At 72.0% G+C, this 56,558-nt stretch carries 49 protein-coding genes (1 of these 49 only partly in view); 14 read left to right on the top strand and 35 right to left on the bottom strand.

Features of this window, described 5'->3' with window-relative positions; all coding sequences use genetic code 11:
* On the bottom strand, nt 1–36 hold the start of the coding sequence (locus tag ACZ7H1_RS12685) for a DUF3117 domain-containing protein (RefSeq protein WP_226735082.1). It extends 132 nt beyond the left edge of the window; the window shows 36 of its 168 coding nt (coding positions 1–36); the start codon lies at nt 34–36; the stop codon falls past the left edge of the window.
* Nucleotides 37–367: 331 nt separating this feature from the next.
* Between ACZ7H1_RS12685 and chcB the strand changes: the two genes are divergently transcribed.
* Nucleotides 368–1,168, top strand: coding sequence for a 2-cyclohexenylcarbonyl CoA isomerase (chcB, locus tag ACZ7H1_RS12680; protein WP_470786085.1), 801 nt, complete (start codon nt 368–370; stop codon nt 1,166–1,168).
* A 41-nt stretch (nt 1,169–1,209) separates the two neighbouring features.
* On the opposite strand, the gene ACZ7H1_RS12675 is transcribed toward chcB, so the two are convergent.
* Both ACZ7H1_RS12675 and ACZ7H1_RS12670 read right to left on the bottom strand, forming a co-directional pair.
* Nucleotides 1,210–1,788, bottom strand: coding sequence for a DNA-3-methyladenine glycosylase I (locus tag ACZ7H1_RS12675; protein WP_470786084.1), 579 nt, complete (start codon nt 1,786–1,788; stop codon nt 1,210–1,212).
* Nucleotides 1,785–2,192 carry a DivIVA domain-containing protein gene (locus ACZ7H1_RS12670; RefSeq protein WP_470786082.1) on the bottom strand — a complete coding sequence of 136 codons (408 nt, stop codon included), beginning with the start codon at nt 2,190–2,192 and terminating at the stop codon, nt 1,785–1,787. The genes ACZ7H1_RS12675 and ACZ7H1_RS12670 overlap by 4 nt, the downstream gene beginning before the upstream one ends.
* Nucleotides 2,193–2,316: 124 nt before the next feature.
* Between ACZ7H1_RS12670 and folP the strand changes: the two genes are divergently transcribed.
* Nucleotides 2,317–3,177, top strand: coding sequence for a dihydropteroate synthase (gene folP / locus ACZ7H1_RS12665; protein WP_470786081.1), 861 nt, complete (start codon nt 2,317–2,319; stop codon nt 3,175–3,177).
* A gap of 22 nt (nt 3,178–3,199) precedes the next feature.
* On the opposite strand, the gene ACZ7H1_RS12660 is transcribed toward folP, so the two are convergent.
* Both ACZ7H1_RS12660 and dapE read right to left on the bottom strand, forming a co-directional pair.
* Nucleotides 3,200–3,955 (bottom strand): LOG family protein, encoded by a 756-nt coding sequence (locus tag ACZ7H1_RS12660; protein ID WP_470786079.1) that lies wholly within the window; start codon nt 3,953–3,955, stop codon nt 3,200–3,202.
* 65 nt (nt 3,956–4,020) lie between these two features.
* Nucleotides 4,021–5,100, bottom strand: coding sequence for a succinyl-diaminopimelate desuccinylase (dapE, locus tag ACZ7H1_RS12655; RefSeq protein ID WP_470786078.1), 1,080 nt, complete (start codon nt 5,098–5,100; stop codon nt 4,021–4,023).
* An 86-nt stretch (nt 5,101–5,186) separates the two neighbouring features.
* Between dapE and ACZ7H1_RS12650 the strand changes: the two genes are divergently transcribed.
* Nucleotides 5,187–6,119: a VldE C-terminal domain-containing protein gene (locus ACZ7H1_RS12650; RefSeq protein WP_470786077.1), complete on the top strand. Its 933-nt coding sequence runs from the start codon at nt 5,187–5,189 to the stop codon at nt 6,117–6,119.
* 308 nt (nt 6,120–6,427) lie between these two features.
* On the top strand, nt 6,428–6,916 hold the full coding sequence (locus ACZ7H1_RS12645; protein ID WP_470786075.1) for an ATP-binding protein: 489 nt from the start codon (nt 6,428–6,430) through the stop codon (nt 6,914–6,916).
* A gap of 134 nt (nt 6,917–7,050) precedes the next feature.
* On the opposite strand, the gene dapC is transcribed toward ACZ7H1_RS12645, so the two are convergent.
* Both dapC and fdxA read right to left on the bottom strand, forming a co-directional pair.
* Nucleotides 7,051–8,145 (bottom strand): succinyldiaminopimelate transaminase, encoded by a 1,095-nt coding sequence (gene dapC, locus ACZ7H1_RS12640; RefSeq protein ID WP_470786073.1) that lies wholly within the window; start codon nt 8,143–8,145, stop codon nt 7,051–7,053.
* 99 nt (nt 8,146–8,244) lie between these two features.
* Entirely contained in the window at nt 8,245–8,574 is a 330-nt protein-coding gene (fdxA, locus tag ACZ7H1_RS12635; protein WP_226735074.1) for a ferredoxin, read from the bottom strand.
* A gap of 117 nt (nt 8,575–8,691) precedes the next feature.
* Here fdxA and ACZ7H1_RS12630 point away from each other — a divergent pair, with 117 nt between their 5' ends.
* Both ACZ7H1_RS12630 and ACZ7H1_RS12625 read left to right on the top strand, forming a co-directional pair.
* Entirely contained in the window at nt 8,692–9,696 is a 1,005-nt protein-coding gene (locus ACZ7H1_RS12630) for a GNAT family N-acetyltransferase (protein WP_470786071.1), read from the top strand.
* Nucleotides 9,693–10,517 (top strand): transglutaminase family protein, encoded by an 825-nt coding sequence (locus ACZ7H1_RS12625; protein WP_470786069.1) that lies wholly within the window; start codon nt 9,693–9,695, stop codon nt 10,515–10,517. The genes ACZ7H1_RS12630 and ACZ7H1_RS12625 overlap by 4 nt, the downstream gene beginning before the upstream one ends.
* A 192-nt stretch (nt 10,518–10,709) precedes the next feature.
* On the opposite strand, the gene ACZ7H1_RS12620 is transcribed toward ACZ7H1_RS12625, so the two are convergent.
* The 23 genes from ACZ7H1_RS12620 to ACZ7H1_RS12510 form a co-directional block, all read right to left on the bottom strand.
* A complete protein-coding gene (locus ACZ7H1_RS12620) occupies nt 10,710–12,863 on the bottom strand; it encodes a peptidoglycan binding domain-containing protein (RefSeq protein ID WP_470786067.1) in 2,154 nt (717 codons plus the stop codon).
* A 196-nt stretch (nt 12,864–13,059) separates the two neighbouring features.
* Nucleotides 13,060–13,446 carry a DUF6113 family protein gene (locus tag ACZ7H1_RS12615; RefSeq protein WP_470786065.1) on the bottom strand — a complete coding sequence of 129 codons (387 nt, stop codon included), beginning with the start codon at nt 13,444–13,446 and terminating at the stop codon, nt 13,060–13,062.
* Nucleotides 13,443–14,357 carry an N-acetyl-1-D-myo-inositol-2-amino-2-deoxy-alpha-D-glucopyranoside deacetylase gene (gene mshB, locus ACZ7H1_RS12610; RefSeq protein WP_470786064.1) on the bottom strand — a complete coding sequence of 305 codons (915 nt, stop codon included), beginning with the start codon at nt 14,355–14,357 and terminating at the stop codon, nt 13,443–13,445. The genes ACZ7H1_RS12615 and mshB overlap by 4 nt, the downstream gene beginning before the upstream one ends.
* Nucleotides 14,358–14,380: 23 nt before the next feature.
* Nucleotides 14,381–14,575: a hypothetical protein gene (locus ACZ7H1_RS12605; protein WP_470786062.1), complete on the bottom strand. Its 195-nt coding sequence runs from the start codon at nt 14,573–14,575 to the stop codon at nt 14,381–14,383.
* Nucleotides 14,576–14,943: 368 nt separating this feature from the next.
* Entirely contained in the window at nt 14,944–15,249 is a 306-nt protein-coding gene (locus tag ACZ7H1_RS12600; RefSeq protein WP_470786060.1) for a hypothetical protein, read from the bottom strand.
* Nucleotides 15,246–17,147: a peroxidase family protein gene (locus ACZ7H1_RS12595; protein ID WP_470786059.1), complete on the bottom strand. Its 1,902-nt coding sequence runs from the start codon at nt 17,145–17,147 to the stop codon at nt 15,246–15,248. The genes ACZ7H1_RS12600 and ACZ7H1_RS12595 overlap by 4 nt, the downstream gene beginning before the upstream one ends.
* Before the next feature lie 15 nt (nt 17,148–17,162).
* Nucleotides 17,163–18,533 (bottom strand): alpha/beta hydrolase family protein, encoded by a 1,371-nt coding sequence (locus ACZ7H1_RS12590; protein WP_470786057.1) that lies wholly within the window; start codon nt 18,531–18,533, stop codon nt 17,163–17,165.
* A 338-nt stretch (nt 18,534–18,871) separates the two neighbouring features.
* A complete protein-coding gene (locus ACZ7H1_RS12585; RefSeq protein ID WP_470786056.1) occupies nt 18,872–20,224 on the bottom strand; it encodes a cytochrome P450 in 1,353 nt (450 codons plus the stop codon).
* Nucleotides 20,221–21,645 (bottom strand): FAD-binding oxidoreductase, encoded by a 1,425-nt coding sequence (locus tag ACZ7H1_RS12580; RefSeq protein WP_470786055.1) that lies wholly within the window; start codon nt 21,643–21,645, stop codon nt 20,221–20,223. Before ACZ7H1_RS12580 ends, ACZ7H1_RS12585 begins: the two co-directional genes overlap by 4 nt.
* Before the next feature lie 66 nt (nt 21,646–21,711).
* Nucleotides 21,712–23,316, bottom strand: coding sequence for a benzoylformate decarboxylase (gene mdlC / locus ACZ7H1_RS12575; protein ID WP_470786053.1), 1,605 nt, complete (start codon nt 23,314–23,316; stop codon nt 21,712–21,714).
* 192 nt (nt 23,317–23,508) lie between these two features.
* A complete protein-coding gene (locus ACZ7H1_RS12570) occupies nt 23,509–24,594 on the bottom strand; it encodes an ABC transporter ATP-binding protein (protein WP_470786052.1) in 1,086 nt (361 codons plus the stop codon).
* A complete protein-coding gene (locus ACZ7H1_RS12565) occupies nt 24,587–25,570 on the bottom strand; it encodes an ABC transporter ATP-binding protein (protein WP_470786050.1) in 984 nt (327 codons plus the stop codon). The genes ACZ7H1_RS12570 and ACZ7H1_RS12565 overlap by 8 nt, the downstream gene beginning before the upstream one ends.
* A gap of 12 nt (nt 25,571–25,582) precedes the next feature.
* Nucleotides 25,583–26,575, bottom strand: a complete 993-nt coding sequence (locus ACZ7H1_RS12560) for an ABC transporter permease (RefSeq protein ID WP_470786048.1) — start codon at nt 26,573–26,575, stop codon at nt 25,583–25,585.
* The gene (locus ACZ7H1_RS12555; protein ID WP_470786046.1) at nt 26,568–27,491 is read right to left on the bottom strand and encodes an ABC transporter permease; all 924 of its coding nucleotides are present in this window, start codon (nt 27,489–27,491) and stop codon (nt 26,568–26,570) included. The genes ACZ7H1_RS12560 and ACZ7H1_RS12555 overlap by 8 nt, the downstream gene beginning before the upstream one ends.
* Before the next feature lie 77 nt (nt 27,492–27,568).
* Nucleotides 27,569–29,194 carry a peptide ABC transporter substrate-binding protein gene (locus ACZ7H1_RS12550; RefSeq protein WP_470786044.1) on the bottom strand — a complete coding sequence of 542 codons (1,626 nt, stop codon included), beginning with the start codon at nt 29,192–29,194 and terminating at the stop codon, nt 27,569–27,571.
* 128 nt (nt 29,195–29,322) lie between these two features.
* Entirely contained in the window at nt 29,323–30,246 is a 924-nt protein-coding gene (locus ACZ7H1_RS12545) for a GNAT family N-acetyltransferase (protein ID WP_470786042.1), read from the bottom strand.
* 141 nt (nt 30,247–30,387) lie between these two features.
* Nucleotides 30,388–31,431 carry an ABC transporter ATP-binding protein gene (locus ACZ7H1_RS12540; protein WP_470786041.1) on the bottom strand — a complete coding sequence of 348 codons (1,044 nt, stop codon included), beginning with the start codon at nt 31,429–31,431 and terminating at the stop codon, nt 30,388–30,390.
* Nucleotides 31,424–32,482: an ABC transporter ATP-binding protein gene (locus ACZ7H1_RS12535; protein ID WP_470786039.1), complete on the bottom strand. Its 1,059-nt coding sequence runs from the start codon at nt 32,480–32,482 to the stop codon at nt 31,424–31,426. The genes ACZ7H1_RS12540 and ACZ7H1_RS12535 overlap by 8 nt, the downstream gene beginning before the upstream one ends.
* A gap of 11 nt (nt 32,483–32,493) precedes the next feature.
* On the bottom strand, nt 32,494–33,441 hold the full coding sequence (locus tag ACZ7H1_RS12530; protein ID WP_470786037.1) for an ABC transporter permease: 948 nt from the start codon (nt 33,439–33,441) through the stop codon (nt 32,494–32,496).
* Nucleotides 33,434–34,366: an ABC transporter permease gene (locus ACZ7H1_RS12525; protein WP_470786035.1), complete on the bottom strand. Its 933-nt coding sequence runs from the start codon at nt 34,364–34,366 to the stop codon at nt 33,434–33,436. The genes ACZ7H1_RS12530 and ACZ7H1_RS12525 overlap by 8 nt, the downstream gene beginning before the upstream one ends.
* A gap of 167 nt (nt 34,367–34,533) precedes the next feature.
* Nucleotides 34,534–36,174, bottom strand: a complete 1,641-nt coding sequence (locus tag ACZ7H1_RS12520; protein ID WP_470786034.1) for a peptide ABC transporter substrate-binding protein — start codon at nt 36,172–36,174, stop codon at nt 34,534–34,536.
* A gap of 410 nt (nt 36,175–36,584) precedes the next feature.
* Complete coding sequence (gene typA, locus ACZ7H1_RS12515) at nt 36,585–38,483, bottom strand: translational GTPase TypA (protein WP_470786032.1); 1,899 nt, start codon at nt 38,481–38,483, stop codon at nt 36,585–36,587.
* Nucleotides 38,484–38,813: 330 nt separating this feature from the next.
* Nucleotides 38,814–41,201: an ABC transporter family substrate-binding protein gene (locus ACZ7H1_RS12510; protein WP_470786030.1), complete on the bottom strand. Its 2,388-nt coding sequence runs from the start codon at nt 41,199–41,201 to the stop codon at nt 38,814–38,816.
* A gap of 338 nt (nt 41,202–41,539) precedes the next feature.
* Here ACZ7H1_RS12510 and ACZ7H1_RS12505 point away from each other — a divergent pair, with 338 nt between their 5' ends.
* From ACZ7H1_RS12505 to ACZ7H1_RS12480, 6 genes are all read left to right on the top strand, one after another.
* On the top strand, nt 41,540–41,767 hold the full coding sequence (locus tag ACZ7H1_RS12505; protein ID WP_470786028.1) for a hypothetical protein: 228 nt from the start codon (nt 41,540–41,542) through the stop codon (nt 41,765–41,767).
* A 64-nt stretch (nt 41,768–41,831) separates the two neighbouring features.
* On the top strand, nt 41,832–42,653 hold the full coding sequence (locus ACZ7H1_RS12500) for a hypothetical protein (protein WP_470786026.1): 822 nt from the start codon (nt 41,832–41,834) through the stop codon (nt 42,651–42,653).
* A gap of 1 nt (nt 42,654) precedes the next feature.
* Nucleotides 42,655–44,571: a fumarate reductase/succinate dehydrogenase flavoprotein subunit gene (locus ACZ7H1_RS12495; RefSeq protein WP_470786025.1), complete on the top strand. Its 1,917-nt coding sequence runs from the start codon at nt 42,655–42,657 to the stop codon at nt 44,569–44,571.
* A complete protein-coding gene (locus ACZ7H1_RS12490) occupies nt 44,568–45,338 on the top strand; it encodes a succinate dehydrogenase/fumarate reductase iron-sulfur subunit (protein ID WP_470786024.1) in 771 nt (256 codons plus the stop codon). Before ACZ7H1_RS12495 ends, ACZ7H1_RS12490 begins: the two co-directional genes overlap by 4 nt.
* 126 nt (nt 45,339–45,464) lie before the next feature.
* On the top strand, nt 45,465–47,597 hold the full coding sequence (locus ACZ7H1_RS12485; RefSeq protein ID WP_470786023.1) for a TPM domain-containing protein: 2,133 nt from the start codon (nt 45,465–45,467) through the stop codon (nt 47,595–47,597).
* A gap of 51 nt (nt 47,598–47,648) precedes the next feature.
* On the top strand, nt 47,649–48,368 hold the full coding sequence (locus ACZ7H1_RS12480) for a PspA/IM30 family protein (protein ID WP_470786022.1): 720 nt from the start codon (nt 47,649–47,651) through the stop codon (nt 48,366–48,368).
* An 84-nt stretch (nt 48,369–48,452) separates the two neighbouring features.
* Here the strand turns inward: ACZ7H1_RS12480 and ACZ7H1_RS12475 are convergent, their stop codons facing one another.
* From ACZ7H1_RS12475 to ACZ7H1_RS12455, 5 genes are all read right to left on the bottom strand, one after another.
* Nucleotides 48,453–51,080, bottom strand: a complete 2,628-nt coding sequence (locus ACZ7H1_RS12475; protein WP_470786020.1) for a SpoIIE family protein phosphatase — start codon at nt 51,078–51,080, stop codon at nt 48,453–48,455.
* A gap of 149 nt (nt 51,081–51,229) precedes the next feature.
* A complete protein-coding gene (locus ACZ7H1_RS12470; RefSeq protein ID WP_470786019.1) occupies nt 51,230–51,667 on the bottom strand; it encodes an ATP-binding protein in 438 nt (145 codons plus the stop codon).
* Nucleotides 51,668–51,900: 233 nt separating this feature from the next.
* Nucleotides 51,901–52,308 carry a (deoxy)nucleoside triphosphate pyrophosphohydrolase gene (locus ACZ7H1_RS12465; protein WP_470786017.1) on the bottom strand — a complete coding sequence of 136 codons (408 nt, stop codon included), beginning with the start codon at nt 52,306–52,308 and terminating at the stop codon, nt 51,901–51,903.
* Between the two features lie 34 nt (nt 52,309–52,342).
* Nucleotides 52,343–52,528: an SPOR domain-containing protein gene (locus tag ACZ7H1_RS12460; protein WP_470786016.1), complete on the bottom strand. Its 186-nt coding sequence runs from the start codon at nt 52,526–52,528 to the stop codon at nt 52,343–52,345.
* Between the two features lie 228 nt (nt 52,529–52,756).
* Nucleotides 52,757–53,509 carry a GntR family transcriptional regulator gene (locus ACZ7H1_RS12455; RefSeq protein WP_470786009.1) on the bottom strand — a complete coding sequence of 251 codons (753 nt, stop codon included), beginning with the start codon at nt 53,507–53,509 and terminating at the stop codon, nt 52,757–52,759.
* 311 nt (nt 53,510–53,820) lie between these two features.
* Between ACZ7H1_RS12455 and ACZ7H1_RS12450 the strand changes: the two genes are divergently transcribed.
* Together ACZ7H1_RS12450 and ACZ7H1_RS12445 are read left to right on the top strand one after the other, a co-directional pair.
* Nucleotides 53,821–55,149, top strand: a complete 1,329-nt coding sequence (locus tag ACZ7H1_RS12450; protein WP_470786007.1) for a glycoside hydrolase family 18 protein — start codon at nt 53,821–53,823, stop codon at nt 55,147–55,149.
* A gap of 96 nt (nt 55,150–55,245) precedes the next feature.
* Entirely contained in the window at nt 55,246–56,412 is a 1,167-nt protein-coding gene (locus ACZ7H1_RS12445; RefSeq protein WP_470786006.1) for a serpin family protein, read from the top strand.
* The last annotated feature ends 146 nt before the right edge of the window (nt 56,413–56,558 follow it).

The raw sequence follows: 56,558 nt of genomic DNA, 5'->3' as shown, positions 1-56,558 counted from the left end.
CGGGCCGTCGCCCGTCCGCGGCTTCATGGCCGCCATGCTCGTTCCCCTTCCTGAAACCAGCTCATCGTCAGCCGACGGCCCCATTCAGGCGCCTAGTACCCGGCATCGAACACATTGCTTCCAGGCCATTATCCCGCATGTCAGGACCCGATGACCAACATCAGCAGGGAACGCTTGCGCAACGCGCTTGGCCAAAACCACTCATTTCGGGGATCCGCCTGCGATACTTCGCCGCCGCACGCGAGGGTGGCCGGACGGATTCTTTGACGCATGTCACATGTCCCCCCACGGCCCGGTCCGCCATGCTGGCCTCTGTACCGGCCAGTACCGATAGCTGGCCGGGTCCGCGACGGAGGGGACCCCTGCCATGGCCGACACCGTGCTCTACGAAGTGACCGACGGGCTCGCGACGATCACGATCAACCGCCCCGATGCGATGAACGCGATGAACACCGAGGCGAAGGTCGCCCTGCGCGACGCCCTGCTCGCGGCCGGCTCCGACCAGGCCGTGCGCGCGGTGCTGCTCACCGCCGCCGGCCGCGCCTTCTGCGTGGGACAGGACCTCAAGGAGCACGTCGGGAACCTCGCCTCGGACCGCGAGCACGGCACGTCCCTCACCATGAACACGGTCCGTGAGCACTACAACCCGATCGTGCGGGCGATCACGGAGATGCCCAAGCCGGTCGTGGCCGGGGTCAACGGCGTCGCGGCGGGCGCGGGCTTCGGCCTCGCGCTGGCGGCGGACTACCGGGTGGTCTCCGAGGGCGCCTCCTTCAACACGTCGTTCGCCGGGGTCGCGCTGACCGCCGACTCGGGCGTCTCCTGGACGCTGCCCCGCCTGATCGGCGCCTCCCGCGCCGCCGACCTGCTGTACTTCCCCCGGAACGTATCCGCCCGGGACGCGTACGAGCTCGGCATCGCGAACCGGCTCGTGCCCGCGGACGACCTGGCCGAAGAGGCCGCGAAGGTGGCGCGCAAGCTGGCTTCCGGACCGACGCTGGCCTACGCCGCGATCAAGGAGTCGCTGGCCTTCGGCGCCTCGCACCCGCTCGCCGCCGCACTGGAGAAGGAGGACGAGCTGCAGACCCGCGCCGGGTCCTCCGAGGACCACGCGATCGCCGTCTCGGCCTTCCTCGCCAAGCAGCAGCCGGAGTTCCTGGGCCGCTGACCCGCCTCCCGAGGTCTGCCGGCGGCGGTGGAGGCGGTGCTTCACCGCCGCCGGGAGGCGCAGGCCGCGAGGTGGTCGTCGACCAGTCCGCACGCCTGCATGAGCGCGTACGCCGTCGTCGGCCCCACGAAGCGGATGCCGGCCTTCTTCAGGGCCTTCGCCAGCGCCGTGGACTCCGGAGTCACGGCCGGTACGTCGCCCAGGGACCGCGGCGCGGGCCGGGCCCCGGCCGGCGCGAAGGACCAGATCAGGGCGTCCAGCTCGCCGGGCTCCCACCCGGCCAGCACCTTGGCGTTGGCGAGCGTCGCCGCGATCTTCGCGCGGTTGCGGATGATGCCGGTGTCGGCGAGCAGCCGCTCCTCGTCCGCCGCGCCGAACTCCGCGACCGCCGCGATCCCGAAGCCGGCGAAGGCCTTCCGGAAGCCCTCGCGCCGCCGCAGGATCGTCAGCCAGGACAGCCCCGACTGGAAGGCCTCCAGGCACAGCCGCTCGTACAGCGCGTCGTCGCCGTGGACCGGCCGCCCCCACTCCTCGTCGTGGTAGGCGGTGTACTCCTCCGTCGCCAGGGCCCACGGGCAGCGCAGCAGTCCGTCCGGCCCGGCGGCCGCTCCCCCGCTCACGCGCGCGGCTCGTCGCGCGGGAAGCCCTGCCCGGGGTCGCCCGGGAGGCCCTGACCGGGGTCGTGGGGGGCGGGGCGCTTGAAGAGGTCCGGGCCGGACACCTCGGCCGCCCGCGCGCCCGCCAGGGCGGCCTGGAGCTCCGCGATCCGCGCGTCCCGCTCGGCGAGCTCGGCGCCGAGCCGCTGGAGCACGTCGTCGACCTCCGCCATCCGGTAGCCGCGGGGCGCCACGGGCAGCCGCAATGCGTCCATGTCGGCGCGCGATACGGGCCGTACCTGCGGCAGCGTGTCCGCGAGCACCTCCGGCTCCGCCTCCGGGAGCACGGCCTCCTCGCCTCCGCCCACCACGGCAAGCGTGACCGCGGCGACGACCACGACCAGCGCGATCAGCAAGAACCAGAACACGATCAACCAACTCCCGGGGGCACCTGAAGACTGTCCGGCACGATCGTGCCATGCCGCCCGGCGACGAGGGGGACCGTCCCGGCCCGTTAAGGTCGCAGACGGACGATCAGAGAGGAAACACGGGATGCTGCGGCTGGGCAGGCGCGAGTTCGGGACCCACGAGCCGGTGATCATGGCCATCGTCAACCGGACCCCGGACTCCTTCTACGACCAGGGCGCGACCTTCCGCGACGAACCCGCCCTGGACCGGGTCGAGCAGGCGGTCGCCGAGGGCGCCGCGATCATCGACATCGGCGGGGTCAAGGCGGGGCCGGGCGAGGAGGTCGACGCGGCCGAGGAGGCCCGTCGTACGGTCGGCTTCGTGGCCGAGGTCCGCCGCCGCCACCCCGACGTCGTGATCAGCGTGGACACCTGGCGCCACGAGGTCGGCGAGGCCGTGTGCGAGGCCGGGGCCGACCTGCTGAACGACGCGTGGGGCGGGGTGGACCCCCGGCTCGCCGAGGTCGCGGCGCGCTACGGCGCCGGGCTCGTGTGCACCCACGCAGGCGGTGTGGAGCCGCGTACCCGGCCGCACCGGACGGCGTACGACGACGTGATGGCGGACATCCTGCGGGTCACGGTCGGCCTGGCCGAGCGGGCCGCGGGCCTCGGCGTCCGGCGGGACGCGATCCTGATCGACCCGGGCCACGACTTCGGGAAGAACACCCGGCACTCGCTGGAGGCCACCCGCCGCCTGCCCGAGATGGCGGAGACGGGCTGGCCGGTGCTGGTGTCCCTGTCCAACAAGGACTTCGTGGGCGAGACCCTCGACAAGCCCGTCAAGGAACGCCTGCTCGGCACCCTGGCCACCACTGCCGTCTCGGCCTGGCTCGGTGCCCGGGTCTACCGCGTCCACGAAGTCGCGGAGACGAAGCAGGTCCTGGACATGGTGGCGTCCATCCAGGGCCACCGGCCCCCGGCGGTCGCCCGCCGGGGGCTCGCCTAGAGACGCCCCCGGCAGCCGCCGTCTACTTCCCGACTTCCTTCGTCACCAGGGCGATCGCCTCGTCCACGTCGTCGGTGACGTGGAAGAGGAACAGGTCGCGCTCGGACGCCTTGCCCTGCGCCACCACGGTGTTCCTGAGCCAGTCGATCAGCCCGCTCCAGTACTCCGTGCCGAACAGCACGATCGGGAAGCGGGTGATCTTCTGGGTCTGGACCAGGGTCAGGGCCTCGAAGAGCTCGTCGAGCGTGCCCAGGCCGCCGGGGAGGACGACGAAGCCCTGGCTGTACTTCACGAACATCGTCTTGCGGACGAAGAAGTAGCGGAAGTTCAGCCCGAGGTCCACGTGCTGGTTCAGGCCCTGCTCGAAGGGCAGCTCGATGCCGAGGCCGACCGAGATGCCGCTCGCCTCCCGGGCGCCCTTGTTCGCCGCCTCCATCGCCCCCGGCCCGCCGCCCGTGATCACCGCGAAGCCCGCGTCGACCAGCGCGCCGCCGATCCGCACGCCCGCCTCGTACTCCGGGGAGTCCGCCGACGTGCGCGCGGAGCCGAACACGCTGATCGCGGGCGGCAGCTCCGCCAGGGTGCCGAAGCCCTCGATGAACTCGGACTGGATGCGCAGGACCCGCCAGGGATCGGTGTGCACCCACTCCGAGGGACCGGCCGAGTCCAGCAGCCGCTGGTCGGTCGTGCTGCCCGCCTGGACCTGGCTCCGCCTGCGCAGCACCGGTCCGAGCTGCTGCTCCTCGGGCTTGCGCCGCACGCTCTCGGGGTTGCCCATGATGTGCTCCCTCCTGCTGATCGTTCGGATCAGGGTAGGCACACAAGGGTGACAAGGAGGGTAATTCAGGAGGTCAGCCAGGCACGGAGTCGTTCCTCGCAGTGCAGGATCGCCTTCGTGTCGACGCGCTCGTCCCGCTTGTGCGCGAGAAGGGCGTCGCCGGGGCCGTAGTTGACGGCCGGCACGCCGAGCGAGCTGAACCGGGAGACGTCCGTCCAGCCGAACTTGGGCATCGCCCTGCCGCCGACCGCCTCCATGAAGGCGACCGCCGCGGGGTGCGAGAGCCCGGGCAGTGCGCCGCCCGAGAGGTCGTCGACGACGTACTCCTCGACTCCGCAGCCGGCGAAGACCTCCTGGACGTGCGCCAGCGCCTCCTCCTCCGTGCGGTCGGGCGCGTAGCGGAAGTTCACCGTGACCGTGCACTCGTCGGGGATGACGTTGTTGGCGACGCCGCCCTCGATCCGGACGGCGTTGAGGCCCTCGTGGTACTCCAGGCCGTCGATGACCGGCTTGCGCGGCTCGTACGCGGCGAGCCGGGCCAGGATCGGTCCGGCCGCGTGGATGGCGTTCGAGCCCATCCAACTGCGCGCGGAGTGGGCGCGCTCGCCGGTGGTCTTCAGCAGCACCCGCAGCGTGCCCTGGCAGCCGCCCTCGACCTGGGCGTTGGAGGGCTCCAGGAGGACCGCGAAGTCGCCGGTGAGCCAGTCCGGGTGGGCGTCGGCGACGTGGCCGAGGCCGTTGAGGTGCGCCGCGACCTCCTCCTGGTCGTAGAAGACGAAGGTCAGGTCGCGGTTGGGGGCGGTGACGGTGGCCGCGATCCGCAGCTGGATGGCCACGCCGGACTTCATGTCGGTGGTGCCGCAGCCCCAGAGCACGCCGTCCTCGTCGAGCCGCGAGGGCACGTTGTCCGCGATGGGAACGGTGTCGAGGTGGCCGGCGAGCACCACGCGCTCGGCGTGGCCGAGAGAGGTGCGGGCCACGACGTTGTTGCCGTACCGGTCGACGGTGAGGTGCGGCAGGGCGCGCAGCGCCTGCTCGACGGCGTCGGCGAGGTACTTCTCGTTGCCGCTCTCGGAGGGGATGTCGACGAGCCGGGCGGTCAGCTCGGCAGCGTCCAGGCTGAGGTCAAGCGCGGATTCGGGCATGACCACGACCCTAACGCGCCGCGCTGTGACGAGGGCGTGACCGTCCGGCCGATGGACGCGTCGGGTGTCTCAAGTACGGTGGCCGCGTGTCCGATCCCAGCCATCGTGCCGCCGGCCGGCCCCAGCGCCGCAGTCGCCGCCCGCTCCGTGTCACCGGGGCGGTGGCCGTGCTGCTCGCGCTCGCGGGCTACTTCGCGGTGCAGCAGGCGTCGAACGGCGGGAGCGGCGCCCCGCGCTGCACGGTCCGGGCGGCGGGCGGCGGCAGCGGGGAGGGCACGTCGTACGGAATGTCGCCGGACCAGGCCGCCAACGCCGCGACGATAGCCGCGGTCGGGACGGCGAAGGGGCTGCCGGAGCGGGCCGTGACGATCGGCCTGGCGACCGCGATGCAGGAGTCGGCGCTGCGCAACCTCGACCACGGGGACCGCGATTCGCTCGGTCTCTTCCAGCAGCGGCCCTCGCAGGGCTGGGGCACCCCGAAGCAGATCATGGACCCGGTGTACTCGGCGGGGATCTTCTACGACCGGCTGGCGGAGGTCCGCGGCTACTCGCGGCTGCCGCTGACGGTGGCCGCGCAGAGGGTGCAGCTGAGCGGTTTCCCACAGGCGTACGCCAAGCACGAGCCGGACGCCGTGCTGCTCGCGGCGGCCTTCACCGGCCGCGCACCGGCCACGCTGACCTGCACGGGCCCGGCCCCGCAGACGGCGGGCGACCCGGCGCGGGTGAAGGCGGAGCTGGCCCGGGTCTTCGGTGCGGGCGTCCGCGGAGGCGGCAGGTCCGCGCCGGCGGGCGGCGCTGCGCAGGTCAAGGACCGCGTGGTGGAGGTACCGGCGGCGACGGGCCGCAAGGGCTGGGAGCTCGCGCACTGGGCGGTCGCGAACGCCGCCCGGCTGGACCTGGCCGAGGTGGCCTACGGCGACCGGATCTGGCGGGCGGGCGAGCACAAGGGCGCCTGGCGTACGGCGGAGTCGTCGGGCCCGCGCGACCGGGTGCTCCTCACGGTGTCCGCAGGGCAGTGAGTGAGCCGTACCGGGCCCCGCACGGTCCGTCGTAAGGCCGTCGCAGCAAGGCCGCCGCGCCGCCGTCGATCACGGTCGGCCGGGTGTACGGGAGATCGCCCGGACGGGGTGGACGGGCCGGTGCGCGCCGGCGTGCCCCACCGCTCTCCAGGGGCGCAGAAGCCCTGCTCGGCGCGCATTTCATGGGCTGGTCGGCGAAACCGATAATGCGACGCGTTACCGATTCTTTACCTTTGCGGACCGCAACCTGCACCGCCCTGCGAGCGGTTGTCACGGCGTACTCAGCCAGCAACACGCTTAGGAGCATCATGTCTCTCCCCCTGACCCGCCGGATCGCCCGCGCCGCGCTGCTGCTCGCGGCGGGTGCAGCTCCCGTGGTCGGTGCGGCCGGCTCGGCGAGCGCAGCGGACCTCCAGTCCGCCCCTCAACTGGGTTCGCTGTCCGCTGTGGACAGCGCGCACCTCGGCCAGGCGGTCGACTCCGCTGCCCAGCAGACCACCACCACGGCCGGCGCGATGGGCGGCGAAGCCGTCAAGACGGGCGTCCCGGCCGTGGGCAAGGCCGGCGGCAACGCCGTGAAGAAGGGCGCCCCCACCGCCACGGAGGCCGCGGGGGACCTCACCGACAGCGCGAGCACCCTGGTCGGGGACACTGCGGCGACCACCTCCGGGGCCGGGCTGCCGACCGATGCCGTCGCCGGCGGCCTGCCTGCGGCGGGCGGTCTGCCGGACGCCACCCAGCTGCCGGCCCAGCTCCCGGCCGACCAGCTGCCGGTGAAGACCCTGCCGCTGACCTGAGCCGGGGCCTGATCCCGTACCGGGCAGCCGGCCCGGGTGCGGAGCCGTGGAACGCCGTGGGGCCCGGGAGTGCGAACTCCCGGGCCCCACGGGCACGTCCGGGCGGGACCGGCCCGCCGGCAGCTGGCCGGAGGTCAGCCGAGGCGCTTGGCCGCGGCCTCGATGCGCTCGTCCGTCGCCGTGAAGGCCACACGGACGAACTGCGCGCCGGCTTCGCCGTAGAAGTCGCCCGGCGCCACCAGGATCCCCAGCCCGGCCAGGTACTCCACCGTCTGCCAGCACGGCTCGTCCCGCGTCGCCCACAGGTACAGGCTGGCCTCGCTGTGCTCGATCCGGAAGCCGTGCGCCTCCAGGGCAGCGCGCAGCACGTCCCGGCGGGCGGCGTAGCGTGCCCGCTGCTCGTGGACGTGCGCGTCGTCGCCGAGCGCGACGGCCGTGGCGGCCTGGACGGGGGCGGGGGTCATCATCCCGCCGTGCTTGCGGATCTGGAGCAGCTCGCCGAGGACGGCGGCGTCGCCGAGCACGAACGCGGCCCGGTATCCGGCCAGGTTGGAGCGCTTGGAGAGCGAGTAGACGGCCACGAGGCCGTCGTACGAGCCGCCGCAGACGTCCGGGTGCAGCACCGAGACCGGGTCGGCCTCCCAGCCGAGTTCCAGGTAGCACTCGTCGCTGAAGACGAGGATGCCGTGCTCGCGCGCCCAGGCGACGATGCGGGCCAGTTCCGGCGCGGGCAGCACGCGGCCGGTCGGGTTCGAGGGCGAGTTCAGCCACAGCAGCTTCAGGCCCGCCGGGTCCAGCTCGGTCGGGTCGTCGTAGACCACCGGCTCCGCGCCGCACAGGCGGGCGCCGACCTCGTACGTGGGGTAGGCGAGCCGCGGGTAGGCGACCTTGTCGCCGGGGCCCAGGCCGAGCTGGGTCGGCAGCCAGGCCACGAGCTCCTTGGAGCCGACGACGGGCAGGACGTTCGCGTGCCGTACGGACTCCGCGCCGAGCCGGCGTCCGGCCCAGCCGGCGATCGCGTCGCGCAGGGCGGCCGTGCCCCACACCGTGGGGTAGCCCGGGGAGTCCGCGGCGGCGACGAGCGCCTGCTGGATCAGCTCGGGCACCGGGTCGACGGGAGTGCCGACGGACAGGTCGACGATGCCCTCCGGGTGGGCGGCAGCGGTGGCCTTGTAGGGCTCCAGCTTGTCCCAGGGGAAGACGGGGAGGCGGGACGATACGGCTGCCACGGAGCGCTGCTCACTTTCTCGGGGTGTCGGACTCGAAAGTGCCGGTAAAACACCGCGGTCCTGTACGACAGGACAGCCGTACAGGACCGGGGCGGGAAATCAGTGCTCCGGGTTGATGTCCGCCGGGAGCGCTGCGATGAAGGGGTGGTCCCGCTCGATCAGGCCGAGCTTGGAGGCTCCACCGGGCGAACCGAGCTCGTCGAAGAACTCGACGTTCGCCTTGTAGTAGTCCTTCCACTCTTCCGGAGTGTCGTCCTCGTAGAAAATGGCCTCGACCGGGCAGACCGGCTCACAGGCACCACAGTCGACGCACTCGTCCGGGTGGATGTACAAGGACCGCTGGCCCTCGTAGATACAGTCGACGGGGCATTCCTCGATGCACGCCTTGTCCTTGACGTCGACACAAGGCTGCGCGATGACGTAGGTCACGCTCTCGTTCCTCCTCGGTAGGGCTTTCCATATCGCGCGGGAGCGCGGCGTCGTCGATGCCCGCACCTAGTATCTCCGTTCCCGGGCACGATCCGAACAGGAGGGGCGTAGAGAGCTGTGGAAATCACCGCCGGTGGCCGTCTGGAAGTCCGAATCACCCGGGATGACGTGGGTAAACGCGTGTCTGTACGACGCTTGAACCCGGCTCGGGACGGGTCCGGCGTCTTCACCGACGCCGTAGGCGTTCTCACATCCTGGGACAAGGGTGTGCTGCTGATCACACGGAAGAGCGGCGAATCCGTCCGCATCCCGGAATCCGAGCTGGTCGCGGGCAAGGTCGTGCCCGCCGCGCCGGCCCGGCGGCGGGGTCCCGCGGCCGGTTTCGAGGAGCTGACGCGGATCTGTGCGCGGGCATGGCCGCCGCTGGAGAGCGAGCCGCTCGGTGCGTGGACGCTGCGCGCGGCGGACGGATTCACCCGGCGGGCCAATTCGGCGCTGCCGCTGGGCGACTCGGGCCTGCCGCTCGACGAAACACTCGCGCGAGTGAAGGCCTGGTATGCGGAACGAGACCTTCCGGCGTACGTACAGGCCGGGACCGGGGCCGAGGGCGCGCAGGAGCTGCTGTGCGCGGAGCTGGAGGCGCGCGGCTGGGTCCGCGAGGTCTCGGCGCAGGTCCGGATCGCGGCACTGGCGCCGATCGCGGACGTGCCGGACTCCGTCTCACAGGGTGGATGGCAGGTCGAGCTCTCCCGCACCTGCGACGCGGCCTGGCTGGCCCGCTACCAGCGGACCGGGACCCCGCGGCCGGCGGTGGTGCAGGTGCTGTCGTCGGGACCCTCCGTGTGGTTCGCCCGGGTCGCGGCGGGCGAGGGGACGGCGGCGATCGGACGCCTGGTCGTGGACGGCCGGTGGGCCGGTTTCGCGGCCGTCGAGGTGGCTCCGGAGTACCGCCGCCAGGGCCTGGGGACGGCCGTCATGGCGGCCCTGGCCCGGCAGGCGCTGGACGAGGGCGCCTCGGCGGCCTGGCTGCAGGTGGAGGCCGACAACGCCGCGGCGCGGGGGCTGTACGACGGGCTGGGCTTCGCCACGCACCACGCGTACCACCACTACCGCGCGGTGTGAGCGTCGTGGGTTTCCGGGACAGGTTCGCGGAGGAGGCCCGGTCGGAGCGGCCGGACCTGGCACTGCTGTGTCTGCTGCTGGCGGCGGAGGGCGATCCGGGGCTGGACGAGCGGCGCATCGACGAGGCTCAGATCGAGCTGGACCGCCTCGCGGGAATGCTCCCCTACGCCCCGGGGAGTGCGCGCGCCTGGGCCTCGGCCGTCGCCGGCCTGCTGGGCGAGCGCTGCGGGTTCCACGGCCGTCCGGCCGATTACGAACGGCTGGAGTCCTCGCTGCTGCACGAGGTGCTCAGACGGCGGCGGGGTCTGCCGATCCTGCTGTCCGTGGTGTGGATCGAGGTGGCGCGGCGGGCCGGGGCCCCCGTGTACGGGGTGGCGCTGCCCGGCCACTTCGTGGTGGGTTTCGGCGACCCGGAGGAGCGGGTGCTCGCGGATCCGTTCGCGGGCGGCCGGCCGCTGACCGGTACGGACGCGGAGCTGCTGGTGGTGGGCGCGACGGGCGCCCCGCTGGATCCCTCGCTGCTCCAGCCGGCCCGGGTGCCGGACATCGTGCAGCGGATCCTGAACAACATCCGGGCCTGGGCGGCGCCCCGCCCGGAGCACTCGGCGGTGCAGCTGTGGGCGCTGGAGCTGGCCCTGCTGATGCCCTCCCACCCGGCGCGGCTGCGCTACGAGCGGGCTCAACTGCTCGTCCAGCGCGGGGACTTCCTCCAGGGCGCCGACGAGCTGGAGGCGTACGCCGAGATCATGGCGGTGGTCGACCCGGACGCGGCCTCGTCGATGCGGCGCCAGGCCTCGGCGGCGCGGGCGATGCTGAACTGAGCGGGTCCGGCAGCGGGCCGGATCCAGTGCCGGTCCATGGCCGGATCGCGCCGCACCGACGGCGCGACCCGGCCCTTTCTCCCGCGCGGCGCCGGGCCCGGCCGGGAGGAGGGCCCGCGGACAAGACCTGCGGACACGACGGAGCCCCTGCCCGTTCCCGGACAGGGGCTCCCGCCTGCGTGCCGGCGCGGGCTAGCTGGGGTCGGTGTCGATGGTGACGATCCGCTCCGCGGGGGTCTTGCCGCGCAGCGCCTTGGCGAGCGCACCGGCGACGTCCTGCGGGGTGACCGCGGTCCGCTCGCCCGTACCGCGCATGATCGTGACGCCGTCGAAGGTCTTCCCGTACAGCTCCTTCAGCGCTTCCAGGTTGTACGTCTCGACGAGCTTCCCGTCGACGGCCTTCATACCGAGGATCTTCGGCAGGGACCGGGCGGGGCCGAAGGGGATCCCGGCTCCGGCGCCCGCCTTGATGGTCACGTTGCCGGACATGGCGGGCTCCGCGAACTCCTTCATCGCCCGGTCCAGCTCGGCCTGGTCGATCACCGGCTCGCGCGTGGTGACGGGGAGCTCCAGGGCCGCGGCCGAGCCCGTCTCGATCTGGGCCCGGTAGGCCTTCTTGACGGCCTCGAGCGACTGGTCGACGTCGAGTCCCTGGCCGGCCTCGCCGGGGACGGCGGTGACCTTGTTCGGCTCGAACTTGATCGTGCCCTCGACGACGCTGCCCACGCCCCCGGCGAGGGTCTGCAGCGCGGCGCGCAGCTTCTCCTCGTCCACGGGGATCTCCGGCTCGGCGGTCCGCGAGTCGCCGAACAGCGAGCCGACGACCGAGACGGGGTTGTAGTCGCTGCCCTCGGCGCCGCGCACCGTGGCCTGGGTGTCCAGGCGCAGGCCGGCTTTCTCGGGCTTCAGCTCGACCTGCTTGCCGCCGATGCTGAGCTGGAGCGGGGCCGCGGCGCGCTTGCCGAAGGCCTGGTCGAGGGTGCTGAGGGCCTCCTCGCGGGTGCCGCCGATGTCCACGCCGAGCACGGTGGTGCCCTTGGGCACGTCGGAGTGGTTCAGCAGCAGGCCGGCGCCGTACGCGACACCGAGCAGGGCGGCCACGCCGGTGCCGACGAGCACCAGGCGGGAGCCCTTGCGGACCCCGCCCTTCTTGGGCTCGGGCGCCGGGCGCTGCGGGGGCGCGACGGTCTCGTCGTGCTCCGGGGGCAGCGGGGGTACGGGGCCGCCGGGGAACTGCTGGACCGGCTGGACCACGGGCACCGGGCCGCGCCCGTCGGCCGGCATCTCGGGGCCGGGCCACTGCCGGATCGCCGTGGTGTCGTCGTCGCGCCGCGGAGCCGCGACCGGCATGGTGCCGAGGGCGGGTCCGGTGGTCGGCCCGGCGGGGCCGTTGGCACCCGGGGCGTACGGCATGCCCGCGTGCGGACCGCCGGGGGCCTGCGGGGCGGCCGGGTAGCCGGGACCCTGCGGGCCGGGGCCGCCGTATCCGGGGCCGGGGCCCTGCGGACCGGGGCCGCCGGGGCCGAAGCCGTTGTTCGTGCGGGCCGCGAGGCCCGGGGCCGGGCGGCCGCCGGGAGCGGCCTGGGGACCGCCGGGGCGTCCGGGAGCGCCGGCCTGGCCCATCCCGGGAGCACCGCCGGGGCGGCCGGATGCGACCGGGCCCGGTCCCGCGGGCGCGGCCGGGGCGCTGCCGAAGACGCTGCCCGCGGCCGCGGCTCCGGCGCCGAGGCCGGGCCTGGCGGGGCCCGAGGCCCCGACCGGTCTCGTCGGCAGGCCGGTGCGCGGCGGAAGCGCTGCGGCGGGCCGCGGGCCCGCGCCGGGGCCGCTCAGCGGCCCAGATCCGGTGTTCATGTCAGTCCCCCCGATACTGGCCGGGGCAGGCCCTGTGCCGGCACCGCCGCCTCCGCCCGGCCCGAGGGCGGGACGAGCGGCCGGTGCGGGCAGGGCAGCCCCCTTGCGCGGAGCGAACCAGTTGCTCTGCTGGTCCGCCTTCGGCCCGTCGGCCGGCGCGGAAGCCGCGGACGGCTCCGCGGGCTTGGACGCCTCTGCGGAGGCGTCCGGTTCCGCGTCCTCGGCAGACACGGGCGTGCGTACGACGACCGGCGGGATCGGCCGCGAACCCGGGATGTTGATCCGGATGCGCGTCGTCAGCGTGGTCTCCGTCTTGCGCTCTTCCGACTCCGGGGAAGACGGTGAAGGCTTCGTCATGTCTTGCTCCTCCGGAGCGTCCGCCGCCGTGTCCGCCGACGGATACTGGCGGGATCCGTACGGCGGCGTACCCGAGGGGTAAGCGGCTCCACCGCGCCCCTTGGGCCCGGAGGACGAACTGTCAGTTTCACGACTCAAGGCAGGTTCTCCCGGTTGGCTCCGCCGCCCGTCATACCGTGCGCGGGCAGCTCGGCGGCCCGTCCACCATACTGGCCGCCGCCGGGGCGCAACTGACCACCGGGGGAAGCGAGGTTCCTGTGCGCACCCGGTGAATACGGCGCGGACGGGCTTCACAACCCCCTGGCAGCGACCCGGCGTCGGCCCGAAGGGTATGTCATCTTCCGCTTCTCGCGGCCGAAACCGGCCGGGTCGGGCGACCCTGAAGGGTGGCACACATCACAGCAGCGACGATGCCACCCAGCATGTACACGTACGTCCCGATTGTCGGGGCGTAGAGGTTGTCGCCCTCGGGGCGCGGCGAGACGTAGAAGACCAGCACGCCGAGCCACCCCAGGGCGGTGGCGCCGACTCCGGACGGGCCGCCCATCGCGACCCGGCCGCCGAGGAAGCAGCCGATGCTGCCGAGGAGCGCGAGGAGCAGGCCGAAGGGCGGCCAGGCGCCGACGACGAGCCCGCCGGCGAGTCCGGTCAGGGCGCCGACGACGGCCAGCAGGACGAAGAGGGCGATCCGCCCGGCGCTCGGTACGCCGCCGCCGGTCATGCGCCGGTCCCGGCGAAGAGGTCGTGCTCGCGCTGCCCGGCGGCCGCTCCGGAACGGCCGCGGACCAGTTCGTAGTACTCCCGGGGGAGCAGCGGCTGCCCCAGGTCGTTCGAGAGCGCGAAGAAGGGGCCGTCCACGGCGATCTGCGTGGCGTGGGCGCGCATGGCGGCGGCCTTGGCGTCGGCGTACTTCTCCTCGCCCGGCTCGCCGCCGATCTCCGCGGTGATCCGCTCGTCGTCGACCACACCGGGCACGTCGGCGACCGCGCCGATGCCCGAGTAGCCGGAGGCGGCCCCCCGCCCGACGTGGTCCCGCAGCCGCGCGAAGCCCGCTTCGATCACCGAGCGCGGCACGCGGTTCCAGTAGATCTTGGCGATCGTGTGCGGCTCGCCGAGGTCGCGCCGGTACGCCTGCTCCGCGGCGAGGTCGGCGGCCCGCATGGCCACCCGGTGCGCCTGGATGTGGTCCGGGTGTCCGTACCCGCCGTCGGGGTCGTACGTGACGAGGACCTGGGGGCGGACCCGGCGGATCACCTCGACGAGGTACGCGGCAGCCTCGTCGACGTCGGCCTCCCAGAAGGCGCCGCTGCGGTGGTTCTGCGGGACGCCCATCATCCCGGAGTCCCGGAACCTGCCCGGGCCGCCGAGGAAGCCGTGGTCGGCGACGCCCAGTTCGGCCATGGCCGCGTCGAGCTCGCCGATCCGGTGGGGGCCCAGGGCGTCCTCGCGGTCGGCCGTCAGACGGGCGAGCTCGGGCGGGATGACCTCGCCCTCCTCGCCCAGGGTGCACGTCACCAGCGTGACGTGGGCGCCCTCGGCCGCGTACTTGGCCATGGTGGCGCCGTTGTTGATCGACTCGTCGTCCGGATGCGCGTGCACCAGGAGCAGACGACGGGCGGGAAGACCGTTCATGCGCACAGCCTACGAGGCGGGTCCTACAACTTCAGGCCGCCGATCACGTCTGCCACGTTCGTGGTCAGATCCCTCATGGTGGGTGCGAGGGTGGAGCTGGAGAGGTAGAACCCGAGCAGCACGCAGACCAGCGCGTGTCCCGGCTTGAGTCCCGATTTGCGGACCAGCAGGAAGACGACGATCGCCAGCAGCACCACCGCCGAAATCGAGAGTGCCACGGCGGTTCACCTCCACATCTGTTCGCTCTTGCCCGGACGATTCAACAATCAACAGCCATGACGGCAGCGTCAGCACGTGGCGGAGTCATACCCGCACGCGCCATGCGTTACGGATCATAACTATCCGTGCCGACAGTTCTGCTGGTCGCATTGGTGCATCGAGGGGGCGCATGGCCCTCCCGGGCCGGGGCGCACGGCTCCCCGTGAAGCGCCCCTCCGCCCGGAAAACGCGAGCGGCCGGCCGGGAGGTCTGCACCTCCCGGCCGGCCAACGGCACCCGCACGGCCGTACGCTCTCCAGACTGGCCGGTTCACATATCGGTGCTGCGACGGTGAAGTTGCCTGCGTGTTAACGAAGTTGATGGGTATTTATCGTCCCATTTCAGCCCCTCCGGCGAGCCCGTCGGCAGCGGTGGCGCACCGTGCGGCGAGCCCCTCGACCCGCTGCCGGAACGCCTCGCCCTCGGGGCCCGGCCAGTCGAGCGCGGCGGCGCAGTCGCGCAGCCGCCGGGCCTGCTCGTGGAGCACGGCCGCATGGGCGCGCAGCCCCTCCACGGCCGAGACGGCGGTGCGCGGCGGCGCGGACTCCGCCCGCGGACCGGGGATCGCCTGGCCGGTATTCGACGGTCCGGAGGGGCCCTGACCGGGAACGCCGGGGTCCGGGAGGCTCGTCACAGGGTCCTCCAGGGGGCGAAGGCGTTGGTCACGCCGTCCAGGGCGGGGCCGAGTTCGGGGTGGTGGCGCAGCAGCACGGTCACCATCGTGTTGCGGTCCACCCACTCCAGGCCTTCCGCGGTGTAGATCTCCGGGCGGTAGTCGACGGTGAAGAAACGGTCGCTTTTCAGCCGCCTGCTGGCCATCAGGATGAAGATCCGGAAGAGGGAGTCGCTGAAGCCGAAGCCGGCCGGGCGCGGCTCGGCGAGATTTCCGACCAGGGTGTCGACCCGGTCGAGCCTGCCCTCGTAGAGATCCTTGAGCAGCGGGGTGTCGGCGGGGTGCCCGCCGGTGAGTTCCTCGAAGGAGCCGACCGGCCGCTTGCGCAGCATCCGGCGGTAGGCGTTGTAGCGGGGGATGCCGCGCTCGCGGTCGCGCAGGATGTCCACGGTGCCGAGGTCGATGTGCTCGCCGGTGAGCCGGGCCAGGTTGCGCAGCGCGTCGGGGTGGTTGTGCAGGACGAGCGCGCCCGGGTTCGCGACGCCGAAGGAGTAGAGGAGGTCGCTGGTCCCGTACGTGTCCACGGCGGTGCGGGTGGTCGCGCCCTGCATGTCGTCGAAGCCGATGCTGCGGCGCACCCCGCCCGCGCGGTGGTCGCGTACGACCAGCTCGTCGGGGATGAGGGGGTGCAGGCGGTACGCGGAGACGAACTCCTCGGTCATCGAGAAGGGCGCGGCGTGGTGGTCGGTCGGGGAGCCGGGGATGCCGCTGAGCATCTCGCTCGCGCCGACGCGGCCGAACCTCCGGCTCACCCAGCGGGGCAGGACGCCGTACCAGTTGGCGTTCATCGCCTTGTGCAGCACCGGGGTGTCGAGGATGCCCGGGGTCCACTCCACCGTGTGGATCTTCGCCATGAGGGCGGTGTTGACGAGCCGCGCGGTGTGGAAGACCCGCTCGTCGTCCCAGGTGGGGTAGTGGGAGCGCAGGTGGTCGCAGATCGCGTTGTGCTCCTTGGCGAACAGCGTGTGGAGCAGGGAGAGCCCGGCCCAGTAGTCGCTGTTCATGCCCGTCCAGTCCAGGCATTCCCTTCCGGGGCGCGGGTCGGCGGGCAGCCGGCCGCCGTCGAGCGCGAGCTTGCCCTCCTCGCCGGTGCGCAGCGCACGGCAGCGGGCCTCGTCGGAGCCGTAGATCTGCGAGCCGTCCCACCAGTGGGTGACGGTGTTCTCGTAGGTGGGCGGGGCGTCGGGGGTGGTGTGGGCGACCGGGTCGGGGCGGGTGCGGTTGATGCGCATCGGGCAGCTGCCGCCCTGGGCGCCCCAGTCGTCGTCGGCGGCGAGGGGGACGGTGAAGGGCTCGGCCTGTTCGTTGTCCCCGTGGTTGGCCCAGCCGTGGTTCTCGAACTGGATCCAGGCGGCCGCCAGCAGGTTGAGCGTGGGCGCGGGGACGAAGCTGCGGCGCGCGAGCAGCTGCCGGCTGATCTCCCGCGGGCTGGGCGACATCAGCTGCTCGTCCGGCTCGGGGAAGACGAGGTGCAGGGGCGCGTTGCGGTCGAGCCGGGTGCCGACGCGGCCCATGTCCTCGTCGTACGGGTCGTAGCCGGAGCCGTCGTACGAGCGGTGGGGGGCGAGGTCCGCGGTGCTGCGCCGGGACCGTTCGCCGCCCGCGCCGAAGGTGTCGTGCAGATTCTTGCGGCGCAGGTCGTCGCGGAGCACGCGGAGGTTCAGCAGGCCGACGGGTCCGGGGAGTTCGTGCCATTCGCGGGTGCGGTTGATGCGGGCGAAGGCGGCGGAGCCGAGTCGTTCGAGCAGGCCGGGCGGCCCGTACGGGGGTACGGGCGGGGCCGGGGTCGCCTGCCGGGCGGCCTGCGGAGGGACGGCGGCGCTCTGCGCGGACTCGGTGCCGGTGGTCGTCTCAGTCATGGGAGGGTGCGGTTCCTAGCGGTCGTAGAGCTGGAAGAGCCGGTGGGCGGTGACCTTGCCGCGGAACGGCGCGAGCTCGGCGTCGACGTGGGCGCGGGCCTGCGGCACGTCGAACTGGAGGTTGTGCGCGTACCGTTCGGCGGCGTGGCACAGCGGGAAGTTGTGGGTGTCGTCGGTCCAGGTGAACTCGGTGAACTGCGCGGGCAGGGCGTACGGGGAGACCGACGAGCGGCCTTCCAGGCTGGGCACCACGTCGTGCTCGTTGACGAGCGAGCTGACGCGGGTGGCGGGGTCGGCGGGCCGCTTGCCGTCGACGGGCGAGCCGATGGCCACGACCCGGGTGACCCGGTAGACCGCGCAGAAGTCGCGGTCGGCGGCGAGGTTCATGGCGGTGATCCCGCCGAGGCTGTGGCCGACGAGGGCGATCTCCGCGCCGGAGGGCACCACCTCGCGGACGGCCTGGGTGACGGCGCGGGAGTACGGGGTCGACGGGCGGGCCACGGCGTGGATGGCGCCGAGCAGGTCCTGCGGACTCTCGTGGCTCGCGCCGTCGGAGGCCATGCCGGCGAGCTGCACGACGTACCGGACGCCGTCGTCGGGGCCGGTGACGCGTTGGATGAGCAGGGTGCCGTCGGTGCCGATGGTGTCGATGTTGCGGAGGTAGCCGGCGATGGTGCCGGACCGGTCGAGCCGGTCGAGCAGTCCGGCGCCGGCCGGCTTCGGCTCGGCGCGGCCGGGCCCGCGGTCGAGGAAGGCCCAGATCCGGCTGCTGATGCCGAGGAGGGGTTCGCCGGTGGTCAGGGTGCGGCCGGTGGCGATCTCCCAGCCGGCGGCGTCGTTGAACGGGTTCTCGTCGGTGAGGGCGTTCCAGGCCAGGAGGTCGGCGAAGGAGGGCGCGAGCAGCGCGAACGCGCGCTCGGAGCCCTGGCTGCCGAGGATCGCCTTGAAGGCGCGTACCGCCTCGCCCTGCCGGTCCTGCGCGACGGCCCTGATCACCCGGGCGGTGTCGGGGTCGCCGAGGAGTTCGGGGTGCGCGACGGCGGCGGCCCGGACCCGGGCCGCCAGCCCGGCGACGGCGAGGCTGACGGCGAGGCTCTCCCGGCTGGTGAACACCCCGGCGAGCCAGGCGGCCCGCCCGAGCGGGCCGGTGCCGGGGCCGCGGGGGGCCCAGCCGAGACCGGCGCGGTCGGTGAGCACGCGGACCAGGCGGCGGCGGACGGCACGGGGGGTGCCGCGGCCGACGGCCAGGCCGGTGGCGTAGCGGGCGGCCTCGGCGACGGCGTCGGCGGCGGTGGCGAGTTCACGGCAGAGCGCGTGCAGCGACTGCACGTCCGGCGTCGGGAGCGGGCCGGCTGCCGCCTGCTCTGTGGCTTCGGCTTCGGGCATGGCTGGTGGTCCTCCTGGTCGTCGTGTGCGGTCCGTCTGGAGCGGGCTCCTGTTCCCCCGCCCCGCCCCTCCCCGAAACCCCGTCTCGCCGCTCCCCGCCCGGCGAACGCCCCCGTCACCCCCGCAGGGGCTCCGCCCCGCGCCCCCGCGCCCCAATCGCCGGCGAGGCTCGATCACCCGGGGCAGGGCCTGACCCGTCCCCCGGGGACCAATCCGGCCGCCCGGGCCGAATCCAGCCCCACCGGGGGCGAATCCAGCCCCGCCGGCGTTTGGGGCGCCGCCGGAGGCAAGGGCGATCCCGCCCGGAGGCAAGGGCAGGCGGGAGCCGGCGAGGCGGGTCAGAGGGGGTTCAGGGTGAGGCGGACGGGGTGCGGGGGGATGCCCGGGAGGGGACGGCGGGGGTCGAGGGCACTCGGTGCCGCAAGCCCCACCCGCTTGCCCCGCAGCACCGCACCGCAGACCGCCGCTCCCACCAGCAGCCCCAGCCGGTCCCCCGGACACCGCCCCCCGCCATGGCTGAACGGCGCCATCCGCGTGTCCCGGTCCGCGTCCCGCTCCAGCCACCGCGCCGGTACGAACAGCTCGGCCGCCGCCACCGTCTCCGGGTCCCGCTGGTGGAAGCCCATCGGCACCAGGACGTGCGTACCCGGCGGGTAGGCGGCGCCCCGCCACACCGTCTCCTTCCGCGTCACCCGCACCAGGTCCGGCACGATCGGCCACAGCCGCAGCGCCTCCTGGAGACAGGCCTTCATCCGGGTGTCGTTGCCGCGGGCCGCCTCCTGCTCCGCCGGGTACGCCGCGAGCAGCAGCAGCGTCCGAGCCACCATCGGGGCGCACGCGTCCATCGCCAGCAGCCAGTGGTGCGCCTGGCCGACCCGGTCGAGCTCGGGGAAGTCCGGATCGGCCGGGACCGACATCGCGCGCCCGACGAGCGTGTGGGGCGGGGCGTCCGCCGCGTACTGCTCCAGGCGCGCGGCGACCTCGCGGTACAGCGCCTGGTTCGGCGCGTTGCGCCCCTTGCGCATGCCGAGCCAGTTCGCCTCCTCCCGCAACCGCACCAGGCCCCGGTGCAGCCGGTCGTCGCCCGCCGCCCGGTCGCCCAGGACGATCCGGCGCCCGATCCGCTCCAGCACCCGCTTGATCACGGCGTGTTCGAGCACGCCCGGCTCGGTCAGCGGCGCGCACTCCTCGGTGATCACCGCCCGGAACTCCGCGCACGAGGGGTGCTCGGCCCGGTCCGCGGCCAGGGCGCGGTCGTTGACCTCGCGGCGGGCCTCGCGCAGCGCGCCGTGCGAGCAGATCACCCCGGTCGGCTCCAGGACCTCCAGCATCCGGACCTTGTCGACGGCGTCCAGCGCGAGGCGTTCGACCGGTTCGGCGAAGAACTGCGCGATGTCCGCGGGGTCGAACAGCACCAGCATGTCCCCGGACAGCGCCCGGATCCGCACTGGCGCTCCCCCGTACCGGGAGCGCAGTGTCCGCAGGGTCGCGGCCGACCAGTCGTACTGGCCGAGGGAGCCGAGTGCGCCGGACACGCGCGGCCGGGGGGCCGCGATGCCCCGTACGAACGCGGGCAGCGTGTGGGTGAGCGCGAAGCGCAGGGTCTCGGCGCGCCCGGCCTGTACGGGCCGGGCGAAGGCGGCCGTGCGGGGCGCGCTGCCCGTGGGGGCCGGGGTCGTCACCTCTGTCATGCCTCGACCACCTTGCCGGGGTTGAGCAGGTTCTTCGGGTCGAACAGCCGCTTCAGGCCGCGCTGGAGCTCCAGGCTGACCGGGTCCAGCTCGCGGGTGAGCCAGTCCCTCTTGAGGATGCCGATGCCGTGCTCGCCGGTGCTGGTGCCGCCGAGGGCGAGGCCGGCGGCCATGATGTCGTCGTAGGCGGTCTGGGCCCGGCGGAACTCCTCCGGGTCGGACTCGTCGAAGACGACGGTCGGGTGGAGGTTGCCGTCGCCGGCGTGCCCCAGGGTGAAGATCCGCAGTCGGTGCCGGGCGGCGATCTCCTCGATCGTGCCGACGAACTTGGCCAGTTCGGAGCGCGGCACGGCCACGTCCTCGATGAACGCCGTCGGCTTGCCGGGCAGGGTCGCGGCCAGCGCGCCGAGCGCCGGGGTGACCAGCCTGCGGGCCTCGATGATCTGCCGGGACTCCTCGGGGGTGGTCGATGTGACCACTTCGAGGGCGCCCGCCCTGGTGCAGAGCAGCCCCATCGCGGCGAGGTCGCGGGCCGCCGCGGGCAGCTCGGGGGCGTCGCTCTGGATGATGAGGGTGGCGTCGCTGCCGGGCTTGAGGAGCGAGCCGCCGAAGTCGGCGACGGCCTGCGAGGTGGCCCGGTCGAGGAGTTCCAGCGCCGACGGGACGTGTCCGGCCGCGGTGATGGCGGCGACGGCGTCGCCGGCCGCGGTGAGGCTGGGGAACTGCGCGAGCAGCGAGAGGGCGGCGGGGCGGGCGGGCCGCAGGGCGAGCGTGGCGCCGACGACGACGGCGAGGGTGCCCTCGGAGCCGACGATCAGCCGGGTCAGGTCGTACCCGGCCACGCCCTTGGCGGTGTCGCGGCCGGTGCGCAGCCGCCTGCCGTCGGGCAGGACCAGGTCCAGGCCGAGGACGTAGTCGGCGGTGACCCCGTACTTCACGCAGCAGATGCCGCCGGCGGCGGTGGCGATGTTGCCGCCGATGGTGCAGCGCTCCCAGGAGGCGGGGTCGGGCGGGTAGCTGAGGCCGTGGGCGGCGACGGCGTCGGCGAGGCCCTTGGTGGTGACGCCGGGCTCGCAGCGCACCAGCCGGTTGCCGGGGTCGATCTCGGTGATCCGGTCCATCCGGGTGGTGCTGAGGACGACGCAGCCGTCGGTGGCGTTGGCGGCTCCGGCGAGCCCGGTGCGGGCGCCCTGCGGGACGACGGGGACGCCCAGTTCGTACGTGGTGCGCAGGACGGCCGCCACCTGTTCGGCGGTCCGCGGCCGGGCGACGGCGGCGGGCGTGCCGTGCGCGGAGAAGGGCGCCGAGTCACGGGAGTGGGCGGCCAGTTCGGCAGGGTCGGTGAGCAGCTCGCCGGGCTCGGGGAGCGCGTCGCGCAGGCGGGTGAGGAGGGCGGTCAGGAGGGGGGTGTCGGTCGACATTCCGGCCTTTCGGGGGGTGTGCCGGGAGGTCCGCCGACCGGGTCCGGCCCCGGTCGGCGGCCCCTGCTAGAGGGTGGGGAGTTCGGTGGTGACCGGTACGTCGATGAGCACCGGGCCGTCCTGCTGCTGCGCGGAGTCCCGTACGAGCTTGGTCAGTTCGCCCGCCCCGGCGACCTGGTGGGTGCACAGGCCGTAGCCCTGGGCGACGGAGACGATGTCCAGGCCGGGGATGTCGAGGCCGGGGGCGCCCTGGGCGTGCTCGACCTGCGCGAACCACTGGAGGATCGCGTAGCGGGCGTTGCTCAGCACCACGAAGGTGACCGGAACCTTGTACTGGGCGGCGGTCCACAGCGCCTGGACGGCGTAGTGGATGGACCCGTCGCCGATGACGCAGACGACGGGCCGGTCGGGGGCGCCGAGCTGGGCGCCGACGGCCGCGGCCGCGCCGAAGCCGAGGCCGCCGCCCGCGGAGAAGAGGTACGAGCCGGGGGTGGAGATCCGGGTCGCCTCGTGGAACTGCGGGACGTTGGAGGGGGATTCGTTGACCCACAGGGTGTTCTCGGGGGCGCCCTGTGCGATGGCCTTGAGCGCGGCGAGCGGGCTGAGCACCCCGCCCTCGGGCTCGGCGTAGCGGACCTCGCGGGTGACGGGCCGGACCGGTGCGCCGGCCGGCAGGCGCTCGGCGAGCGCCCGCGCGGTGAGGGCGAGATCGGCGACGAGCGCGTCCCCGACGGGGGCCTTGGCGGCCTCGTCGGCGTCCCGGGTCAGCAGTACCAGTTCGGCGCCTTCGGGGAGGATCTCGCCGGGCACGTACGGGTAGTAGCGGAACACCTGCGCGCCGACGACCAGGACCAGGTCGTGCCCTTCGAGGCAGCGGGAGAGCGGGCCGATGGCGGGCGGCAGGTCGCCGCGGAACTGCAGGTGGGTCCGCGGGAAGGACACCCGGGCGGAGGCGGGGGCGGCCCATACGGGCAGTCCGGCGCGCTCGGCGAGCGCGAGGACGTCGTCCCAGGCCCCGGAGTCGTCGACGTCGTCGCCGACGACGAGGACGGCGGAGCGGGCGCCCGCGATGCGGTCGGCGAGCGCGGTGACGGCGTCGGGGGCGGGCAGGGAGGCGTGGCCGACGCGGCGCGCGGCGGCGGCCTGCGCGGCCCGCTCCTCCTGCTCCGTGAGCCGGGCGTCCATGTCGTCCATGGGCAGGGACAGGAACACCGGCCCGCGGGCGGGGGTTTCGGCGATGTGTACGGCGCGGGCGAGTGCGGGTGCGACGTCGGCGGGGCGCGGGGGCTCGTAGGCCCACTTGACGGCGGGCTGCGGGAGCAGGGTGGCCTGCGGATTGGTGAGCAGGGCCTCGGCCGTCATCATCGCCCGCACCTGCTGCCCGGCGGTGACGACCATCGGGGTGCGGTTGGCCCGGGCGTTGAGGATGGCCCCCATGGCATTGCCGGTGCCGGGCCCGGTGTGCAGGTTCACCAGCGAGGTGGTCCCGGAGGCGAGCGCGAACCCGTCGGCCATCCCGACGACGACGGCCTCCTGGAGCCCGAGCACGTACCGGAAGTCCTCGGGGAACTGCTTGAGCATGGGGAGCTCGGTGGACCCGGGATTCCCGAAGACGGTGGTGATGCCGCGTGTCCGCAGGACGTCCAGGACTGATTCACGAACCGTACGCATGGGGGATCCTCCGCAGCGGGCTGACAACTGTCGGTGATCAACCCACCACACTGCGTGGATCTTTACAAAAGCGTCCCGCTGTCGACTACGCCCTGCTATAGGCGGCTTCGGGGCCTGCTGTTCGGGGGGTGTCCACGGGCGCAGGGTCCACACGACGCCCGGAGATTCCCCCGAAAGGAGCGAGGCCCCGGCTCACAGCGGCGGCGGGGGCCCCGGTTCCTCCAGGGGCGCCGGCGGGGGCGGGAGGGTGCCCTCAGGGGGGACCACCTGCTTTTCCGCCGCGAAGTGGCACGCCGAGTCGTGCGCCGCCGGGCCGCCCGCTGCACGGAAGACCTCCGGGACCGCCAGCAGCGGGACCTCCGTCGCGCAGCGCTCCTGCGCCTTCCAGCAGCGGGTGCGGAAGCGGCAGCCCGAGGGGATGTTCGCCGGGGAGGGGACGTCGCCGGTGAGGATGATGCGTTCGCGGCGCTCGCGTGCGCCCGGATCCGGGACCGGGACCGCGGAGAGGAGGGCCTGGGTGTAGGGGTGGGTCGGGTGGTCGTAGATCTCCTCGTCCGTGCCCAGTTCCACGATCCGCCCGAGATACATGACGCCGACGCGGTCGGAGATGTGCCGCACGATCGACAGGTCGTGGGCGATGAAGACGTAGGACAGGCTGAACTCGTTCTGGAGGCGTTCGAGCAGGTTGACCACCTGGGCCTGGACCGAGACGTCGAGGGCCGAGACCGGCTCGTCCGCGACGATGATCTCGGGCTGGAGGGCCAGGCCGCGGGCGATGCCGATGCGCTGGCGCTGGCCGCCGGAGAACTGGTGCGGGTAGCGGTTGATGTACTCGGGGTTGAGGCCGACCACGTCCAGCAGGTCCTGGACCTTGCGGCGCCGGTCGCCCTTGGGGGCCACCTCGGGGTGGATCTCGTACGGTTCGCCGATGATGTCGCCGACCGTCATCCGCGGGTTGAGCGAGGTGTACGGGTCCTGGAACACCATCTGGATGTTGCGGCGGACGGCCTTCAGCGCCCGGCCGGACAGCTTGCTGATGTCCTCGCCCTTGTACGAGATCGAGCCGGCCGTCGGGCGTTCCAGGTGCACCAGCATCTTGGCCACCGTGGACTTGCCGCAGCCGGACTCCCCGACGATGCCGAGGGTTTCACCGGCCCTCAGGTCGAAGGAGACGCCGTCGACGGCCTTGACCGCGCCGACCTGCTTCTTGAAGAGGATGCCCTGCGTCAGCGGGAAGTGCTTGACCAGGTCCCTGACCTCCAGGATCGCGTCAGGCATGGAAGCACTCCTTCCAGAAGTGACAGGCGCTGCTGCGCGGCACCCGGGAGTCGGTCACCGGGTAGAGCGGCGGGACGTCGGTGCGGCACACGGCCTGGGCCATCGGGCAGCGCGGGTTGAAGGCGCAGCCGGGCGGGATGGCCAGCAGGTTCGGGGGCAGGCCCTTGATCGCGTACAGCTCGTGGCCCTTCTGGTCCAGGCGCGGGATGGAGTCGAGCAGGCCGCGCGTGTAGGGGTGGGCGGGGGCCTTGTAGATCTCGTGGACGGGTGCGGCCTCCACGATGCGGCCCGCGTACATCACGGCGATCTTGTCGGCCACGTCCGCCACGACGCCGAGGTCGTGGGTGATGAGGATCAGGCCCATGTTCAGTTCGCGCTGGAGTTCCGCGAGCAGGTCCATGACCTGGGCCTGGACGGTCACGTCGAGGGCGGTGGTGGGCTCGTCCGCGATGATCAGCGAGGGTTCCAGGGCCAGCGCCATCGCGATCATGATGCGCTGGCGCATGCCGCCGGAGAACTGGTGCGGGTAGTCGCCGACGCGTTCCTTCGCCGCCGGGATCTTCACCCGGTCCATCAGCTCGACGGCCTTCGCCTTGGCGTCCTTGCGGGACATCCCGCGGTGCACCTCGAACATCTCGCCCAGCTGGGCGCCCACGCTCAGCACGGGGTTCAGCGAGGACAGCGCGTCCTGGAAGATCATGGCCATCTCGGCGCCGCGGACCTTCCGGCGTGCGTCCTCCTTCATCTTCAGCAGGTCCTGGCCCTTGAAGAGGATCTCGCCCGCGGGGATCCGGCCCGGGGGCATGTCGAGGATGCCCATCACGGCCTGCGCGGTCACCGACTTGCCGGAGCCGGACTCGCCGAGCACGGCGAGGGTCTCGCCCTCGTCCACGGAGTAGTTGACGCCGTTGACGGCCTTGGCGACCCCGTCCCTCGTCTTGAATTCCACGTGCAGATCGCGGACTTCGAGCAGCATGGTGCCCACTCCTCAGCGCAGCTTGGGGTCGAGGGCGTCGCGCACCGCGTCGCCGAGCATGATGAACGCCAGCACGGTGATGCTCAGCGCCCCGGCCGGCCAGAGCAGCATGTGCGGCGCGTTGCGGATCTGCGAGGCCGCGTTGGAGATGTCGATGCCCCAGGACACGGTGGGCGGGCGCAGGCCCACGCCGAGGAAGGACAGGGTGGCCTCCAGGGCGATGTACGTGCCGAGCGCGATGGTGGCGACGACGATGACCGGCGCGACGGCGTTGGGCGCGACGTGGCGCAGCAGCATGCGGGAGTTGCCGGCGCCGAGCGCGCGGGCTGCCTGGACGTAGTCGTTCTGCTTGGCGGTGATGACGGATCCGCGGGCGATACGGGCGATCTGCGGCCAGCCGAGCAGCACGATGAAGCCGACGACGGGCCAGACGGTGCTGCTGGTGACGACGGAGAGGAAGACGAGGCCCCCGAGGATCACGGGGATGCCGAAGAAGATGTCGGCGATGCGCGAGAGCAGGGCGTCCCACCAACCGCCGAAGAAGCCGGCGAGGCCGCCGAGCAGCGAGCCGAGGAGGGCCGCGCCGAGGGTGGCGCAGACGCCGACGGTGATGGAGGCGCGGGCGCCGTAGACCGTACGGGTGTAGACGTCGCAGCCCTGGGTGTCGTAGCCGAAGGGGTGGCCCGGCTCGGAGCCCTCCTGGGATTTGGACAGGTCGCACTGGAGGGGGTCGCCGCTGGCGATCAGCTGCGGCCAGATCGAGATGACGACGAGGAAGAGGATCAGCAGCGCCGAGACGATGAAGACGGGGTTGCGGCGCAGCTGGTGCCAGGCGTCGGACCACAGCGACCGGGGCTTCTCGGACGGGCTGGTCGGACCGCCGGGGTCGAGCGGCTTCTCCAGGCTCTCGGCTTCTTCCAGCGCCAGGTCCATGGCTCCGCCCTGTCCGGTGGGTGCGATGGCCTCTCCCTCGCCGGGCTGCAGCGGGTCGTACGGCTCAGGCATAACGGATCCTCGGGTCCAGGACCGCGTAGAGCAGGTCGACGAGCAGGTTCGCCAGCAGGAAGACGATCACCAGGATGGTCACGAAGCCGACCACGGTGGGGGCGTTGTTGCGCAGGATGCCCTGGTAGAGCTGGTAGCCGACACCGTGGATGTTGAAGATCCGCTCGGTGACGATCGCGCCGCCCATGAGGGCGCCGATGTCGGTGCCGATGAACGTGACCACGGGGATCAGGGAGTTGCGCAGCAGGTGCCGGGTGATGACCCGGCGCCGGGGCAGCCCCTTGGCCACGGCGGTGCGGACGTAGTCGGCCTTGACGTTCTCGGCGATGGAGGTGCGGGAGAGGCGGGTGACGTAGGCGAGGGAGACGAGGGCCAGCACGATGCCCGGCAGGATCAGTTCGTTGAAGGGGGCGTCGGAGGAGACCGTGGGCCGCACCCAGCCCCATTTCACGCCGAGTACGTACTGGAGCAGGTAGCCGGTGACGAAGGTCGGGACCGAGATGATCACGAGGGTGAGCACCAGCAGGGTGGTGTCGATCGCCTTGCCCCGGCGCAGGCCGCTGATCACGCCGAGGCTGATGCCGACGACGATCTCGATGACGATCGCGACGATGGTCAGCCGCAGCGTGACGGGGAAGGCCGAGGCCATCAGCTCGGTGACCGGCTGGCCGTTGAAGGCGGTCCCGAAGTCGCCCTGGAAGATCTGGCCCATGTAGTGCAGGTACTGCTTCCACAGGGGCTGGTCGAGGTAGAGGTCCTTGCGGATGCGGGCGGCGGTGGCGGGGTCGGGGGCCTTGTCGCCGAAGAGGGCCGCGACCGGGTCGCCCAGCGCGTACACCATGAAGAAGATCAGGAAGGTGCTGCCGATGAACACCGGGATCATCTGGAGCAGCCGCCGGATTACGTAGCGTCCCATGGACGCCTCCAGACTCTTGACGGGCGGCCCGGCGCGGAGTCTCGCGCGCCGGGCCGTCCACTCCTAGTGACGAGGCGTCATCCGACCTTGATCTGGTCGTAGACCGGGACGCTGAACTGGTTGAGGGCCACGTTCGAGAGCCGCTCGGCGTAGCCGGCGCTGCCGTTCTGGTACCAGAGCGGGATCGACGGCATCTGCGCGGCGAGGATCTTCTCGGCGTCCTGGAACTTGGCGATCGCCTTCGCGGTGTCGCTCTCGCGGTTGGCCTCGTCGACGAGCTGGTCGAAGTCCTTGTTGCTGAACTTCCCGTAGTTGGAGGAGGCGCCCGTGTAGTAGAGGGGCTCCAGGAAGTTCTGGATCAGCGGGTAGTCGCCCTGCCAGCCGGAGCGGAAGGGGCCGGTCAGCTTGAAGGAGCTCTGCTGGTTGCGGAAGTCCGCGAAGGTGCCGATCGGGTTGACGGTGCAGACGGGGCCCTTGCCCAGGGCGTTGTTGATGCTGTTGCAGACGGCGTCCATCCACACGCGGTGGGAGCCGGTGTCCACGTTGGAGGTGATGGTCATCTTGCCGCCGGGCAGTCCGCCGCCGTCCTCGATGAGCTGCTTGGCCGCCGCGGGGTCGTAGGTGCAGAGCTCCCCGCACATGTCCTTGAACCCGCCCTTCTCGCCGAGCGCTGAGGAGGTCCAGTCCTTGGCGGGGCTGCGGGTGTCCTGGAAGATCTGCTTGGTGATCTCCTCGCGGTTGATGGCGCGGGAGATGCCCTGCCGGACCTTCTCCGTGCCCGCCTCGCTCCACTGCGGGTCGTACAGCGGGAAGGTGAGCGTCTGGATGATCAGCGCGGGCTGGTTGATGTACCGGTCGCCGAGGTCGTTCTTGACGTTCTTGAGCTGCTGCGCGGGCACGTCGTCGACGAGGTCGAGGTTGCCGGCGATCAGGTCGGTGTACGCGGTGTTGTTGTCGGTGTAGACCTTGAGGTCGACGCCGCCGTTCTGGGCCTTGTCCGGGCCGGTGTACTCCTCCCACTTGCGCAGCTTCATCCCGGTGCCCTTGGTGTAGGAGTCCACCGTGTACGGGCCGTTGCCGACCGGCTTGTCGAGCCAGGCGGCGTGGTCGGTGAAGAAGCTCTTGGGAAGCGGGGAGAAGGCCTGGTAGCCCAGGGTTTCCGGCCAGGTGGAGAACTTCTCCTTGAGGGCGACGGTGAAGGTCCTGGCGTCCTTGACGACCAGGCCCTTCATCGTCTTCGACTTCGGTTCGCCGCTCGCCGGGTGTACGTCCTCGTAGCCCACGATGTCGGAGAAGAACGGGGAGTTGTTCTGCTTGCTGCGCACGTCGGCGGCGTAGTTCCAGGCGTCGACGAACGACTGCGCGGTGACCGCCTCGCCGTTGCTGAACTTCCAGCCGTCCTTCAGCGTGATGGTGAAGTTCTGCTGGTCGGTGGTCTCGAACTTCTCGGCGACCATGTCGAGGGCCTCGCCGGTCTTCGGGTCGTAGCGCTTCAGGCCCCGGAACAGCATGTCGAGGACCTTGCCGCCCTGGACCTCGTTGGTGTTCGCCGGTTCCAGCGGGTTCTGCGGGTCACCCCAGGAAGAGCTCACGATCCCGGCACCGTCACCTCCGCCGCTGTCGCTCCCGCCGCCGCAGGCCGTCGCTCCGAGGGCGACGGCGACTGCACATGCGGCCCACTTGGCGTGGGTGGCTCCGCGCATGGAGTGCCTCCTCATGGCTCCCAAGTCATGCTTGGTCGTACTTAGGAGCCAATGTCACCCCACGATCAGGCGTACCGCACGTTATGCGCGGCCGTGCGGGAGCCGGTTCACCCTCCTGTGGAATGCCGTCACCGCAGGGTGACCTCCCAGGTGTCGACGGCGTAGTGCAGGCTCATGCCGTGCGCCTCGTACAGGGCGAGCGCGCCGGATTCGTTGAGGGTGTCCACGCCCAGCCCCAGGGTGTCCCGGCCGCGGGCCGCGTACACCCCGAACGCGTGCCTCAGCAGGTGGCCTCCGATGCCCCGGCCGCGCATGTCCTTGCGGACGCCGAGGTTGCGGACCCAGCCCATCGCGGCCCGGTCGTCGCGGCTGATCAGCACGGCGGCGTCGCCGTGGCCCTCCAGCGCCGCGATCCACACGAGCGACCAGTCGAGCCGGTCGGCGTCCAGGTCGTCGAGCCACTGCCGGTACGAGCGCGGGGTGTGGTCGAAGTGCTCGGCGAACGTGTCCTCGACCAGCTGGTGCGCCCGCCGCCGGTCCTCCTCGGCCCGGCAGTCCCGCAGGGTCAGCCCCTCGGGCGGCGCCGGCACCGGATCGGCGGCCGGGTTCAGCGGGCGCGTCAGCACCTGGTAGCGGCGCACCCGCTGCCAGCCGCGCACGGTGAGCCGGTACGTCTCCACGGTCGGCTCGGTGTTCAGGTGGAGGTGGACGACCGCCTGCGCCGCGCCGCCGGCCCGCGCCCGGGCCAGCGCCCGGTTCTCCATCAGGCCGAGCAGCCGCTCCCCCGCGTCCTGGTGGTCCGGCAGTACGTAGTGGTCCGTGTCGATGCGCTCGGGGTCCCCGTCGCACCACAGGGCGGCGTACGCGACGAGCCGGCCGTCCCGGAAGGCCAGCCACGAGTCGTTCGCGAGGTCCATTTCGGGGTGCCGCAGGTCCGCCTCCACCTCGTGGAGGTCGGTCTCGGGCCGTCCGATCTCCAGGACGTCGACGGCGTTGAGGAGGGCGCAGATGTCGGAGGCGTCGTTGGGCCCGGCGGGCCGTACGGTCAGCATCGGATCACTCTCGTACGCGGCCGGGGCCCGGGGCAAAGCGTTTACGGGGACGGGCCCCTCGGACTCCGGCGGGGCCGGGAACGGCGGAGGGCGCCCGGACCGTGGGAACGGTCCGGGCGCCCTCTGCGCGTACGGCGGGGATCAGGCCGACAGGACGGCCCGCTCCTCGGCGAAGTGGCACGCCGACTGGTGCGCGGCCGGCGAGTCCGAGCCCTGGAAGCGCTCCGGGACCGCGAGCAGCGGCATCTCGGTCGCGCACTTCTCCTCGGCCTTCCAGCAGCGGGTGCGGAAGCGGCAGCCCGACGGCGGGTTGGCCGGCGACGGGACGTCACCGGTGAGGATGATGCGGTCGCGGCCCTCGCGGGCCTCCGGGTCGGGGACCGGGACGGCCGACAGCAGCGCCTGGGTGTAGGGGTGCGTCGGGTGGTCGTAGATCTCCGAGTCGGTGCCGATCTCGGCCATCTTGCCGAGGTACATGACGCCCACGCGGTCCGAGATGTGCCGGACGATCGACAGGTCGTGCGCGATGAAGATGTAGGACAGGTTGAACTCGTCCTGCAGCTTCTCCATCAGGTTGATGACCTGGGCCTGGACGGACACGTCCAGCGCGGAGACCGGCTCGTCGCAGATGATGATCTCCGGGTTGAGCGCGAGGCCGCGGGCGATGCCGATGCGCTGGCGCTGACCGCCGGAGAACTGGTGCGGGTACCGGTTGATGTACTCGGGGTTGAGGCCCACCACGTCCAGGAGCTCCTGGACCTTGCGGCGCCGGTCGCCCTTCGGAGCCACCTCGGGGTGGATCTCGAAGGTCTCGCCGATGATGTCGCCCACCGTCATACGGGGGTTCAGCGAGGTGTACGGGTCCTGGAACACCATCTGGATGTTGCGGCGGACGGCCTTCAGCGCGCGCCCGGACAGCTTGGTGATGTCCTGGCCCTTGTAGAAGACCTCGCCCGCGGTGGCCCGCTCGAGGTTCATCAGCAGCTTGGCGACGGTGGACTTGCCACAGCCGGACTCGCCGACGATGCCCAGGGTCTCGCCCTGGTACAGGTCGAACGAGATGCCGTCGACGGCCTTGACCGCGCCGACCTGCCGCTTGAACAGGATGCCCTGGGTCAGCGGGAAGTGCTTGACCAGGTTGCGCACCTGGAGGATCGGCTCGCCCTTGGAGGTCAGGTCAGCCATGGATCGTCTCCTTCCAGAAGTGGCACGCGCTCTTGCGGCCCGGCAGCTCGCCGCCGTCCCGCTCGGTGACCGCGTGGAGCACGGGCACATCGGTGCGGCAGATGTCCTGCGCGGCGGTGCAGCGCGGGTTGAACGCGCAACCGCTCGGGATACGCAGGAGGTTGGGCGGCAGGCCCTTGATCGCGAAGAGCTCCTGGCCCTTCTGGTCCAGGCGCGGGATCGACTCCAGCAGACCCTTGGTGTACGGGTGCGCCGGGCGCTTGTAGATCTCGTGCACCGGAGCGGTCTCGACGATCCGGCCGCCGTACATGACGGCGATCTTGTCCGCGACGTCGGCAACCACGCCGAGGTCGTGGGTGATCAGGATGAGACCCATGTTCATCTCGCGCTGGAGCTCCGCGAGCAGGTCCATGACCTGGGCCTGGACGGTCACGTCGAGAGCCGTGGTGGGCTCGTCGGCGATGATCAGGTCCGGCTCCAGGGCCATCGCCATGGCGATCATGATGCGCTGGCGCATACCGCCCGAGAAGTGGTGCGGGTAGTCGTCCACGCGCGCCGCGGCGGCGGGGATCTTCACCCGGTCCATCAGCTCGATGGCCTTGACCTTGGCGTCCTTCTTGGACATGCCGCGGTGGACGCGGAACATCTCGCCGAGCTGGTAGCCGACGGTGAGCACCGGGTTCAGGGAGGACAGCGCGTCCTGGAAGATCATGGCGATCTTCTGGCCGCGGATCTTCCGCCGCTCCTCGGAGCCCATCTTCAGCATGTCCTGGCCGCGGAAGAGGATCTCGCCCTGCGGGATCTTGCCGGGGGGCATGTCGAGGATGCCCATGATCGCCTGCGCGGTCACGGACTTGCCGGAGCCGGACTCGCCGAGCACGGCGAGGGTCTCGCCGGCGCTGACGCTGTAGTTGACGCCGTTGACGGCCTTGGCCACACCGTCGCGGGTGTGGAACTCCACGTGCAGGTCGCGGACTTCGAGGAGCGGGCCCTCGTAGTCGTTCCCGTCACGCGGGGCGGGGACCGTCGCGGTCTTGTCGATGGTGGTCATTTACGCCCTCCTCAGCGCAGCTTCGGGTCGAGGGCGTTGCGGACAGCTTCGCCGAGCATGATGAACGCCAGGACCGTGATGCTGAGCATGATCGACGGCCACAGCAGGACGTGCGGGGCGACGCGGATCTGCGCGGCACCGGCCGAGATGTCGACACCCCACGAGACGGTCGGGGACGCGAGGCCCAGACCGAGGTACGACAGGGTGGCCTCGGCGGAGATGTAACCGCCGAGCGCGATCGTCGCGACGACGATCACGGGCGCCAGGGCGTTCGGAAGGATGTGCCGGAACAGGATCCGGATGGTGCTCGCACCCAGGGCCTGGGCGGCGTGCACGTAGTCGGCCTGCTTGACGGTGATCACGGCACCGCGCATGACGCGGGTGATCTGCGTCCAGCCCAGGAAGGCCAGAGCGCCGACGACCACCCACACGGTGCGGTCGGTGAAGGCCTGCAGGACGACCATGGCGCCGAGCAGGAACGGGATGCCGAAGAAGATGTCGGTGACCCGGGAGAGCACGGCGTCGATGACGCCGCCGAAGTAGCCGGAGAGCATGCCCATGATGCCGCCGACGACGGTGACGATCAGGGTGACGCAGACGCCGACGATGATCGAGGCACGGGTGCCGTAGATCAGGCGGGCGTACACGCTGCGGCCCTGGCCGTCGTAGCCGAACCAGTCGGGCGAGCCTATGGAACCCAGCTCCGGCTTGGTCAGGAAGTGCTTGACCAGGTCGCCCGTGGTGGGCGAGGCGCTGGTGAACCAGCTCGGGAACGCCGCGATGAGCAACAGGAAGAAGATCAGCACGGACGACACGATGAAGTACGGGTTGCGGCGCAGGTCGACCCAGGCGTCGCCCCACAGGCTGCGGGCCTTCTCGGCCTTCTGCGGCTCCACCGGCAGCGCGGGCGCAGCGGCCTCGTCGGCCGTGGCGGTGGCGGTCTTGGTGATGTCAGGCATAACGGATCCTCGGGTCCAGGACCGCGTAAAGGAGGTCGACGAGAAGGCTGGCAACGAGGTACACGATGACCAGGACGGTGACGACACCGACGACGGTCAGGCCCTCACGGCGGACGATCGACTCGTAGATCAGACCGCCGACGCCCTTGACGTTGAAGAGGCCTTCGGTGACGACCGCACCGCCCATGAGGGCGCCGATGTCGGTGCCGAGGAAGGTCACGACGGGGATCATCGAGTTGCGCATCAGGTGCACGCCGTAGACACGGCGCTTCGGCAGGCCCTTGGCCACCGCGGTGCGCACGTAGTCGGCACGGAGGTTCTCGGCCATGGAGGCACGGGTGAGGCGGGCCACGTATGCGAGGGACAGCGCACCCAACACAATGGCCGGGGCGATGAGTTCGCCCCACGTCTCTTCGATGCTGACGTTCGGCGGGATCCAGCCCAGCTGGTCCGAGAAGACCATGCGGACGATGAAGCCGAGGACGAACACCGGGACCGAGATGATCAGCAGCGTGAAGACCAGGGTCAGGCTGTCGGCGAGTCGGCCCGCGTTGAGGCCGGCGACGACACCGAGGCCGAGGCCGAGCACCAGCTCGATGAGGAACGCGAGGGCGGCGAGACGGAGCGTGACCGGGAACGCGTCCCCGATGACCTCGGTGATCTCACGGCCGCTTCGGATCTGCTCACCGAAGTTGAAGTGGAACAGGATGTCCGAAATGTAGTTCCAGTACTGCTGAAGAATGGGCTGGTCAAGCCCGTATTCGGCCCTGAGTCTGGCCAGGGTGGCCGGGTCGGTGCCCTTGTCTCCGAACAGTCCCGCCACGGGGTCGCCGGGCAGGGTGTACACCATCAGGAAGATCAGCAGGGTCGTCCCGAAGAAGACCGGGATCATCTGGAGCAGTCGTCGTGCGACATAGCGCCCCATCGTGCCTCCGTTTGAGAATGCGGCAGGAGCCAGGACAGGCCCTTCCCGGTGGCCCGTGCCGGATCGGCACGCGGACACCGTGGAAGGGCCCCCCGGTCACTGCGTAAAGGCCGGATGCGGGCCGACTCCCCGTCGGCCCACATCCGCACAGCGGACTACGTCAGTGGTTACTTCTTGGTGACCTGGACGTCTTCGAGGATCGGGTCGCCGTCCTGCGCGTACTTGACGCCGGAGACCTTCTCGGAGTAGCCCGCGTTGACCTTGTAGTACCAGAGCGGGATGGACGGCATGTAGTTGACCAGTTCCTTCTCGATGGCCTGGTACGCCGCCACGGACTCGTCCAGCGTCGCCGCCGTGTCCGCCTTGTCGATCTTCGCGTCCAGGGCCTTGTCGGAGAAGTCGCCCTGGTTGCCGGCCGCGCCCGTCTTGAAGAGGTCGCGGAGGAAGTTGGCGTTGACCGGGTAGTCGAGGACCCAGCCGGAGCGGTAGATCGACTTGACCTGCTTGCTCTTGCGAGCCTGGAGGTCGGCCTGGAAGTCGGGCTTCGCGTCGCCGACGCACTTCACGCCCGTGGACTGGGTGATGCTGTTGCAGACAGCCTCGACCCATTCCTTGTGGCCGCCGTCGGAGTTGAACTGGATGGAGATGGCGTTGCCGGGAACGCCGCCACCCTGCTTGATGAGCTCCTTGGCCTTGGCCGGGTCGAACTTGGTCACGTCGGCCGCGTTCGGCTGGTAGCCGAGGACGCCCTTGGCGACCCAGCCGGTGGCGGGCTCGCGGGTGCCCTGGAGCACGGTCTTGGTGATGGTGTCGCGGTCGATCGCCATGGACAGACCCTGGACGACCTTCGGGTCGACCTTCTTCGTCTTCCACTGCGGAGCGTAGAAGGCGATGGCGAGGGTCTGGACGGCGGAGTACGCCTGGTCCACGGCGCGGTCGCCGAGGTCCTGGCGGTAGACCGGCAGGTCCTTCGGGGCAAGCTGACGCAGGACGTCGACGTTGCCGGACTTCAGGTCCTCGTAGGCGGTCTCGAGGGTGGTGTAGTTCTTGAAGATCACACCACCGTTCTTCGCCTTGTTGTCGCCCTTGTAGCCGTCGAAGCGGACGATCTCGATCTGCTTCTTGTGGTCCCAGGACTTGAACTTGTACGGGCCGTTGCCGACCGGCTTCTCACCGGCGGCCTTCGGGTTCGCGTAGAAGGACTCGGGCAGCGGGGAGAAGACCTCGTAGCCGAGCTTGTACGCGAAGTACGGGATCGCGGCGGTGAGCTCGATGGTGAAGGTGCTCTCGTCGAGGACCTTCAGGCCGTCCAGCTTGTCGGAGGTGGGCTTGGCGCCCTCCTTCTCCGGGTGGACCTTGTCGAAGCCCTTGATGTCCGAGAACCAGGAGGCGTTGCCCTGGTTGTTCGTGATGGTCGCGGCCCAGTTCCAGGCCTTGACGTAGGACTCGGCGGTCACCGGGGTGCCGTCGTGGAACGTCCAGCCCTTCTTGAGCTTGACGGTCCAGAGCTTGCTGTCCTTGGTGTCGACCGACTCGGCGTTCACCATGGTCAGCTTGCCGTCGGCCGTGTAGTCGACCAGCTGCGAGAAGAGACCACTCAGAACGATGGAGCCGTTGGACTCCATCGTGTCGGCCGGGTGCAGGAGCTTCTCCGGCTCGCCCGTCTCGATCGAGTAGATCCCGTTCGGGTCCACCCCGCCCGCGGCGTTGTCGGAGCCCTTGTCCTTGCCCCCACCACCGCAAGCGGTCGCTGCCAGGGCGACGACAATCGCGCCCGCTACCCACTTGGCGCTCTTGGCACCGCGCATGGGTTTCCTCCTCATGAGTCCACTGTTCGACATGAGGGACCCGGACCGTTCGCCGACACCCCTGACGGCGAGTGGACCAGTGTCCCGAGTGTGCTCGTGAGTCGGCGCTCCCCACAGCGCTTGACCCATTGACCCGAGCTCAATGGAGCCATCCTCAGGGACGCCCAGACCGTAAACCACACTTAAGTGGTCTCGTTTTCACAACATCAACCAAGGGCCGAAAACCGAAATCCGGACATATGGATCACAGACAGACACACCCGAAACGGACGGTTAGCGCACGTTCCGGAGCGTGACGGTCGATAGTCGGACACCTGAATGCAACAATCCGTTTGACATACGCGAACAGCCCGCCCCCGCACGGAAGCCGTGCGGGGGCGGGCTGCAGAAAGCTGCCGGGCTGGTGGAGCCTAGCGCTTGGCGCGCGAAGCGGTGCGCGACCGCTCCTTCTGGTCCAGGACGACCTTGCGGATGCGCACGGCCTCCGGGGTCACCTCGACGCACTCGTCGTCGCGGCAGAACTCCAGGGACTGCTCCAGGGAGAGCTTGCGCGGCGGGATCACGTTCTCCGTGTTGTCCGCGGAAGCCGCACGCATGTTGGTGAGCTTCTTCTCCTTGGTGATGTTCACGTCCATGTCGTCGGCGCGGGAGTTCTCGCCGATGATCATGCCCTCGTACACCTCGGTGCCGGGGTCGGTGAACAGGACGCCGCGCTCCTGCAGGTTGATCATCGCGAACGGCGTGACCGAACCGGCGCGGTCGGCGACCAGGGAGCCGTTGTTACGGGTCACCAGCGGGCCGAACCAAGGCTCGTGGCCCTCGTGGATGGAGTGGGCGATACCGGTACCGCGGGTGTTCGTGAGGAACTCCGTACGGAAGCCGATGAGGCCGCGGGACGGGACGACGAATTCCATGCGGACCCAGCCGGAGCCGTGGTTGGACATGTTGTCCATGCGGCCCTTGCGGACGCCCATGAGCTGCGTGACGGCGCCCATGTGCTCCTCGGGGACGTCGATCGTCATGCGCTCGACCGGCTCGTGGACCTTGCCGTCGACGAGCTGGGTGACGACCTGCGGCTTGCCGATGGTCAGCTCGAAGCCCTCGCGGCGCATCTGCTCGACCAGGATGGCGAGCGCGAGCTCACCACGGCCCTGGACCTCCCAGGCGTCGGGACGCTCGGTGTCGAGGACGCGCAGCGAGACGTTGCCGATGAGCTCGCGGTCCAGACGGTCCTTGACCTGGCGGGCGGTGACCTTGCGGTCCTTGACCGCGGACTTGGCGTCCGCGCCCTTGCCGGTGCCGCCGCGGCCGACCATCGGCGAGGTGTTGGTGCCGATGGTCATGGAGATCGCCGGCTCGTCCACCGAGATCAGCGGCAGGGCGATCGGGTTCTCCGGGTCGGCCAGGGTCTCGCCGATCATGATGTCGGGGATACCGGCGACCGCGCAGATGTCACCGGGGCCGGCGACCTCGGCGGGCTTGCGGGTGAGCGCCTCGGTCATCATCAGCTCGGTGATGCGGACGCTGGAGACCGAGCCGTCGCGCTTGATCCACGCGACCGTCTGGCCCTTGCGCAGCTCGCCCTGCTCGACGCGGAGCAGCGCGATGCGGCCGAGGAAGTTGTCGGCGTCCAGGTTGGTGACGTGGGCCTGGAGGGGGGCCTCGTCGTCGTACACCGGGGCGGGGACGTGCTCCAGGATGGTGGAGAAGAACGGCTCCAGGTTGTCGCTGTCCGCGGGGACGGTGCCGTCCTCCGGCTTGGTCAGCGAGGCGACGCCGTCACGGCCGCAGGCGTAGACGATCGGGAACTCGATCTGGTCCTCGTCCGCGTCCAGGTCCAGGAACAGGTCGTAGGTCTCGTTGACGACCTCGTCGATCCGGGAGTCCGGGCGGTCGGTCTTGTTGATGCAGAGGATGACCGGCATCTTCGCCTGCAGGGCCTTGCGCAGGACGAAGCGGGTCTGGGGCAGCGGACCCTCCGAGGCGTCCACCAGCAGGACGACCGCGTCCACCATCGACAGACCGCGCTCGACCTCGCCACCGAAGTCGGCGTGGCCGGGGGTGTCGATGATGTTGATCGTGATGGGCGCCCCGCCGTCCTTGGGGTGGTACTTCACCGCCGTGTTCTTGGCGAGGATCGTGATGCCCTTCTCACGCTCCAGGTCGTTCGAGTCCATCATGCGGTCGTCGAGGTGCTGGTGGGCGGCGAAGGCACCGGCCTGCTTGAGCATGGCATCGACGATGGTCGTCTTGCCATGGTCGACGTGGGCGACGATGGCGACGTTACGGATGTCGTGGCGCGTGGGCACTTCGGCGCTTCTCCCGGGATCGTGGATGGCGTCGCGTACGGTCCGGCACGCGCGCCCGCCGGGCGGAAAACCTGCCACGGCCTTACCCCATCGTACGCGGCGTGGCGGGAACCGCATGCCGGGGGGTCTGTCAAGAGGCCGGAGGGCTGAGCTTTCACCGGGCTTCGGGGGCACTTCAGGTGGGGGAAGCCCAGCGTTCACAACGGTCGTGCGGGTCAATGGGTGGGACCGACCTTGCCCGCCGGGGCCGCCGGCGGGCAAGGAACTTGAGCCACTTCTGAGCTTGTACGGGCGCAGGCGGCGTCATGCGCCCCCGCCTTCACCCGGCCTTCACTTCTTCTTCCCGGCAGCTCCTTCGGAGGCGCCCTCGGCGGGCGCCTTCTTCCACCCGATGTCCTGGTAGCGCGGGGTCGCCAGACCGAAGGCGCCGGCATTGGCCACCCGTGGCTTCGCGGCCACGAGCTCGGGCCGCTGGTAGAGGGGGATGGAGCCGGCCGCGGCCCAGATCCGGGCGTCGGCCTTGCGCATCAGCTCCCGGGACTCCTCCTCGTCCAGCTCGCCGAGCGCCTGGTCGAACAGCTGGTCGATGTGGTCGGTGCCGACCCGGGTGTAGTTCTGCTCCACCAGCAGCGAGCCGTCCGCCGCGGGCTCCGGCTTGGCGAAGATCGGCCGGGCGTCGGTGGCGGGGAAGGCGGTCGCCGGCCAGGAGTACAGGGCCAGGTCGTACTGACCGGAGGCGATGTGGTCCTTGAAGAAGCTCTCGTCCGCGACCTTGGTCAGCTCGGTGCCGATGCCGACCTTCCTCAGCATCTGCGCGATGCGGTCGCCCACGGTCCGCAGCGACTCCGAGCCGGGGCCGGACGGGAGCACGAAGCGCAGGGTCAGCGCCTTGCCGTCCTTCGCGAGCAGGTTCCCGGACGTACGCGCCTGGCGGGCCGGAGCCGGGGCCTGGGTGGCCTGCGCCTCCCCCGCCCCGGCCTCCTCGTCCGCGCGCTTCTTGCCGTCGTCGAGGCTGCCGTCGGCCAGCTGCTCGGCCTGCGCGAGCAGGGCGTTCTCCTGGCCCGCGGCCAGCGGCGCCGGATTCACGAGGGCCGGGCCGCCGCCGCGCTCGCTCGCCGTGTCCGCGTCGACGATCTCGCCGTCCGGGCCGGACCGGGAGCCGGCCGGCCCCACGGGGCCCCCGGGCCGGTCGCCGGGGTTCTTCCCCTCGTCCTGGCCGTGGGCCCGGCCGTCCTGGCCGACGATGTAGAGGCCGTCGTTCCCGGTGCCGGGGCCGCGGGCTCCTGCGGCCCCGGGGGTCTTCCCGTCGTCCGTGACGGCGTCGGCGGCCTCGCCGCCCGCCTTGGCACCCTCGGGGACGGTGGTGAGCGGCGCGCCCCGGCGCCAGCCCGCATCGGCGAGCAGCGCCTTCGCCGCCTTCGTGTCCTGGTCGCCGAGAGCCCCGCTGTTGTCCGCGTACACCCGCTGCCCGGCCAGCGCCAGGTGGCTGCCGACGGGCTTGGAGGGCAGGCCCAGCGGCTTGAGGACCGCGTCGGCGAGCGCCTGCCGGTCCAGGGCGCGGGCCACGGCCCGGCGGACGCGTTCGTCGCCGAGCGGGCCCGAGGCGCCGTTGAGCGCCAGCTGCGTGTAGGCGGGCTCGAGGGACTTGCGGACCCGGTAGCCGCGCAGGGCCGCCTGCTCCTTCGCGTACGCCTGGACCGCGGCGGCGTTGCGCTTGCGGGCGGCCAGCTCCGATTCCGCCTGCTCGGGCGCCGAGCCGTGGGCGACCGCCCACGAGGTGAGCGCCTGGCCCGTGGTCAGCGCGGCGCCCGGGCCGTGGGCGAGCGGCTTGCCGGCCGCGCCCTGGCGGCCGTCGCGGGCGGCCAGCATGATCCGGTCGGCGGCCGAGCGGTCGATTTCGGCCAGGTCGACCTTCCCGGCAGCGAGGGCCGTCGCGCGCTGGGCCCGCGGGACGGCGGTCAGCACGAGCGTGTCCAGCTTGGCGGGGGCGCCCCACCAGCGCGCGTTGCGCGAGAGGGCGGCCGTGCCGGTCTTCTTGTCGATGGCGCCGAGGGTGAAGGGGCCGGCCGTGACCTTGAGGGTGCCGCGGGCTCCCTCGTTGAAGGACTCGGGGGTGCCGGTGACCTGCTTGGGGTAGAGCGGGGTGAACAGCGACTTCCAGTCGGCGTACGGCTTCGCGAAGGTGACCTTGACCTCGAGGTCGTTCGCGCCGCGCTCGATCTTCTCGATGCGGTCGTACCCGGCGTTGCGGGCGGTCCAGTACGCCGAGTCCCTGCCGTTCAGGGCCCGCCACTGGGCGACGAAGTCCGCCGCGCCGATCTCCCGCCCGTCGCTCCAGACCGCCTGCTGGTTGAGCTTGTAGAGCACGACCTGCTTGGGCTCGGTCTCGACGACCTCCGCCTTTTCCAGGTAATCCGGGTTCGCCACAGCCCGGCCGCGCTTGTCGAGGGTGAACAGCGCGGGCAGCACCGCCCCGGCGATCCGCGAGGTCGTCGCGTCCGCGTCCGCCTGGAAGGTGTTCAGGGTGTCCGGCAGCGCGTCGACCGCCCACCGCAGCACCCCGCCGTCGCCGACCTGCTCGCGGGCCGCCTCCTGGATGTCCTGGGGCGCGGCGACGGGCCCGGCGGAGTCGTCTTGTGAGCCGCAGCCCGCGAGAAGGGGCAGCGCGAGGACGCCCGAGCTGAGGAGCGCCAGGGATCTGCGCCTTCTCTGGGACATGGGTGGTACCTCCGGGGCGGGCCGAGCTTGATCACGAATGGCGGTATATGGAGCTGATCACACTGGTGACGAAACCCACTGAAATCGACGGGCCGCCGCACCCCCGGCACCCGGGCCGCGCCACGCCGCGAACCCCACCCGTGCGGACCAACGCCGCTTGCGCCCGGAGCGGGCGTTCCCTCCGGAGAGGGATGAGAATGGTGCCCGGGAGGGGCGCACAGGTTGCGCCTGCGCGCCCGGAATCGCTGCACGTCCCTTCACAACCGGGGACATGAGGCGCGACACTCGCAGGCGCACATGAGCGTTGCCACCGCAACCTGCGGAAGTGAGGGCAAGTCATGTCCCTGCAAGACGATTTGAACGCCGTACGCCACCAGCTGGACGACCTCGCGAAGAAGGTCGAGAAGCTGGAGCGGGAGGCCGGCCGGCCCGCGCCCGGCCGCTCTGCCGCCGCGCCACCCGCGGCAGGCCGGATGGTCACGATCCCGGACACGCCGTACGACGACTCACTGTGGACGGACACCGACGACGAGGGCCTGGGGGCCCGCGACCGCCGCGCGCCCTAGCCACTGCGGCCCTCGCGGGCCGCCCCCGGCCGCACCCCTCATCCACTCCTCACCGGAGTCCCACTTGGCCACAGGAACCGAACCACCATCCCAGCTGACCGGCGTCCACGACGCCTCCCGGGCCGCGATCGCGGCCCGGCATCTTCGCACCGACCGCTGGTGGCTGGCCCCCGCCGCCACCGCGGCCGGGCTGCTCGCCTTCATCGTCTACTCGACCTGGCGGGCCTTCGCGAACGCCGACTACTACGCCGCGCCGTACGTCTCGCCGTTCTACTCCCCCTGCCTGGCGGAGAACTGCGTCCCCATGAAGGACGGGCCCAACTGGGAGATCTTCGGCAGCTGGTGGGGCCTGTCCCCCGCACTGCTGATCCTGGTCTTCCCGCTCGGCTTCCGGCTGACCTGCTACTACTACCGCAAGGCCTACTACCGGGGCTTCTGGGCCTCGCCGCCCGCCTGCGCGGTGGCCGAGCCGCACGCGAAGTACACGGGCGAGACCCGCTTCCCGCTGGTCTTCCAGAACATGCACCGCTACTTCTTCTACGCGGCGATCCCGGTCGCGGGCATCCTCACGTACGACACCGTGCTGACCTTCCGCAACGAGCACTACGAGTGGGGCCACATGGGCCTCGGCACGCTGGTCTTCCTCGTCAACATCGTGCTGATCTGGGCGTACACCCTGTCCTGCCACTCCTGCCGGCACATCATCGGCGGCAGGCTGCGGCACTTCTCGAAGCACCCGGTCCGCTACCGGCTCTGGGGCTGGGTCGGGAAGCTCAACTCCCGCCACATGCTGCTGGCCTGGTCGTCCCTGGTCAGCGTGGCGCTCTGCGACTTCTACGTGTACCTGCTCGCGACCGGCACCATCACCGACCCGAGGATCTTCTGACATGGCTCAAGTCGACCGGCAGCAGTGGGACGTGGTCGTCGTCGGGGCGGGCGGAGCCGGGCTGCGGGCTGCGATCGAGGCCCGCGAGCGGGGCGCCCGTACGGCGGTGATCTGCAAGTCGCTGTTCGGCAAGGCCCACACGGTGATGGCCGAGGGCGGTATCGCCGCCTCGATGGGCAACGTCAACGACGGCGACAACTGGCAGGTCCACTTCCGCGACACCATGCGCGGCGGGAAGTTCCTCAACCAGTGGCGGATGGCCGAGCTGCACGCGAAGGAGGCACCGGACCGGGTCTGGGAGCTGGAGACCTGGGGCGCGCTGTTCGACCGTACGCCCGACGGCAGGATCTCGCAGCGCAACTTCGGCGGCCACGAGTACCCGCGCCTCGCGCACGTGGGCGACCGCACGGGGCTGGAGCTGATCCGCACCCTCCAGCAGAAGATCGTCGCGCTCCAGCAGGAGGACTTCGAGGAGTACGGGGACTACGAGGCCCGCCTCAAGGTCTTCCAGGAGTGCACGGTCACGCGCGTCCTGAAGGAGGAGCACACCGGTGGCGGGCGGGTGGCCGGAACCTTCTGCTACGAGCGCGAATCCGGCCGTTTTTTCGTCCTCGAGGCCCCCGCGGTCGTCCTGGCGACGGGCGGCATCGGCAAGTCCTTCAAGACCACGTCGAACTCGTGGGAGTACACCGGGGACGGCCACGCGCTGGCACTGCTCGCCGGGGCGCCGCTGCTGAACATGGAGTTCGTGCAGTTCCACCCGACCGGCATGGTCTGGCCGCCGTCGGTGAAGGGCATCCTCGTCACCGAGTCGGTGCGCGGCGACGGCGGGGTGCTGCGCAACAGCGAGGGCAAGCGGTTCATGTTCGACTACGTCCCGGACGTCTTCAAGGAGAAGTACGCCGAGTCGGAGGCGGAGGGCGACCGCTGGTACGAGGACCCGGACAACAACCGGCGTCCGCCCGAGCTGCTCCCCCGCGACGAGGTGGCCCGCGCGATCAACTCCGAGGTCAAGGCGGGCCGCGGCTCGCCGCACGGCGGGGTGTTCCTCGACGTGTCGACCCGGATGCCGGCCGAGCGGATCAAACGGCGGCTGCCTTCCATGTACCACCAGTTCAAGGAGCTGGCGGACGTGGACATCACGGCCGAGCCGATGGAGGTCGGCCCGACCTGCCACTACGTGATGGGCGGGATCGCCGTGGACTCCGACACGGCCGCCACGGTCGGCGTGCCGGGCCTGTTCGCGGCGGGCGAGGTCGCGGGCGGGATGCACGGCTCGAACCGGCTGGGCGGCAATTCGCTCTCCGACCTGCTGGTCTTCGGCCGCCGGGCGGGCCTGCACGCGGCGGAGCACGCCTTCTCGGCGGCCGGTCCGCGGCCCTCGGTGTCGCAGGCCGCGGTCGACGAGGCGGCGGCGGAGGCGCTGGCCCCCTTCCACGCGGACGAGGGCGCGGAGAATCCGTACACGCTCCACCAGGAGCTCCAGCAGACGATGAACGACCTGGTCGGGATCATCCGGCGGGGCGGTGAGATGGAGCAGGCGCTGGAGCGGCTCGCGGGTCTGCGGGTCCGGGCGGCCCGGGCCGGGGTGGAAGGCCACCGGCAGTTCAATCCGGGCTGGCACCTCGCCCTGGACCTGCGGAACATGCTGCTGGTCAGCGAGTGCGTGGCGCGGGCGGCGCTGGAGCGGACCGAGAGCCGCGGCGGGCACACCCGGGAGGACTGCCCGTCGATGGAGCGCACCTGGCGGCCGGTGAACCTGCTGTGCCGGCCGGTGCTCCCGGCCCCGGCGGACCCCGCGGAGGACCGCATCGCCCTGGTCCGCACCCGTACCGAGCCCATCCGGCCCGACCTGCTCGCGCTGTTCGAGAAGGAAGAGCTGGTCAAATACCTCGCCGAAGAGGAGCTGTACGAATGAGCACGTACGACGCGAGCTTCCGGGTCTGGCGGGGTGACGCGGAGGGCGGCGAACTGCGGGACTTCACGGTCGAGGTGCACGACGGCGAGGTGGTGCTCGACATCATCCACCGGCTGCAGGCCACCCAGGCCTCGGACCTCGCGGTCCGCTGGAACTGCAAGGCCGGCAAGTGCGGCTCGTGCAGTGCGGAGGTCAACGGCCGGCCGCGGCTGATGTGCATGACCCGGATGTCGACCTTCGACCGGGCGGAGACGATCACGGTCACTCCGCTGCGCGCCTTCCCGGTGGTCCGGGACCTGGTCACGGACGTGTCCTTCAACTACCGGAAGGCGCGCGAGGTCCCGGCGTTCGTCCCGCCGGCGGACGTGGGGCCGGGCGAGTACCGGATGCAGCAGGTGGACGTGGACCGCTCGCAGGAGTTCCGCAAGTGCATCGAGTGCTTCCTGTGCCAGGACACCTGCCACGTGGTGCGTGACCACGAGGAGAACAAGACCGCGTTCGCGGGTCCGCGCTTCCTGATGCGGGTGGCGGAGCTGGACATGCATCCGCTGGACGCGGCCGCCGACCGGGGACTGGACCGCAAGCGCACGGCGCAGGAGGAGCACGGCCTCGGCTACTGCAACATCACGAAGTGCTGTACGGAGGTCTGCCCGGAGGGCATCAAGATCACGGACAACGCCCTGATCCCCCTCAAGGAGCGGGCGGTGGACCGCAAGTACGACCCGCTGGTCTGGCTGGGCAGCAAGATCGGCCGGCGCAAGGCGTAGCGCGGACGGCCCCGGACGGGGCGTCGGCGACGGCCGGGAAGCACCCCGCTTCCCGGCCGTCCGGCTGTCCGCACCGCAGGGTCCGGCTGTCAGCCCCGGGCCGCCGCGGGCCGCCGATGGCCGCCGATGGCGGTCCGCGCCGAGTCGCGGGGCCCGGAGTGCGCCCATACCCTCCCAAATGTGACGCCGCCGCTGAGATTCATACCCGTGCGGGCCCTCCTGACTCTGGTCGCCGCCGCGCTGTTCGTGCTCGCCCCGGCCCCGCAGGCCCGCGCGGACGATCCGATCAGCCTGTCCAAGGAGGACCAGATCACCGACCGGGTGGGGGCGCTCGGCGACCGGAAGGGGGCCGTCACGGCGGCACTCGACCAGCTGTACGCCGACCGCCGCATCCAGCTGTTCGTGGCGTACGTCCACGACTTCTCCGGCCGCTCCCCGCAGAGCTGGGCCGACGCCACCGCCGAGCGCAACGGCCTCGGCCAGAACGACCTCCTGCTCGCCGTCGCCACCGGCGACCGGCAGTACGCGTACTCGGCGGCCATCGACTCCGGGTTCACGCACGAGCAGCTCGGCGAGGTCGCGCGGACCGCCATCGAGCCCGCACTGCGGGAGAACGACTGGGCGGGGGCGGCGATCGGCGCGGCCGCGGGTTACGACGCCGTGCTCACCGGGCAGCCCGTACCGGTCCCCGCGATCACCCCCGGCGAGGCCGACCCCGGCGGCAGCGGCTCGGAGAGCGGCGCCGGGGATTACGTGCTCCCGGTGGTCGCGGTCGGCGCCGCCGGTGCCCTCGGCGTGTACGCGTACGCCCGCAGCCGGCGGGGGCGGCCCCGCGGTACGAGCACCACGGCCGGGGGCGGGCAGGCCGCGGCGGGGCTGGCGCTGGACGAGCTCGACGAGAAGGCGCGCGGGCTGCTGGTCGGCACGGACGACGCGGTCCGCACCAGCACCGAGGAACTCGGCTTCGCGTCGGCGCAGTTCGGCGACGAGGCGGCGAAGCCCTTCACGGCGGCCGTCGCGTACGCCAAGGACGAGCTGACGTACGCCTTCCGGCTGCGCCAGCAGCTCGACGACGCGTACCCGGAGGACGACGCGACCCGGCGGCGGATGCTCGACGAGATCGTCGCCCGCTGCACCGAGGCCAACCGGCGGCTGGACGCCGAGGCCGCCGACTTCGACCGGCTGCGGGACCTGGAGAAGAACGCCCCGCAGGCGCTGGCGACCGTGGAGACCCGCTTCCGCGAGCTGACCGGCCGCACCACGACCGCCGAGGCCACGCTGACGGTCATGACGCAGCGGTACGCCGACTCCGCCGCCGCCCCGGTGTCGTCGAACGTCGAGCAGGCCAAGGACCGGCTGCTGTTCGCCACGACCAGCCTCGGCGAGGCGCGCGCGGCCGTCGACGCGGGTGACAACGGCAAGGCCGCGGTGCACGTACGGGCCGCCGAGGGCGCCGTCGACCAGGCGGCGACCCTCGTGGACGCCGTGGACCGGCGGGCCCGGGAGCTGGCCGAGGCGACCGGGAAGCTGGACGGCGCGCTCACCGAGACCGACACCGACCTCGCCGACGCCCGCGGACTCCTCACCGGCACCCCGGAGGGCGTGTCCACCGCCGACCTGCGGGGCCGGATCGGCCGCGCCGAAGCCGTCCTCGCGGACGTGCGCGCCGAGACGGCAGCCGGGCGGTACGACCCGATCGACGCTCTGCGCCGGGTCGAGGAGGCGGACGCGGCACTGGACGAGGCGCTCAGCGGCGCCCGGGAGCGCGAGAGCGGCCGGCAGCGCGCCGCCGCCCTGCTGGACCAGGCCCTGCTGACGGCGCGCAGCGCGATCGGCGCGGCCACGGACTACATCACGACCAGTCGCGGCGCGGTGGGCAGCCGGGCCCGCACCCGGCTGGCGGAGGCGCAGCGGCACCTGGAGCGGGCGCAGGGCCTGGCGGCCTCGGACGCGCAGGGGGCGCTGGCGGCGGCGCAGCAGGCGGACGGGCTGGCCCGGCAGGCTCAGCAGCTGGCCGAGCAGGACGTGGGCGCGTACCGGAACCCGTACGGGGGCGGAGGCGGCTTCGGGGGCGGGCAGCGCGGCGGCGGCGGGATGGGCGGCGCGGTCCTCGGCGGGATCATCCTCGGCGAGATCCTGGGCGGCTCGGGCGGCCGGGGTTCGGGCGGGGGCTTCGGGGGCGGTGGCTTCGGCCGCGGGCCGGGCTCCTTCGGGGGCGGCGGCACGCGCGGCCGGATGGGCGGCGGCGGTCGCTTCTAGCGGACGCACGTGCAGGAACCGGCAACGGAATCCGGCAAGGAGACAGGACGCATGAGCAAGCAGAGCATTCTCGGCCGTGTCACCCAGCTCGCGAAGGCCAACGTCAACGCGCTGCTGGACCAGGCGGAGGACCCGCAGAAGATGCTGGACCAGCTGATCCGGGACTACTCGAACAACATCTCGGAGGCGGAGCAGGCGGTGGCCACCACCATCGGCAACCTGCGGATGCTGGAGCAGGACCACCGGGAGGACGTCGAGGCGGCGGCCGAGTGGGGCAACAAGGCGCTGGCGGCGAGCCGGAAGGCCGACGAACTGCGGGCGTCCGGGTCGGCTGCGGACGCGGACACGTTCGACAACCTCGCGAAGGTGGCGCTGGGCCGCCAGCTCCAGTCCGAGAAGGAGGCGGCGACGGCCGAGCCGACGATCGCGGCGCAGACGGAGGTCGTGGGCAAGCTGAAGTCGGGGCTGGAGTCGATGAGGACGAAGCTGTCGGAGCTCTCCGCCAAGCGCGACGAGCTGGTCGCCCGCGCGAAGACGGCGCAGGCGCAGAACACGATGATGGACGCGGTGAAGAACATCGACGTGATGGACCCGACGAGCGAGCTGAGCCGTTTCGAGGACAAGGTCCGCCGCGAGGAGGCACGGGCCCTGGGCAAGCAGGAGCTGGCCGCGTCCTCCCTGGACTCGCAGTTCGAGGCGCTGGACGACCTCGGCCGTGCCTCCGAGATCGACGCCCGCCTCGCCGCCCTGAAGTCCGGCCGGGCGGCCTGACCGGCCCGCGGCCCGACCGGCCCGGCGCGGGCGGGTCCCGCGGGGCCCCGGGCACCCCGCTCCCGCTGCGGGCCCGGCGGGCGGTCAGCCGTACATGGTCAGGAGCTGCTCCGCGGACAGTTCGTTCAGCGGCTCCGCGCCCGGCAGGGGCAGTTCGAACCACACCGTCTTGCCCCGCGGGGTCCGCCGCGAACCCCATCCGGCGCTCAGCAGCTGCACCAGCTGGAGGCCGCGTCCCCCTTCGTCCGTGTCCCGTGCGCGGCGCCGGCGCGGCTGCACCAGCCCCGCGTCCCACACCTCGCAGACCAGCGTCCGGTCCAGCAGCAGCCGCAGCCTGATCTCGCCCTCGCCGTACCGCAGGGCGTTCGTGACCAGCTCGCTCACCAGCAGCTCGGTCGTGTCGGCGAGTCCGTCCAGCCCCCACGACTGGAGCTTGGTGCGGGCGAGCTCGCGCGCCCGGCCGACCGACCGCGCCTCCCTCGGCAGGTGCCAGTCGCCCACCGCGTCCGGCGGCAGCCCCTGCACCCGGGCCATCAGCAGGGCGATGTCGTCCTCGCCGTGCCGGGTCTCCAGCGTGTCGAGCACGTGGTCGCACACGTCCTCCAGCGGGCGGACCGGGTCCGCGAGGGCCGCCCGCAGGCCGCGCAGGCCCTCGTCCAGCGTGTGTTCGCGGGACTCCACCAGGCCGTCCGTGTACAGACCGAGCAGCGCGCCCTCGGGCAGTTCCACCTCGACCTCCTCGAAGGGCTCGCCGCCGACGCCCAGCGGCATGCCCGGAGGCACCTCGAGGAACAGCGCGCCCGAGCCGCCCGGCTCGGCGAGCACCGGCGGCATGTGGCCGGCGTTGGCGATGGTGCAGCGCCTGGTCACCGGGTCGTAGACGGCGTACACGCAGGTCGCGAGGTAGACCTCCGACAGGTCGGACAGGTCCGTGTCGCGCGCGGTACGCGACTGCTGGGATCCTCCGGGTGCGCCGAGGCCCCGGGCCACCTCGTCCAGGGCCGACAACACCTCGGCGGGCTCCAGGTCGAGCAGGGCGAGGGTGCGTACGGCCGTACGCAGCTCCCCCATGGCCACGGCGGCCCGCAGCCCGCGGCCCATGACGTCGCCGACCACGAGCGCGGTGCGGTGACCGGGCAGCTCGATGACGTCGAACCAGTCCCCGCCCACTTCGGTCGCGGCGTTCCCGGGCAGGTAGCGGCAGGCGATGTCGAGGCCCGCGGCCTCGGGGTCCCCGGGCGGCAGCAGGCTGCGCTGGAGGATCAGGGCGCGCTCGTGCTCGCGCCGGTAGAGGCGGGCGTTGTCTATGGACACGGCGGCCCGGGCGGCGAGCTCCTGGGCCACGGCCCGGTCGCGCTCGCCGAACGGCTCGCTGCCCTTGGTCCGGGAGAACTGCGCCAGGCCGACCACGGTGTCGTGGGCGACCATCGGCACCAGGAGGGTCGACTGCACGAGGTCGTCGGGTCCGCCCGTCGGCATCAGACGGGGCCGGGCGGTGCGCAGCGCGAGCGCGGCGGGCGAGGTGGCCGGGTAGCGGTGGATGTCACCGACGGCGACCGGGCCGGCGCTGCCGCGTGCGCAGGCCCCGGGCGCGGAAAGGGGTGCGTCGGACACGGCGCTGGCGAAGGCGACGCGGCGGAGTTTCGCGGAGGGCAGCCGGGCGCTGCCGCCGCCTCCGGAGAGCCGGGCGGGTGCGCCGGGGCCGCGGACCGGGCGGTCGTCGTCGCCGAGCAGCAGCCCCTGGTAGAGGTCGACGGCGGCGAGGTCGCAGAAGCCGGGGACGGTGACGTCGAGGAGCTCGCGGGCGGTGGTCTCCAGGTCGAGGGAGCTGCCGATGCGGGCACCGGCTTCGTTGAGGAGGGCGAGGTTGCGGCGGACCCCGGCGGCTTCGCGGGCGGCGAGGTGGCGGCGGGTGACGTCGGTGCCGAGCCCGGCGACCCCGATGGGGCGCCCGGAGGCGCCGTGGACGCGGTACAGGTTGATGGACCAGTGGCGGTGGTCCCGGCTGCCGGGTGCGGCCCCGCTGATCTGGAGGTCGGTGACGGCCTCGCCGGTCTCCAGGACCCGCCTGAGGGCGGTGGTCATCCGGTCGGCCTCGCGGCGGCCGAGGTAGTCGTGGACGGTACGGCCGCGGTGGTCCTCGGCGGCGCCCCCGAAGACGGTGGCGAAGCGGCGGTTGGCGCGCTGCACGGTCAGGTCGGTACCGAAGAGCAGAAATCCGAAGGGAGATTGGCCGAATATCGCTTGGGAAGCGGCGAGGTCGGACTCGATTCTGCGGAGCGCCTGGACGTCGACGACGACGCAGAGCGCGGCCCGCTCCCCCTCCTCGGTCTCGGTGGGCATCACATAGATCTCGGCCACGGCCTCGGGGCCCGGGCCGCCGTCCGGACCGGAGGGCATGCGGAAGGGGACCAGGCCCGTCCATTCCTTGCCGTCGAGTATTTCGGCCACCTTGCGGCGGCCGCCGGGGCGGAGCTCCGCGGGCATGAAGGCCTCGACCGGGTCGCGGCCGACCACCTGGGCGGCGGTCAGGCCGAAGAGCTCTTCGGCGCGCCGGCTCCACTGGTCGACCAGCCCGTCGGGGCCGATCGAGAAGGACGCGACTCTTATGTAGTCATAAATCGAGCCAGGCGGACTGCTGTGCCACATGGCTTCGCGCCACGGCGCTCCGGACACTTCGACATGCTGCGCCTGCGCAGGTATTTCGCTCACGCGACCGTCCCCTCCAGCTCACCGCAACCGGACCGGTCATGACCGAAGTATTCAGCACCACGGCCACGGACGGCACGGCGTTCTCGATCACAGCACGGTCTCGGTCGTTTCGAGCCGCGCTCCGTGATCGCTGCCGTGTCTCCTCTTTGTTACTCACCAGGCAAAGCCAACTCGAACCACACGGTCTTGCCCGTCTTGCCGTGCCGGGTCCCCCAGCGCTGCGCCGAGACCGCCACCAGATGCAGTCCGCGGCCGCCCTCGTCTTCGGGCGCGGCGACTCTCTCCCGGGGCGGATCCGGAAGCGGATCGGAGACCTCCACGAGGAGGGCGGGGCCGTGCGCAGGGTGGTCGGTGGCCGAATTCCGCCGTTCCAGCCGGACCCCGATGGGCCCGGACGCGTAGCGCAGCGAGTTGGTCACCAGCTCGCTGACCAGCAGGACGGTGACATCGCCGACGGCGTCGAGGCCCCACGAGCGCAGAGCGCCGCGCACGGCGTGCCGGGCTGTGCGTACGGCGCCGGGCTCGGCGGGGAAAGCCCATTCGGCGCTGTCGGCGCAGTCGGATTCGGAATCGATCACGCCGATCACTTCCCGGGCCAGCAGGCGGACCCCAGTCCGGTTTGTCAGGGGATGAGATTGGGATTAATAGCGACATACCCGATATCCAGGGCGCCGTACCGCCCCGGCACCCACGCACCGGCGCACTGTGGCACGAACGGCGTACGCGCAGGCCCCCTGCGCCCCGAGTGGCGTACGGCGGCGGGGCGTGCGCCCTGCCGCGCGCGGGGGCGGGAGGGGGCGGACGGGGGCGGACGGGCGGATCAGCCGGCGGCGGGGGCGGCCCGGAGCCTGCGCCCCGCCTCGGCGACCGCGGGCCGGTCCTGGTCGAGCCAGTCGACGGCGTCCAGCTCGTCGGGCCCCAGCCAGCGCAGCTCGTCGTGGTCCTCCAGCGGCCGCGGCTCGCCGGAGAGCAGGCGGGCGGTCCACACGTGCAGGACGAGGCCGGGCTTGAGCGGCCACTCCCCCGGGATCCGCTCCAGCACCTCGGTCTCGACGCCCAGCTCCTCGCGGAGCTCGCGCACCAGCGCCTCCGGGACGGTCTCGCCCGGTTCCGCCTTGCCGCCGGGCAGCTCCCAGCGGCCCGCCAGCTCGGGCGGTGCGCTCCGGCGGGCGGCCAGCAGCCGCCCCTGATGGCAGACGGCTCCGCCCACGACCACTCGTTCAGTCATGGACGGAGCCTATGCCGGTGCCGGCGCGCCGGCGTCAGTTGGTGGTGGCGGTCTGTCCGATCCGCTCGACCCAGTAGAGCTGCTTGTGTCCGTGGTCCTCGAGGCTGTCCGCGACCTTCTCGGCCTCGGCCCGGGTGGCGTACCGGCCGACCCGGTAGCGGTTGCCGTTGTCGTCCTGCCGTATCACCAGCCACGGAAGCTCGGCACCGCTGTCGTTCATCGCGCTTCACCCTCCGCCGACGTACCCGCCCAGGAAACCGCATTACGCATATGCCTGAGCTTACGCCCGACCTTTACGGAGCGGATACGTGTTTTCACGAAGAGATACCTCACGGCGTACGCATTCGGCCATACGTACGATGCATCCCACAACGACCCCCGGCGGGCATGCGACGACCCCGGGCGCTCCAGGCGGCCCGGGGTCGAGGACGGTGGACGGAAGGCCCGGCTAGCGCACCGGGAGGTGGTAGGAGACGCGGTAGCGGTCGGCCGGGACGACGACGTCGGCGGTCTCCACCGCGCGGCCGGAGGCGAAGTACGTCCGGCCGATGACCAGGACGGCGTGACCGGGGACCCCGCCGAGCGTCATGATCTCCTCCGCCAGACCCGGGCGCGCGCCGACCTCCTCGACGACGTTGTCCACGACCACGTCGATCGCGGCCATCCGGTCCACGACCCCGCAGCCGCCCAGCGGCCCCTCCTCCGGCAGCATCACCGGCGTGCGCCCCGTCAGGGACAGCGGCTCCCACGAGGTCGACAGCATCATCGCCTCGCCCGCGTCGCGGAAGACGTACCGCGTGCACATCACCTTGTCGCCCGGCTCGATGCCGAGCCTCTCGGCGATCTCGGCGGGCGCCGCGGCCTGCTCGCTGTGGGACTCCCAGGTGCCGCGCGCCCCGCCCTCCGCCTGCTCCTGCCGGAACGGCGTCGAGGCGCCGCCCGTGCGGTATCCGGAGCGGGCCACCCGGCGGGGCACGGGCTGTTCGCGGACGTACGTGCCCGAGCCGGAGCGGCCCTCCACGAGGCCCTCCGCCATGAGCACCTTGCGCGCCTCCAGCGCGACCGTGTCGGAGACGCCGTACTCCTCGCGGATCCGGGCCTGTGAGGGCAGCCGGGCGTGCGGGGGCAGGGACCCATCGACGATCTTCCGTCGCAGATCCCCGGCGACGCGAAGATAGGCCGGCTGCTCACCGAAAGTCACTGGCCACTCCCATCAGGTTGACAGACAGCAACAGCCTGGCAACCGACGGTTGATCACCGCAAGTAAAGGCCAAAGTTTCACTCGATGTGATGATCGCCGATCACTCAAACGCGCGACCGGGAGTACGGCGATCAAGGAAACCGGCCCCGCCGCCCGGCCATGGCCGGGCCGGAGCGCCGCGGACCCCTTGACCAGCTCTGGTCCAGACCAATACCGTCCCGCCATGCGCGGCACCGGAACGCCGCCGCGTACCCCGCGCACAGCACGGTCCGGAGCTCAACTCCCCGCATCCGCAACCCCAAAGGAAGCCCATGCGCCGCAGCATGCTCGGCAGGCTGGCCGTCGCCGCCTGTTCCCTCTCCCTCCTGACCGCCCTCGCCCCCGCCGCGAGCGCCTCGCCGGAACAGCCCCGGCACGAGCGCTCGTACAAGCGCGTCGGGTACTTCACCCAGTGGGGCGTGTACGGACGCGACTTCCAGGTCCAGGACCTCGACAAGAGCGGCGCCGCGGCGAAGCTGACCCACATCAACTACGCCTTCGGGAACATCGGTGCCGACGGCAAGTGCATCATGGGCAACATCCCCGGCGAGGCCGACGCATGGGCCGACTACCAACGCGGCCTGGACGCGGAGAACTCCGTCGACGGGGTCGCCGACACCTGGGACCAGCCGCTCGCCGGCAACTTCAACCAGCTCCGCGAGCTCAAGGGCAGGCACCCGGGCCTGAAGGTCCTGCTCTCCCTCGGCGGCTGGAGCTGGTCCACGCACTTCTCCGACGCGGCCCTGACCCCCGCCTCCCGCAAGGCCCTCGTCTCCTCCTGCATCGACCTCTACATCAAGGGCAACCTCCCCCAGGACGGCACCCGCGGCGGCGCGGGTGCCGCCGCCGGCGTCTTCGACGGCATCGACCTCGACTGGGAGTGGCCGGGCTCGGAGGGCGACGCCGACACGAAGTTCCGCCCCGAGGACAAGCGCAACTTCACCGCGCTCGTACGGGAGTTCCGCACCCAGCTCGACGCGTACGCCCGTACCCAGAAGCGCGGCGCGCGCTACGAGCTCTCGGCCTTCGTCCCGACGGCACCCGCCAAGATCGACGCGGGCTTCGAGGTCCGCCGGATCATGCGGGACCTGGACTTCGTGACCCTCCAGGGCTACGACTTCCACGTCTCCGGCGAGAAGAAGACCGCCCAGCAGTCCGCCCTGTACGCCCGCGGCGACTTCAGCGTGGACGGCACCGTCGACGCCTGGCTGGAGCGCGGCGCCCCGGCCCGCAAGCTCGTGATGGGCATGCCCTTCTACGGCCAGGGCTGGACCGGGGTCAGCGGCGGCGGCGACGGCATGGGCCGGCCGGCCACCGGCCCGGCCCCCGCGACCTGGGCCGCCGGGTACGAGGACTACAAGGCCCTGAAAAAACTGGCCGATTCCGGCACCTACAAGGTCTACCGGGACCGGCGCGGCGGCCACGCCTGGCTCTTCGACGGCACCACCCTGTGGACGTACGACGACCCGCAGGTACTCACCCGCAAGACGCGCTACATCCGCGAACACGGCCTGGGCGGCGCGATGTTCTGGTCCCTGGACGCGGACACGGCGGACGGCGAGCTCATGAAGGCGGTCGACCGCGGCCTCCGCGGCCGCTGACCCACCGACCGGACGCCGCCGGGGCGCGCAGGCAGCCGCGCCCCGGCGGCGTCCTTCCATGCCGCCCGGCACCTGCGGGCCCGTACCCTCCCCGCCATGAGGACCACGACCGTACGAGCCGTCAACGCACTCACCGGGCGCTGGGCCCGCGCCCTGGAGCCGGACGGGAACACCGTCTTCACGGCCGCCGGGCTCTGGCCGCTCCTCGCCCTGCTCGCCGACGGGGCCGCCGGGCCCGCGCGCCACGAGCTGGCCGGGGCGCTCGGCACTCCCGCCGGAGAAGCCGGTCCCGGTTCGCGGGAGTTCCTGGAAGCCCTGGGGCGGGTGCCCGGCCTGGAGAGCGCGCTCGGGCTGTGGACCCGGCGCGGACTGGTCCTGGAGGAGGCGTGGGCGGCCGGGCTTCCGGCGGGGACCCGCGGCGAGCTCACCGGTGACGCCGGCACCGACCGCGAGGCACTGGACGCGTGGGCGAAGGAGCGCACCGGCGGTCTGATCGAGAGCATGCCGGTCGGAGATCCGGGCAGTGCGCTGCTGGTGCTGGCCTCGGCACTGGCACTGCGCACCCGGTGGGCGCACCCGTTCCAGGACCGTCCGCTGCGGCCCGCGCAGGGCCCCTGGGCGGGCCGCACGCTGCACGGACTGGGGCGGGTCTCCGCGCAGCAGGACCGGGTGGGGGTGGCCGGGCCGCTCACGGTGTTCCAGGTGGACGGGACGGAGGGCGTGGACGTCCATCTCGTCCTGGGGGATCCGCGGGCCGCGGCGGCCGAGGTGCTGGCGGGCGGGATCGCGGTGGCCACCGGAGTGGCGGCGGCCGTACCCGGCGAGCTGCTGCCGGAGGGGAGCCCCGGGCCGGGGGTGACGGTGGGCACGGTCGACTCGACGAGCCCGGCGCCGCAGCTGAGCCTGACGACCGCGGCCTTCGCGGTGCGCGCCGAGCACGACCTGCTGGAGCAGGCGGCCGTCTTCGGGCTGGCCACGGCGTGCGACGCCGCCCACGGGCACTTCCCGGGCATCAGCCCGCAGCCCCTCGCCGTCGGCTCGGCGCGCCAGTCGGCGATGGCGGAGTTCGGCGCCGAGGGCTTCCGGGCCGCGGCGGTGACGGCGATCGCGCTGCGGGCGGGCAGTGCCCCGCTGCCGCCGCGGCACCGGGCCCGCAGGATCGAGGTGTGCTTCGACCGGCCCTTCGGCTTCCTCGCGGTGGACCGGGCCTCGCGGCTGGTCCTCGCGGCCGGCTGGGTCGCCGATCCGCTGCCGTACGCGTGAGGAGGCGGGAGACGTGAGGGAGGGGGGGGGGGGGGGGGGGGGGGGGCCCCCCCCCCCACCCCGCCCCCCCCCCCCCCCCCCCCCCCCCAGACCCCCCCCCCCCCCCCCAACCTCCTCCCAACCCCACCCCCGAAATCCAAGAAAAA

This window comes from Streptomyces sp. NPDC037401, assembly GCF_055602345.1.
The sequence above is the reverse complement of the archived record's forward strand: the minus strand, read 5'-3'. Positions and strand labels throughout refer to the sequence as shown.

Bases quoted from the DNA above. Each gene is read 5' to 3' on its own strand.
- chcB (WP_470786085.1), top strand. From the start codon at position 368: ATGGCCGACACCGTGCTCTACGAAGTGACCGACGGGCTCGCGACGATC.
- folP (WP_470786081.1), top strand. From the start codon at position 2,317: ATGCTGCGGCTGGGCAGGCGCGAGTTCGGGACCCACGAGCCGGTGATC.
- ACZ7H1_RS12660 (WP_470786079.1), bottom strand. From the start codon at position 3,955: ATGGGCAACCCCGAGAGCGTGCGGCGCAAGCCCGAGGAGCAGCAGCTC.
- dapE (WP_470786078.1), bottom strand. From the start codon at position 5,100: ATGCCCGAATCCGCGCTTGACCTCAGCCTGGACGCTGCCGAGCTGACC.
- ACZ7H1_RS12645 (WP_470786075.1), top strand. From the start codon at position 6,428: ATGTCTCTCCCCCTGACCCGCCGGATCGCCCGCGCCGCGCTGCTGCTC.
- ACZ7H1_RS12615 (WP_470786065.1), bottom strand. From the start codon at position 13,446: ATGACCGGCGGCGGCGTACCGAGCGCCGGGCGGATCGCCCTCTTCGTC.
- mshB (WP_470786064.1), bottom strand. From the start codon at position 14,357: ATGAACGGTCTTCCCGCCCGTCGTCTGCTCCTGGTGCACGCGCATCCG.
- ACZ7H1_RS12595 (WP_470786059.1), bottom strand. From the start codon at position 17,147: ATGACTGAGACGACCACCGGCACCGAGTCCGCGCAGAGCGCCGCCGTC.
- ACZ7H1_RS12590 (WP_470786057.1), bottom strand. From the start codon at position 18,533: ATGCCCGAAGCCGAAGCCACAGAGCAGGCGGCAGCCGGCCCGCTCCCG.
- ACZ7H1_RS12585 (WP_470786056.1), bottom strand. From the start codon at position 20,224: ATGACAGAGGTGACGACCCCGGCCCCCACGGGCAGCGCGCCCCGCACG.
- ACZ7H1_RS12580 (WP_470786055.1), bottom strand. From the start codon at position 21,645: ATGTCGACCGACACCCCCCTCCTGACCGCCCTCCTCACCCGCCTGCGC.
- mdlC (WP_470786053.1), bottom strand. From the start codon at position 23,316: ATGCGTACGGTTCGTGAATCAGTCCTGGACGTCCTGCGGACACGCGGC.
- ACZ7H1_RS12570 (WP_470786052.1), bottom strand. From the start codon at position 24,594: ATGCCTGACGCGATCCTGGAGGTCAGGGACCTGGTCAAGCACTTCCCG.
- ACZ7H1_RS12565 (WP_470786050.1), bottom strand. From the start codon at position 25,570: ATGCTGCTCGAAGTCCGCGATCTGCACGTGGAATTCAAGACGAGGGAC.
- ACZ7H1_RS12560 (WP_470786048.1), bottom strand. From the start codon at position 26,575: ATGCCTGAGCCGTACGACCCGCTGCAGCCCGGCGAGGGAGAGGCCATC.
- ACZ7H1_RS12555 (WP_470786046.1), bottom strand. From the start codon at position 27,491: ATGGGACGCTACGTAATCCGGCGGCTGCTCCAGATGATCCCGGTGTTC.
- ACZ7H1_RS12550 (WP_470786044.1), bottom strand. From the start codon at position 29,194: ATGCGCGGAGCCACCCACGCCAAGTGGGCCGCATGTGCAGTCGCCGTC.
- ACZ7H1_RS12545 (WP_470786042.1), bottom strand. From the start codon at position 30,246: ATGCTGACCGTACGGCCCGCCGGGCCCAACGACGCCTCCGACATCTGC.
- ACZ7H1_RS12540 (WP_470786041.1), bottom strand. From the start codon at position 31,431: ATGGCTGACCTGACCTCCAAGGGCGAGCCGATCCTCCAGGTGCGCAAC.
- ACZ7H1_RS12535 (WP_470786039.1), bottom strand. From the start codon at position 32,482: ATGACCACCATCGACAAGACCGCGACGGTCCCCGCCCCGCGTGACGGG.
- ACZ7H1_RS12530 (WP_470786037.1), bottom strand. From the start codon at position 33,441: ATGCCTGACATCACCAAGACCGCCACCGCCACGGCCGACGAGGCCGCT.
- ACZ7H1_RS12525 (WP_470786035.1), bottom strand. From the start codon at position 34,366: ATGGGGCGCTATGTCGCACGACGACTGCTCCAGATGATCCCGGTCTTC.
- ACZ7H1_RS12520 (WP_470786034.1), bottom strand. From the start codon at position 36,174: ATGCGCGGTGCCAAGAGCGCCAAGTGGGTAGCGGGCGCGATTGTCGTC.
- ACZ7H1_RS12510 (WP_470786030.1), bottom strand. From the start codon at position 41,201: ATGTCCCAGAGAAGGCGCAGATCCCTGGCGCTCCTCAGCTCGGGCGTC.
- ACZ7H1_RS12505 (WP_470786028.1), top strand. From the start codon at position 41,540: ATGTCCCTGCAAGACGATTTGAACGCCGTACGCCACCAGCTGGACGAC.
- ACZ7H1_RS12495 (WP_470786025.1), top strand. From the start codon at position 42,655: ATGGCTCAAGTCGACCGGCAGCAGTGGGACGTGGTCGTCGTCGGGGCG.
- ACZ7H1_RS12490 (WP_470786024.1), top strand. From the start codon at position 44,568: ATGAGCACGTACGACGCGAGCTTCCGGGTCTGGCGGGGTGACGCGGAG.
- ACZ7H1_RS12485 (WP_470786023.1), top strand. From the start codon at position 45,465: ATGGCGGTCCGCGCCGAGTCGCGGGGCCCGGAGTGCGCCCATACCCTC.
- ACZ7H1_RS12480 (WP_470786022.1), top strand. From the start codon at position 47,649: ATGAGCAAGCAGAGCATTCTCGGCCGTGTCACCCAGCTCGCGAAGGCC.
- ACZ7H1_RS12465 (WP_470786017.1), bottom strand. From the start codon at position 52,308: ATGACTGAACGAGTGGTCGTGGGCGGAGCCGTCTGCCATCAGGGGCGG.
- ACZ7H1_RS12460 (WP_470786016.1), bottom strand. From the start codon at position 52,528: ATGAACGACAGCGGTGCCGAGCTTCCGTGGCTGGTGATACGGCAGGAC.
- ACZ7H1_RS12450 (WP_470786007.1), top strand. From the start codon at position 53,821: ATGCGCCGCAGCATGCTCGGCAGGCTGGCCGTCGCCGCCTGTTCCCTC.
- ACZ7H1_RS12445 (WP_470786006.1), top strand. From the start codon at position 55,246: ATGAGGACCACGACCGTACGAGCCGTCAACGCACTCACCGGGCGCTGG.